Annotated in this window: 49 protein-coding genes, 4 tRNA genes and 3 pseudogenes (2 of these 56 running past the window's edge); 24 read left to right on the forward strand and 32 right to left on the reverse strand. The window is 70.2% G+C overall.

What is annotated here, in order from left to right:
• Positions 1-20, reverse strand: the beginning of a protein-coding gene (locus RR1_RS09330; RefSeq protein WP_081634157.1) for an HNH endonuclease. The gene continues 670 nt to the left of window position 1, outside the view; only the first 20 of its 690 coding nucleotides appear in the window; its start codon is at positions 18-20; its stop codon lies off the left edge, out of view.
• Between the two features lie 182 nt (positions 21-202).
• Here RR1_RS09330 and RR1_RS09335 point away from each other — a divergent pair, with 182 nt between their 5' ends.
• The 3 genes and pseudogenes from RR1_RS09335 (at position 203) to RR1_RS09345 (ending at position 3,264) form a co-directional block, all read left to right on the forward strand.
• Positions 203-598 (forward strand): globin, encoded by a 396-nt coding sequence (locus tag RR1_RS09335; protein ID WP_040773257.1) that lies wholly within the window; start codon positions 203-205, stop codon positions 596-598.
• A gap of 110 nt (positions 599-708) precedes the next feature.
• Positions 709-2,321 (forward strand): annotated as a pseudogene (locus RR1_RS09340) (glycoside hydrolase family 13 protein).
• A gap of 7 nt (positions 2,322-2,328) precedes the next feature.
• Entirely contained in the window at positions 2,329-3,264 is a 936-nt protein-coding gene (locus RR1_RS09345; protein WP_010838318.1) for a DMT family transporter, read from the forward strand.
• Here RR1_RS09345 and RR1_RS09350 read toward each other — a convergent pair.
• The 6 genes from RR1_RS09350 to RR1_RS09375 form a co-directional block, all read right to left on the reverse strand.
• Positions 3,219-3,854, reverse strand: coding sequence for a DUF8010 domain-containing protein (locus RR1_RS09350; protein WP_010838319.1), 636 nt, complete (start codon positions 3,852-3,854; stop codon positions 3,219-3,221). The genes RR1_RS09345 and RR1_RS09350 overlap by 46 nt on opposite strands.
• Positions 3,847-4,281 carry an acyl-CoA thioesterase gene (locus RR1_RS09355; RefSeq protein WP_040773308.1) on the reverse strand — a complete coding sequence of 145 codons (435 nt, stop codon included), beginning with the start codon at positions 4,279-4,281 and terminating at the stop codon, positions 3,847-3,849. The genes RR1_RS09350 and RR1_RS09355 overlap by 8 nt, the downstream gene beginning before the upstream one ends.
• Positions 4,282-4,343: 62 nt before the next feature.
• Positions 4,344-9,161, reverse strand: coding sequence for an NAD-glutamate dehydrogenase (locus RR1_RS09360; protein ID WP_010838321.1), 4,818 nt, complete (start codon positions 9,159-9,161; stop codon positions 4,344-4,346).
• An 88-nt stretch (positions 9,162-9,249) separates the two neighbouring features.
• Positions 9,250-9,708, reverse strand: coding sequence for an acyl-CoA thioesterase (locus RR1_RS09365; RefSeq protein WP_010838322.1), 459 nt, complete (start codon positions 9,706-9,708; stop codon positions 9,250-9,252).
• Entirely contained in the window at positions 9,701-11,377 is a 1,677-nt protein-coding gene (gene ettA, locus RR1_RS09370; RefSeq protein ID WP_010838323.1) for an energy-dependent translational throttle protein EttA, read from the reverse strand. The genes RR1_RS09365 and ettA overlap by 8 nt, the downstream gene beginning before the upstream one ends.
• A gap of 135 nt (positions 11,378-11,512) precedes the next feature.
• Positions 11,513-13,549: a bifunctional copper resistance protein CopD/cytochrome c oxidase assembly protein gene (locus RR1_RS09375; protein WP_010838324.1), complete on the reverse strand. Its 2,037-nt coding sequence runs from the start codon at positions 13,547-13,549 to the stop codon at positions 11,513-11,515.
• A 109-nt stretch (positions 13,550-13,658) separates the two neighbouring features.
• Here RR1_RS09375 and RR1_RS09380 point away from each other — a divergent pair, with 109 nt between their 5' ends.
• From RR1_RS09380 to RR1_RS09390, 3 genes are all read left to right on the forward strand, one after another.
• Positions 13,659-15,326 carry a siderophore-interacting protein gene (locus RR1_RS09380; protein WP_010838326.1) on the forward strand — a complete coding sequence of 556 codons (1,668 nt, stop codon included), beginning with the start codon at positions 13,659-13,661 and terminating at the stop codon, positions 15,324-15,326.
• A gap of 317 nt (positions 15,327-15,643) precedes the next feature.
• A complete protein-coding gene (locus RR1_RS21910) occupies positions 15,644-16,045 on the forward strand; it encodes a hypothetical protein (protein ID WP_010838327.1) in 402 nt (133 codons plus the stop codon).
• Positions 16,046-16,422: 377 nt separating this feature from the next.
• A complete protein-coding gene (locus RR1_RS09390; protein ID WP_040773263.1) occupies positions 16,423-18,027 on the forward strand; it encodes an ABC-F family ATP-binding cassette domain-containing protein in 1,605 nt (534 codons plus the stop codon).
• A 109-nt stretch (positions 18,028-18,136) separates the two neighbouring features.
• Here the strand turns inward: RR1_RS09390 and RR1_RS09395 are convergent.
• Positions 18,137-18,212: transfer RNA gene (locus RR1_RS09395), tRNA-Arg, on the reverse strand.
• A gap of 347 nt (positions 18,213-18,559) precedes the next feature.
• Here RR1_RS09395 and RR1_RS09405 point away from each other — a divergent pair.
• Positions 18,560-18,997 (forward strand): hypothetical protein, encoded by a 438-nt coding sequence (locus RR1_RS09405; protein ID WP_010838332.1) that lies wholly within the window; start codon positions 18,560-18,562, stop codon positions 18,995-18,997.
• A 62-nt stretch (positions 18,998-19,059) separates the two neighbouring features.
• Here the strand turns inward: RR1_RS09405 and RR1_RS09410 are convergent, their stop codons facing one another.
• The 3 genes from RR1_RS09410 to RR1_RS09420 form a co-directional block, all read right to left on the reverse strand.
• On the reverse strand, positions 19,060-19,314 hold the full coding sequence (locus RR1_RS09410) for a hypothetical protein (protein ID WP_010838333.1): 255 nt from the start codon (positions 19,312-19,314) through the stop codon (positions 19,060-19,062).
• Positions 19,315-19,386: 72 nt separating this feature from the next.
• Positions 19,387-20,604: a fatty acid desaturase family protein gene (locus tag RR1_RS09415; protein ID WP_010838334.1), complete on the reverse strand. Its 1,218-nt coding sequence runs from the start codon at positions 20,602-20,604 to the stop codon at positions 19,387-19,389.
• Positions 20,605-20,661: 57 nt separating this feature from the next.
• The gene (locus RR1_RS09420; RefSeq protein ID WP_010839515.1) at positions 20,662-21,702 is read right to left on the reverse strand and encodes a ferredoxin reductase; all 1,041 of its coding nucleotides are present in this window, start codon (positions 21,700-21,702) and stop codon (positions 20,662-20,664) included.
• Positions 21,703-21,935: 233 nt separating this feature from the next.
• Here RR1_RS09420 and RR1_RS09425 point away from each other — a divergent pair, with 233 nt between their 5' ends.
• Positions 21,936-22,613 carry a TetR family transcriptional regulator gene (locus tag RR1_RS09425; RefSeq protein WP_081634221.1) on the forward strand — a complete coding sequence of 226 codons (678 nt, stop codon included), beginning with the start codon at positions 21,936-21,938 and terminating at the stop codon, positions 22,611-22,613.
• Positions 22,614-22,666: 53 nt separating this feature from the next.
• On the forward strand, positions 22,667-23,518 hold the full coding sequence (locus RR1_RS09430) for an alpha/beta fold hydrolase (protein WP_040774635.1): 852 nt from the start codon (positions 22,667-22,669) through the stop codon (positions 23,516-23,518).
• On the opposite strand, the gene RR1_RS09435 is transcribed toward RR1_RS09430, so the two are convergent.
• Positions 23,515-24,864: an MFS transporter gene (locus RR1_RS09435; protein WP_040774652.1), complete on the reverse strand. Its 1,350-nt coding sequence runs from the start codon at positions 24,862-24,864 to the stop codon at positions 23,515-23,517. The two genes, RR1_RS09430 and RR1_RS09435, sit on opposite strands and share 4 nt — an antisense overlap.
• 220 nt (positions 24,865-25,084) lie before the next feature.
• Here RR1_RS09435 and RR1_RS09440 point away from each other — a divergent pair, with 220 nt between their 5' ends.
• The 5 genes from RR1_RS09440 (at position 25,085) to RR1_RS09460 (ending at position 29,397) form a co-directional block, all read left to right on the forward strand.
• Positions 25,085-25,672 carry a PadR family transcriptional regulator gene (locus tag RR1_RS09440; RefSeq protein ID WP_051111276.1) on the forward strand — a complete coding sequence of 196 codons (588 nt, stop codon included), beginning with the start codon at positions 25,085-25,087 and terminating at the stop codon, positions 25,670-25,672.
• Positions 25,669-27,690 (forward strand): NADPH-dependent 2,4-dienoyl-CoA reductase, encoded by a 2,022-nt coding sequence (locus RR1_RS09445; RefSeq protein WP_010839520.1) that lies wholly within the window; start codon positions 25,669-25,671, stop codon positions 27,688-27,690. The genes RR1_RS09440 and RR1_RS09445 overlap by 4 nt, the downstream gene beginning before the upstream one ends.
• Positions 27,691-27,709: 19 nt before the next feature.
• On the forward strand, positions 27,710-28,513 hold the full coding sequence (cmrA, locus tag RR1_RS09450; protein WP_010839521.1) for a mycolate reductase: 804 nt from the start codon (positions 27,710-27,712) through the stop codon (positions 28,511-28,513).
• Positions 28,514-28,621: 108 nt separating this feature from the next.
• Positions 28,622-29,221: an oligoribonuclease gene (orn, locus tag RR1_RS09455; protein WP_040774656.1), complete on the forward strand. Its 600-nt coding sequence runs from the start codon at positions 28,622-28,624 to the stop codon at positions 29,219-29,221.
• Positions 29,222-29,324: 103 nt separating this feature from the next.
• Positions 29,325-29,397: transfer RNA gene (locus RR1_RS09460), tRNA-His, on the forward strand.
• A 116-nt stretch (positions 29,398-29,513) separates the two neighbouring features.
• Here the strand turns inward: RR1_RS09460 and RR1_RS09465 are convergent.
• The 3 genes and pseudogenes from RR1_RS09465 to RR1_RS09480 form a co-directional block, all read right to left on the reverse strand.
• Positions 29,514-30,175 (reverse strand): annotated as a pseudogene (locus RR1_RS09465) (NAD(P)/FAD-dependent oxidoreductase); the annotation flags it as partial.
• Between the two features lie 322 nt (positions 30,176-30,497).
• A complete protein-coding gene (locus RR1_RS09475; protein WP_040774637.1) occupies positions 30,498-31,733 on the reverse strand; it encodes a L,D-transpeptidase in 1,236 nt (411 codons plus the stop codon).
• Between the two features lie 182 nt (positions 31,734-31,915).
• Entirely contained in the window at positions 31,916-32,191 is a 276-nt protein-coding gene (locus RR1_RS09480) for a helix-turn-helix domain-containing protein (protein ID WP_143153780.1), read from the reverse strand.
• A 163-nt stretch (positions 32,192-32,354) separates the two neighbouring features.
• On the opposite strand from RR1_RS09480, the gene RR1_RS09485 reads away from it, so the two are divergent.
• Positions 32,355-32,795 (forward strand): hypothetical protein, encoded by a 441-nt coding sequence (locus RR1_RS09485; protein ID WP_010839527.1) that lies wholly within the window; start codon positions 32,355-32,357, stop codon positions 32,793-32,795.
• Positions 32,796-32,881: 86 nt separating this feature from the next.
• On the opposite strand, the gene RR1_RS09490 is transcribed toward RR1_RS09485, so the two are convergent.
• Together RR1_RS09490 and RR1_RS09495 are read right to left on the reverse strand one after the other, a co-directional pair.
• A tRNA-Lys gene (locus RR1_RS09490) sits at positions 32,882-32,954 on the reverse strand.
• A gap of 83 nt (positions 32,955-33,037) precedes the next feature.
• Positions 33,038-33,262 (reverse strand): DUF3618 domain-containing protein, encoded by a 225-nt coding sequence (locus tag RR1_RS09495; RefSeq protein WP_010839528.1) that lies wholly within the window; start codon positions 33,260-33,262, stop codon positions 33,038-33,040.
• Between the two features lie 163 nt (positions 33,263-33,425).
• Here RR1_RS09495 and bcp point away from each other — a divergent pair, with 163 nt between their 5' ends.
• Together bcp and RR1_RS09505 are read left to right on the forward strand one after the other, a co-directional pair.
• Positions 33,426-33,896, forward strand: a complete 471-nt coding sequence (bcp, locus tag RR1_RS09500; protein WP_040774658.1) for a thioredoxin-dependent thiol peroxidase — start codon at positions 33,426-33,428, stop codon at positions 33,894-33,896.
• Between the two features lie 46 nt (positions 33,897-33,942).
• Positions 33,943-34,683, forward strand: coding sequence for a TetR/AcrR family transcriptional regulator (locus tag RR1_RS09505; RefSeq protein ID WP_010839530.1), 741 nt, complete (start codon positions 33,943-33,945; stop codon positions 34,681-34,683).
• Between the two features lie 62 nt (positions 34,684-34,745).
• On the opposite strand, the gene acpS is transcribed toward RR1_RS09505, so the two are convergent.
• From acpS to RR1_RS09525, 4 genes are all read right to left on the reverse strand, one after another.
• The gene (gene acpS / locus RR1_RS09510; protein ID WP_040774660.1) at positions 34,746-35,156 is read right to left on the reverse strand and encodes a holo-ACP synthase AcpS; all 411 of its coding nucleotides are present in this window, start codon (positions 35,154-35,156) and stop codon (positions 34,746-34,748) included.
• A gap of 2 nt (positions 35,157-35,158) precedes the next feature.
• Positions 35,159-44,431, reverse strand: coding sequence for a type I polyketide synthase (locus tag RR1_RS09515; RefSeq protein WP_010839532.1), 9,273 nt, complete (start codon positions 44,429-44,431; stop codon positions 35,159-35,161).
• Positions 44,432-44,793: 362 nt separating this feature from the next.
• Positions 44,794-45,105: a MerR family transcriptional regulator gene (locus RR1_RS09520; RefSeq protein ID WP_010839533.1), complete on the reverse strand. Its 312-nt coding sequence runs from the start codon at positions 45,103-45,105 to the stop codon at positions 44,794-44,796.
• Between the two features lie 235 nt (positions 45,106-45,340).
• The gene (locus RR1_RS09525) at positions 45,341-45,766 is read right to left on the reverse strand and encodes a hypothetical protein (protein WP_010839534.1); all 426 of its coding nucleotides are present in this window, start codon (positions 45,764-45,766) and stop codon (positions 45,341-45,343) included.
• 337 nt (positions 45,767-46,103) lie between these two features.
• On the opposite strand from RR1_RS09525, the gene RR1_RS09530 reads away from it, so the two are divergent.
• The gene (locus RR1_RS09530; protein WP_010839535.1) at positions 46,104-46,352 is read left to right on the forward strand and encodes a hypothetical protein; all 249 of its coding nucleotides are present in this window, start codon (positions 46,104-46,106) and stop codon (positions 46,350-46,352) included.
• Positions 46,353-46,584: 232 nt separating this feature from the next.
• Here RR1_RS09530 and RR1_RS09535 read toward each other — a convergent pair.
• Positions 46,585-46,860: pseudogene (locus RR1_RS09535) on the reverse strand (WhiB family transcriptional regulator); the annotation flags it as partial.
• 729 nt (positions 46,861-47,589) lie between these two features.
• On the opposite strand from RR1_RS09535, the gene RR1_RS09540 reads away from it, so the two are divergent.
• From RR1_RS09540 to RR1_RS21920, 3 genes are all read left to right on the forward strand, one after another.
• Positions 47,590-47,674, forward strand: a tRNA-Leu gene (locus tag RR1_RS09540).
• 97 nt (positions 47,675-47,771) lie between these two features.
• Positions 47,772-48,158, forward strand: a complete 387-nt coding sequence (locus tag RR1_RS21915) for a hypothetical protein (RefSeq protein WP_010839539.1) — start codon at positions 47,772-47,774, stop codon at positions 48,156-48,158.
• Positions 48,155-48,517 carry a DUF3817 domain-containing protein gene (locus RR1_RS21920; RefSeq protein ID WP_040774646.1) on the forward strand — a complete coding sequence of 121 codons (363 nt, stop codon included), beginning with the start codon at positions 48,155-48,157 and terminating at the stop codon, positions 48,515-48,517. The genes RR1_RS21915 and RR1_RS21920 overlap by 4 nt, the downstream gene beginning before the upstream one ends.
• Before the next feature lie 33 nt (positions 48,518-48,550).
• Here the strand turns inward: RR1_RS21920 and rdgB are convergent, their stop codons facing one another.
• The 10 genes from rdgB to clpS form a co-directional block, all read right to left on the reverse strand.
• Positions 48,551-49,198 carry an RdgB/HAM1 family non-canonical purine NTP pyrophosphatase gene (gene rdgB / locus RR1_RS09555; RefSeq protein ID WP_010839541.1) on the reverse strand — a complete coding sequence of 216 codons (648 nt, stop codon included), beginning with the start codon at positions 49,196-49,198 and terminating at the stop codon, positions 48,551-48,553.
• Positions 49,191-49,970: a ribonuclease PH gene (rph, locus tag RR1_RS09560; RefSeq protein ID WP_010839542.1), complete on the reverse strand. Its 780-nt coding sequence runs from the start codon at positions 49,968-49,970 to the stop codon at positions 49,191-49,193. The genes rdgB and rph overlap by 8 nt, the downstream gene beginning before the upstream one ends.
• Before the next feature lie 10 nt (positions 49,971-49,980).
• Positions 49,981-50,766, reverse strand: a complete 786-nt coding sequence (locus RR1_RS09565; protein ID WP_040774667.1) for a cyclic nucleotide-degrading phosphodiesterase — start codon at positions 50,764-50,766, stop codon at positions 49,981-49,983.
• Between the two features lie 49 nt (positions 50,767-50,815).
• Positions 50,816-51,463, reverse strand: a complete 648-nt coding sequence (locus RR1_RS09570) for a rhomboid family intramembrane serine protease (RefSeq protein ID WP_010839544.1) — start codon at positions 51,461-51,463, stop codon at positions 50,816-50,818.
• Positions 51,454-52,416: a PLP-dependent cysteine synthase family protein gene (locus RR1_RS09575; RefSeq protein ID WP_010839545.1), complete on the reverse strand. Its 963-nt coding sequence runs from the start codon at positions 52,414-52,416 to the stop codon at positions 51,454-51,456. Before RR1_RS09575 ends, RR1_RS09570 begins: the two co-directional genes overlap by 10 nt.
• A gap of 7 nt (positions 52,417-52,423) precedes the next feature.
• Positions 52,424-52,696: a MoaD/ThiS family protein gene (locus tag RR1_RS09580; protein ID WP_010839546.1), complete on the reverse strand. Its 273-nt coding sequence runs from the start codon at positions 52,694-52,696 to the stop codon at positions 52,424-52,426.
• Positions 52,697-52,739: 43 nt separating this feature from the next.
• Positions 52,740-53,168, reverse strand: coding sequence for a M67 family metallopeptidase (locus RR1_RS09585; protein ID WP_010839547.1), 429 nt, complete (start codon positions 53,166-53,168; stop codon positions 52,740-52,742).
• A gap of 69 nt (positions 53,169-53,237) precedes the next feature.
• A complete protein-coding gene (locus RR1_RS09590) occupies positions 53,238-54,314 on the reverse strand; it encodes a P1 family peptidase (protein ID WP_010839548.1) in 1,077 nt (358 codons plus the stop codon).
• On the reverse strand, positions 54,311-54,901 hold the full coding sequence (gene aosR, locus RR1_RS09595) for an oxidative stress transcriptional regulator AosR (protein ID WP_010839549.1): 591 nt from the start codon (positions 54,899-54,901) through the stop codon (positions 54,311-54,313). The genes RR1_RS09590 and aosR overlap by 4 nt, the downstream gene beginning before the upstream one ends.
• Positions 54,902-54,928: 27 nt before the next feature.
• Complete coding sequence (gene clpS, locus RR1_RS09600; protein WP_040774648.1) at positions 54,929-55,291, reverse strand: ATP-dependent Clp protease adapter ClpS; 363 nt, start codon at positions 55,289-55,291, stop codon at positions 54,929-54,931.
• Positions 55,292-55,412: 121 nt separating this feature from the next.
• On the opposite strand from clpS, the gene RR1_RS09605 reads away from it, so the two are divergent.
• The 3 genes in view from RR1_RS09605 to RR1_RS09615 are tightly spaced (at most 9 nt apart) and all read left to right on the forward strand, a layout consistent with a single transcriptional unit that may run on beyond the window.
• Entirely contained in the window at positions 55,413-56,765 is a 1,353-nt protein-coding gene (locus tag RR1_RS09605) for a nicotinate phosphoribosyltransferase (RefSeq protein ID WP_255312191.1), read from the forward strand.
• Complete coding sequence (locus tag RR1_RS09610; RefSeq protein ID WP_010839552.1) at positions 56,762-57,367, forward strand: isochorismatase family protein; 606 nt, start codon at positions 56,762-56,764, stop codon at positions 57,365-57,367. The genes RR1_RS09605 and RR1_RS09610 overlap by 4 nt, the downstream gene beginning before the upstream one ends.
• Before the next feature lie 9 nt (positions 57,368-57,376).
• Positions 57,377-57,671 carry the beginning of an ATP-dependent DNA helicase gene (locus tag RR1_RS09615; protein ID WP_072713625.1) on the forward strand. 1,757 nt of this gene lie beyond the right edge of the window, so the window shows 295 of its 2,052 coding nt (coding positions 1-295); it begins with the start codon at positions 57,377-57,379; its stop codon lies off the right edge, out of view.

A 57,671-nucleotide genomic window follows, 5' to 3' on the forward strand; every position in this document is an offset into this window, starting at 1 on the left:
CCGGCGTGTCGGTTCTTCATACGACCTCCGAGTGATCGCCAACAGTGCATCACGATTCGGTGTGGTGCGCACGCCCATTGCGCGACGAGTTGCACCCGAGTCCGGTGAACACTCGGCAACGTGCGGGTGCCGGGCGTGTCGCGGCGACGCGCGGGCGCCGACGGGTGCGCGCACCGGCCCGGAACGGCAGAATGGGGGTGCGATGAGTGACGTACAGCAGAGTTTCTACGACGCCGTGGGCGGCGCACCGACGTTCCGCGCTCTCGTGGCGCGGTTCTACGAAGAGGTCGCGCGGGACGAGATCCTGCGTCCGCTGTATCCCGAGGAGGACCTCGGCCCGGCGGAACGCCGGATGCGGATGTTCCTCGAGCAGTACTGGGGCGGCCCGCACACGTACTCCGACGAACGCGGCCACCCGCGGCTGCGGATGCGTCATCAGCCGTTCCGGATCGGCCCGATCGAGCGGGACGCGTGGCTGCGGGCGATGCACACCGCGATCGCGTCGATCGACGACGACACGCTCGACGCGGACCATCGACGCGCGCTTGTCGACTACATGGAGATGGCCGCGAACTCGATGGTGAACTCCCCCATCTGACGCGAGCCGCGATCCGCACACGCAGTCACCGGCCCGTCGATTCGTCGGGCAGCACTCGGTTTGGCACGATGTGGACCGTGAGCGAAACACGCGCGGACGCAAGCGAGCCGATGCCAGGCGTACCGGACACGGCGGCCAGCGACTCCGCTTCGCGTGCCACGGCATGGTGGACGAACGCGGTCTTCTATCAGATCTATCCCCGGTCGTTCGCCGACTCGAACGGCGACGGCGTCGGCGACCTCGACGGAGTCCGCGACAAGCTCGGCTACCTGGAACTGCTGGGCGTGGACGCGTTGTGGCTCAGCCCGGTGATGCGCTCGCCCATGGCGGACCACGGGTACGACGTCTCCGATCCGCGCGACATCGATCCGCTGTTCGGGGATCTCGCCGCGATGGACGCGCTCGTCGAGGCCGCGCACCGCCGCGGGATCAAGGTGACGATGGACCTCGTCCCGAATCACACGAGCAGCGAACACCGGTGGTTCCGTGACGCCCTCGAGGCCGGGCCCGACAGCCCCGAGCGCTCGCGCTACATCTTCCGCGACGGCAAGGGCGACGACGGCGCCGAACCGCCCAACAACTGGCCGAGCGTGTTCGGTGGGCCCGCGTGGACCCGGATCACCGAGCCCGACGGCACCCCCGGCCAGTGGTATCTGCACCTGTTCGCGCCCGAGCAGCCCGACCTGAACTGGGAGAATCCGGAGGTTCGCGAGGACCTCGAGGAGACGCTGCGGTTCTGGCTCGATCGGGGCGTCGACGGTTTCCGGATCGAGCCCACGGCATGGCCAAGCCCGAGGGACTGCCCGATCACGATCTCGGCGATCAGGGACTGCTCAGCAACAGCGACGACGATCCGCGTTTCGACGACGATCGCGTCCACGAGATCCATCGCGCGATCCGCGCGGTCCTCGACGGCTATCCCGACACGATGGCGATCGGCGAGATCTGGGTCCGCGACAACGAGCGTTTCTCGCGGTACCTGCGGCCCGACGAGCTGCATCTCGGCTTCAACTTCCGGCTCGCGGAGTCGGCGTTCGACGCCGACGAGGTGCGCGGCGCGATCGAGCACTCGCTCGACGCCGTGACCCGCGTCGGGGCGACACCGACGTGGACGCTGTCGAATCACGACGTCGACCGCGAGGTGACCCGCTACTCGGGCGGCGAGGCCGGCCTCGCCCGCGCCCGCGCGATGCTGCTCGTCGAACTCGCGCTGCCCGGCGCGGTCTTCCTCTACAACGGCTCCGAGCTCGGGCTCCCCAGCGCTGCCCTGCCCGACGAGGCGCTGCAGGACCCCGTGTGGGAACGTTCGGGGCACACCGAGCGCGGCCGCGACGCGGTGCGTGTCCCGATTCCGTGGGAAGGGGACGAGCCACCGTTCGGCTTCTCCCCCGAGGGAACGACGACGTGGCTCCCGATCCCCGCCGAGTGGTCGTCGTCGACCGTCGAGACGCAGCTCGAGGACATGTCGTCGATGCTCTCGTTCTATCGCACGGCACTCGAACTGCGTGCGCAGCGGCCGGAGTTCCGCGGCGACGCGATCGACTGGTACGGCAGCCCCGACGGCGCGTTCGCGTTCCGCCGCCGCGGGGGCGGCCTGATCTGCGTCCTCAACACCTCGTCCGAGGCCGTGACGTTGCCGCCGGGAACCCTGCTGCTCGCGAGTGCTCCGCTCGCCGACGGGATGCTTCCGCCCGACTGCGCGGCCTGGCTCATCGCGTCGTGACCCTCCGGTGAACGCGGCTGCCGCCGTCTCGGCGGTCGTGATCGCCGCGGTGCTCTTCGGCACCACGGGGTCGGCGCAGGCGCTCGCGTCCCGCGCGCTGGACGCCCCGCTGGATCCGGTCGCGGTCGGCGCGGCCCGCGTCGTCCTCGCCGGGCTGCTGTTGTGCGCGCTCGTCGCGGCCCGTCGCGGTGTCGCTGCGCTGCGCGGCGACGTTCCGGCGACGCTCGTGGGCGGTGTCGGTGTCGCCGTCTATCAGATCGGCTTCTTAACGGGCGTGCACTCCGCGGGCATCGCGGCGGGGACGATGATCGCGCTCGGCTCGGGCCCCGCGTTCACGGGCGTGCTGCAGTGGATCGTCCACCGGCACAGGCCCGATCGGCTGTGGCTGATCGCGACGGCGGTGGCGGTGTCCGGGATGGCGCTGATCGTCTCGGGCGGCTCGTCGTCCGGTTCGGCGGCACTGCTCGGCGTCGTCGCGGCGCTCGCGGCAGGCCTCGGCTACGCGATCTACACCGTGGCGGGCGCCGTGCTCATCGAGCGCGGTTCACGCTCGGATTCCGCGATGGCGCAGATGTTCGGGGTCGGCGCGCTCCTGCTCGTCCCGGTCCTCCTCTGGACCGGGGTGAGCACGCTCGCGTCGGCGGTCGGCGTCGCGACGATCGTCTACCTCGCGCTCGTGCCGACGGTCCTCGCCTACCTGCTGTTCGGGTACGGCCTGTCGCATCTGCCGCCCGCGACCGTCGCGACGCTCACGCTGACCGAGCCCGTCGTCGCCGCCGCGCTCGGGGTGTTCGTGATCGGCGAAACTCTCACCGCGCGTGCGGGTGTCGGGATGGCCGTGGTGCTGTCCGCGCTCCTGCTGCTGGCGGCGGGGACGCTGCGGCGCGCCCGCATCGCTCAGCCCGAGACCGACAGTTCCAGCGTGCCGGTGCGGCGCCGGTAGACCGAGCCGTAGCGCGCGTCGAGTCGCAGCCACGTCCTGCTCGCGCGCACCCGGACGACGTCGCCCTCGGTGGGAACGAAGCCCATCGCCTCGAGGGCGAACACCGACCGCATGTCGACACCGACGGTCGTGGTGTCCGACACGACGGTGAGGACGTTCTGATCGAGCAGCGACGCCGGCGGCCGGCCCTGCTGCTCGGCCAGTCGCGCGCCGTCGCGGGCGAGATCGCGGACGACCTCGGCCGGGACGTCGTCGACGTGCTCGTAACCTGTTGCCGGCGGCAGCGCACCCCGCCAGGCGGAGTCGAGCGGGAAGCCGGGATCGATGGTGCCCGTTCCCACCGCGAGCCCGGCGAGGACGGCGTCGGCACCGGCGACCAGATCCGCGGGCTCGATCTCCCCCGTCACCGTCCGTGTCGCGAGAGCATCGAATCCGGTTGCAGCCCAGACGGATACGTGTCCGTCGTCGCGACGGTGCAGTCGCACGACGGCGGCGTCGTCGAGCCGGACGGCGCGCGTGAGGAAGGCCGTGAGCGCACGCCGGTCGGACGGATCCGGCACGATCAGGATGCGCTCGCGGCCGTCAGTCACGCGTCCAGCTCTCGAGGTACGCCCGCTCCGGCTGCGTCAGGCGCCGCAACCGCTGGGTCCCGATGTCGAAGGCCGCGATCTGAGTGGACGCGACGATCGCCGGTGGAGTCGACGCGGCCGCGTTCTTCGGCCGCACCTCGTACCCGATCGTGAAGTCCACCGCCCTGACCTGCTGCACCCACATGAGCACGTCGAGCGGAGAGTCGCTGTGCCGCAACTGACCCCGGTAGCGCACTTGGAGATCGGCGATCACCGCGCCGTCGCGCAGCGTGACGGTGGGACGGCCGTCGCCGAAGAGCCACGGAATCCGCGCCTCTTCGAGGAGCGTCACCATGCGTGCGTGATTGATGTGCTGGAAGACGTCCATGTCCGACCATCGGACCTCGACCGTGGCGTGGAAGCCGTCGGGCGCCGTGCCGCCGAGAATCTCGTCCGTGGTCACCGTGCGTGTCCTTCCCTCGCGTACGCGGTCCGGGCCGGGCGGGGCCGTCACACTCCGGCGCCCGCCGCCCCGCCGCGAACCATACTGCGGACCTGGCGGGCGGCGACGGACAGGGTCGCGAGATCCAGGGTGTCGCTCGCGTAGATCTCGCCGAGCGCGGTGCGGGCGCGGACGACACGCTGCCCGTTGGTCGCCTCCCACTCCGCGATCATGTCCTCGGTGCTCTCCCCCGGCTCGCCCGCCGACAGCACCTCGTACGTGAGCTGCCGCAGCGAGCCGTACACGTCGTCGCGCAGCGCGAGCCGCGCGAGCGAGTGCCAGCGACCGCCACGGTCGAGCGCGGCGATCGCGTCGAACAGCGTCGGGACCTCGAGGTGGGCCTCGAGGCCGAGCCACGCGTCGGCGACCGAGGTGAGCGGGCGATCCGTGACGTCGGCGACGTCCACGACGTCGAGGAAGGCGAAGCGGTCGACCAGCCCATACACCTCGTCGGCGAGATCGCGGGGCGCGTCGTGTTCGAGTGCCCACGCTGCGCGGCGGTCGCGCCACCGGCGGCCGGCGTCGCGTTCCAGCGTCGGGAAGGCTGCGACGAGTTCGGCGACGGGTTCGGTGTAACGGGCGATCTCGGCGCCCACCGCGAGCGGCTGTGGCCTGCGGGCGAGCAGCCACCGCGTCGCGCGGTCGAGCAGGCGCAGGGTCTCGTCGATCATCGCGTCCTCGACCGCGACGGGCAGACCGCGCGAGCGGATGCGCGACCACACGTCCCGCAGGCCGAAGATCGCCGTCGCGGCGGCGAAGGCACGTACGGTGTCGGTCGTCGCCGCGCCGGTGTCCTCGGCGAGCCGGAACGAGTACGTGATGCCGCCCATGTCGATCGTCTCGCCGACGAGCATCGTCGCGACGATCTGCCGCCGCAGCGGATGCCGGAGGATGGTGCGCTGCAGTCGGTCTCGCAGGGGCGTCGGGAAGTATCCGGGCAGGAGCGAGGCGAAGGTGTCGCTGTCGGGCAGATCGGTCGCGAGCAGGTCCGCCTCGAGCGCGAGTTTGACGTGTGCGGTCAGGGTCGCGAGTTCGGGCGACGACAGCCCCGCGCCACGCTCGGCGAGCTCGGCGAATTCCTCGGGCGTGGGCAGCGATTCGAGCGAACGATCGAGTCCGCGTTCGCGTTCGAGCTGCGCGACGAGCCGTTCGTGGACGTCGATCATCGCGGGTGCGGTCGCCCGCGACAGCCCGAGCAGCGAGTTCTGTGCCGTGTTGTCGGCGAGGACGAGATCGGCGACCTCGTCGCTCATCGACGCGAGCAGCGGATTGCGCTCGTCGGGTGGGACGAGGCCGTCGGTCACCGCGGAGTCGAGCAGGATCTTGATGTTGACCTCGTGATCGGAGCTGTCGACACCCGCCGAGTTGTCGATCGCGTCGGTGTTGATCCGGCCGCCGGCACGGGCGTACTCGATCCGGCCGAGCTGGGTCACGCCGAGGTTGCCGCCCTCCCCGATCACGCGGGCACGCACCTGTGCGCCGTCGACGCGCACGAGGTCGTTGCTCTTGTCTCCGACGTCGCCGTTCGCCTCGGACCGCGCCTTGACGTACGTGCCGATGCCGCCGTTCCACAACAGGTCGACCGGGGCGAGCAGGATCGCACGGACCAGCTCGGGCGGCGAGAGTTCGGTGACGTCGTCGGCGAGACCGAGCGAGCGACGGGCCTGCGGCGACACCGGAATCGACTTGACCGACCGCTCCCACACCCCGCCGCCGCGCGAGATCAGCGCGGCGTCGTAGTCGGCCCAGCTCGATCGCGGCAGCGCGAACATCCGGCTGCGCTCGGCGAACGACGCGGCGGCGTCGGGATCGGGGTCGAGGAAGACGTGCCGGTGATCGAACGCAGCCACGAGTCGGATGTGCTCGCTCAACAGCATGCCGTTGCCGAACACGTCGCCGCTCATGTCGCCGACGCCGACGGCCGTGAAGTCGTCGGTCGCCGGGTCGAGGCCCATCTCCCGGAAGTGCCGCTCGACGCTCTTCCACGCACCGCGCGCCGTGATGCCGAGTTCCTTGTGGTCGTACCCGGTGGAACCGCCCGAGGCGAACGCGTCACCGAGCCAGTAGCCGTAGTCCTCGGCGATCGAGTTCGCGAGATCGGAGAACGTCGCGGTGCCCTTGTCGGCGGCGACGACGAGGTAGTCGTCGTCGCCGTCGCGGCGCACGACCCGCTGCGGTGGGATGGAGGTTCCCTCGCTCCGGTCGTAGTCGTCGGTCACGTCGAGCATCGCCGAGACGAACGCGCGGTACGCCGCGACGCCGGCCTCGTGGGTCGCCGTGCGGTCGGTGTTCGCGTCGCCGGTGAGCTTGGGCGGACGTTTGACGACGAAGCCGCCCTTCGCGCCGACCGGTACGATGACGGCGTTCTTGACCTGCTGGGCCTTGGCGAGTCCCAGGATCTCCGTCCGGAAGTCCTCCCGGCGGTCGGACCAGCGCAACCCGCCGCGCGCGACGCGGCCGAAGCGCAGGTGCACGCCCTCGACGTCGGGGGAACACACGAAGATCTCGAATTGCGGCCGGGGCAGCGGAAGTTCGTCGATCTCCCGCGGCAGCAGCTTGACCGCGAGCGCGGGACGCGCGCCGTTCCGGCCGACGACGAAGGCGTTCGTGCGGACGGTCGCGTGGACGAGCGAGTGCACGGCACGCAGCACGCGGTCCTCGTCGAGACTCACGACGCGTTCGATTCCGGCGTTCAGTTCCGCATCGATGTCGGCGCTGCGCTGCTCGCGTGTCGCGTCGTCGGTGTCGGGATCGAAGTAGGCCTCGAAGAGAGCGACGAGCCCGGCCGCGACGGTGGGGTGGGCGAGCGCGACGGTCTCGATGTGGTGCTGACTGTAGGGAAAACCCTCCTGCCGCAGATACTTCGCGTAGGTGCGCAGGACCGCCGCCTGCCGCCACGTGAGTCCCGCGCGGGGGACGAGTTCGTTGAACCGGTCCGCTTCGGCGTCACCACGCCACGCCGCGAGGAAGGCGTCCTGGACCCGCTCGGCGCGGCGAGTGTCCGCGCCGGCGCCGTCGTCCACTCCCCGCGGATCGACGAGCGAGAAATCGTAGATCCACGCGTCGGGACGACCGGGACCGCTCACGGTGTAGGGCCGCTCGTCGTGGACCTCGTAGCCCAGGCTCTGCAGGATCGGGAGGATCTGGCCGAGCGAGAGCGCGCTCCCCCGAACGTAGACCGTGACGCGCCAGCGGTCGGCGCGGGTGTGGGCGAGGCGGACGTCGACGTCGCCGACGGCGAGGGCATCGAGCAGCGCGACGTCCCGGACCGCCCGCAGCGCCTCGAAGTCCTCCTTGTACGCCTCGGGCAGCGCGGCGAGCGCCCACCGGATCATCGTGGGCGAGAAGCCTGCTCGCATGGCGGCGTCGTCGAAGCGATCGTCCCAGCCGCGGCTGATCTCGATGAGACCCGCTTCGATCCGCTCGCGATCGGCCTCCGTGATGCGATGCGGCAGAACGTGTCCCGGTGCGGCGTCGCGGAGCACCACGTGCACCATCGCGAGGGCCGACTCGGTGACGCGCGCGGTGTATTCGACCGTGCCGGCGTGGAACTCGCGGGCCAGCGCGTCCTGCATCGCGACCCGTACCCGCGTCGTGTAGCGGTCGCGGGGCAGGTAGATCAGGCACGAGACGAACCGTTCGAACCGATCGCCGCGCACGAACAGGCGCACACTGCGCCGCCGCCCGATGCTGTGGACGGCCTCAACGGTCTCGGCGAGGACCTCGGGGCTGCTGGCGAACAGTTCGGTCTTCGGCAAGTCCTCGATGATCTCGAGCATCGCCTGCCCGGAATACGATTCGAGTGGGAAACCCGCACCCTCGATGACGGCGCGCGCACGGCGGCCGACGACGGGGATGTCGAGCACGTTGCGATGCAACGCCGACACCGTGAAGACGCCGAGGAACCTGTGCTCGCCGATCACCGCGCCGTCCGTACCGAACACCGCGACCCCCGCGAAGAAGGGATACGCCGCGCGGTGAACCGTTGCGGGAGCGGAACCTTCGGTCAGGACCAGCAACCGGGAGTCGCCGTCGCGGACGGCGTCGCGCGCGGCCAGTGCGCCGTCGTCTACGCGCGAGCGCAGCAGCCCGAGCCCGCTGTCGCGGACCGGCACCATCGGCCGGTGGCCGTCCGCGCCGAGCTCGTCCGCGCGGGCGAGCCGGTGGTACCCGAGCAGGGTGAAGTTGCCGTCCGCCATCCACCGCAGCAGGTCGGTGCAGTCCGAGCGCTCCTGCTCGCCGACCGTCGCCGGCAACGCCGCGTCGGCGACGTCGTCCGCGAGATCGAGCTGGATGCGGCGCATCGCGTCACCGTCGTGGACGACGGCGGCGACGTCCTCGAGCACGCCCACGATCTCGACGGCGAGCACGTCCAGCACGTCGCGGGCGGTGTGGGGATCGAGATGGACGTGGATCCACGACTCGGCGACGACGCGCTCGCTCGGCGACGCCTGCGCGGCCGCGCCGATCTCGACGAGGGTGCCGTTCTGCGCCCGGCGGACCTGCATCACGGGATGGACGAGTTCGCCGACGACGATGCCGAGCCTGCCGAGCAGAGCGAGCAGCGATTCGACGAGGAGCGGCATGTCGTCGACGACGATCTGCAGCGACGGCGCGATGCCGTCGCTGCGGTGCACGCGGGTGAGGATGCGGCCGGTGGGCCGGTTCAGTGCGAGTTCGACGTGCGCCCGCACGACGGCCTCCGCCGAGCCCGCGATGGGATCGGTGCTGTCGCCACGATCGACCGTCCGGAAGTACTCCGGGGCGGCCTGCGCCGCGAGCCGATCGATCGAGTTCCCGGTTCCCGACATCGTCACTGATCGCATCCTTCGCACGTCGCCGCGGCCATCCCTCTTGGAGGGTAGCCGCGGCGACGGCGTCGGGGGGGCGATCGACGGGCGGTCGCCGCGTGGGCTAGGACACCGCTACGGTCTCGCTATCGGCCTCGACGACGAGATGCCGTGTCAGGACGTCGCGTTCCGTGTCGGTGAGCGCGCGCTTGGTCTCGCCGATCGCGTCGAAGCCGACGAGCACGGCGTCACCGATGCCGCACACGGCACCGAGGCTGTCGCGGATCACGTGCCGCAACCGGAACGACGACGTCGACAGGCTCAGCACCGACAGTTCGACGGCGAGCGGACTCGACTCGTCCTTGATGGGACGCAGGAACTCGAGTTCCATTCGCCGCACGACCATCGCCTCGCGCGGGTCGGGCCGCGTGCCCTGCGAGAGCGACTTCATGAACAGCACTCGCGCTTCCTGCATGTACTCCAGGAACAGCGTGTTGTTGACGTGCCCCAAGCGATCGGAATCGCCCCAGCGCACATGGACCTCCGCGACGAACGTCTCGCCCGTGCTCGCGCCGTCAGTCACGGGTCAGCTTCCGGTGCGTGACGCGATGGGGACGCGCCGCCTCGGGACCGAGGCGCTCGATCTTGTTCGCCTCGTATCCTTCGAAGTTGCCCTCGAACCAGTACCAGGACGCCTCGTTGTCGCCGTGATCGCCCTCCCACGCGAGGATGTGCGTACACGTCCGATCGAGGAACCACCGGTCGTGGGAGATCACGACGGCGCAGCCCGGGAACTGTTCGAGCGCGTTCTCGAGCGAACCGAGGGTCTCGACGTCGAGGTCGTTGGTCGGCTCGTCGAGCAGGATGAGGTTGCCGCCCTGCTTGAGCGTCATCGCGAGGTTGAGCCGGTTGCGCTCGCCACCCGAGAGCACGCCCGCGGGCTTCTGCTGATCGCTGCCCTTGAAGCCGAACGAACTGATGTAGGCGCGCGACGGCATCTCGGTCTGGCCGACCTGGATGAAATCGAGCCCGTCGGAGACGACCTCCCACACCGTCTTGTCCGCGTCGATGCCCGAACGGTTCTGGTCGACGTAGCTGAGCTGTACCGTCTGGCCGACCTTGACCTCGCCGGCGTCGGGCTCCTCGAGTCCGACGATCGTCTTGAACAGCGTCGTCTTGCCGACGCCGTTCGGGCCGATCACGCCGACGATGCCGTTGCGGGGCAACGTGAACGAGAGGTCCTTGATGAGCAGCCGGCCGTCGAAGCCCTTGTCGAGGTGCGAGACCTCGACGACGACGTCGCCCAGTCGCGGCGGTGCCGGGATCTGGATCTCCTCGAAGTCGAGCTTGCGGGTGCGCTCGGCCTCGGCGGCCATCTCGTCGTAGCGGTCGAGGCGAGCTTTGTTCTTGGCCTGCCGCGCCTTCGCGCCCGAGCGGACCCACGCGAGCTCGTCCTTGAGCCGCTTCTGCAGCTTCTGATCCTTCTTGCCCTGGACCTCGAGGCGCGCCGCCTTCTGTTCGAGGTAGGTCGAGTAGTTGCCCTCGTAGCCGTGCAGCCGGCCGCGGTCGACCTCGCAGATCCACTGCGCGACGTGATCGAGGAAGTACCGGTCGTGCGTCACGGCGAGGACGGCGCCCGGGTAGCTCTCGAGGTGCCCCTCGAGCCACTGCACGCTCTCGGCGTCCAGGTGGTTGGTGGGCTCGTCGAGCAGCAGCAGATCGGGCTTGCTCAGCAGCAGCTTGCACAACGCGACGCGGCGCTTCTCGCCGCCCGACAGGTGGGTGACCATCTCGTCCGGCGGGGGGCAGCGCAGCGCGTCCATCGCCTGCTCGAGCTGCGAGTCGACCTCCCACGCGTCGGCGTGGTCGAGCTTCTCCTGCAGCTCGCCCATCTCCTCCATGAGCTCGTCGGAGTAGTCGGTCGCCATCTGCTCGGCGATCTCGTTGTACCGCTTGAGCTGGACCATGACGTCGCCGAGGCCGTCCTCGACGTTCTCGCGGACGGTCTTGGTCTCGTCGAGACACGGCTCCTGCTCGAGGATGCCGACCGAAGCGCCCGGGGCGAGAAACGCCTCGCCGTTGCCCGGCTGATCGATCCCCGCCATGATCTTGAGAATGCTGGACTTGCCGGCGCCGTTCGGGCCGACGACGCCGATCTTGGCGCCCGGGTAGAAGCTCATCGTGACGTCGTCGAGGATGAGCTTGTCACCGTGCGCCTTGCGCACCTTCTTCATGGTGTAGATGAATTCCACCGTTGGCCAACTCTCCTAGCTGGGGAAATGTGGAGGACAGGGCGGACTCTCCCGCGAAGCCCCCGCAGTGCGTTCCGAGTTCTCGCATCCGATGGTATCGGAGCTACGGGGTCGCCTCGTACGCGCCGACCGCCCTCACCAGTCGCCCTCACGGTCGCGGCGCGCGAGCTCGGCGAACATCGCGTTGTGCGCGGCGAGATCGGCGTCGTGATCGCGCTCGGCGGCGCGGTCGGTGCGGCGCGCCGTCCGCTGGTCGCTGCGCGACCACTGCACGAGCAGCGCGAGCATGACGATGACGAGCGGGATCTCGCCCGTCGCCCACGCGATGGACCCGCCGAGCTTCTGATCGGCGAGCAGATCGTCGTTCCATCCGAGGTCGAGCGACCGGTAGAACCACTCGCCCATCACCGACGTCGTGCTCATCAGGGCGACACCGAAGAACGCGTGGAACGGCAGCGAACCGAACACCATCGCGAGCTTCGTGACGGGCTGCAGCTGGCGCGGCGCGGGGTCGACGCCGATCGCGACCCAGTAGAAGAGGTAGCCGCTCGCGAGGAAATGGAAGTTCATCAGCACGTGTGCGGCGTGGTTGTCGATCGTCGCGCTGAAGACACCGCCGAGGTACAGGACGTAGAACCCGCCGACGAACAGCACCGCCGCCGTGATCGGATGCGTCAGGAAGCGCGAGTACGAGCTGTGGAGGGCGGCGAGGATCCATTCGCGCAGCCCCGGCACGCCGTCCTTGCCGGCGGGGTGCAGGGTGCGCAGTGCGAGCGTCACCGGGGCGCCGAGCACGAGCAGCACCGGCGCGAGCATCGACAACGCCATGTGCGCGCCCATGTGGACGCTGAAGACGGCCGGCGAGTACATGCCGACGCCGGACGACGTCGCGAGCAGCAGGACGAGGCAGCCGAGCAGCCACGTCACCGTCCGGCCCGTCCCCCACGTGTCGCCGCGCCGCCGCAGCTTGATCACGGAGTGGATGTAGACGGCGGCCATGACGACGGCGGCCGTCCCGAAGATCAGGTCGAAGCGCCAGTGCGTCACGAAGTTCGCGAGCGAGGGCGGACCGGGCAGCTGATACCCGAGCTCGACCTCCTGCAGCGTCGGGATCGAGCTCGGCGGCGGGGGCGGCGTGCGGCCGAGACCGACGGCGAGGCCCACCGTCGCGGCCATGACGAGGACCTCGATGCCCGCGAACCGTGCGAATGCGCCGCGGTCGCCGGGGTCGGCTTCGATGCGGGGCACGAGCTTGCGCCGCTGGCTGTAGCCGAACAGGCCGAGGACGACGAGGGCGACGGCCTTCGCGACGACGAGCCGGCCGTACGTCGTCGCGAGGAGATCGCCGAGTTCGACGCGCACGAGTGCATTGATCACACCGCTGGCGCCGATGACGACGAAGGACCACAGCGCGACCGTCGAGAAGCGGCGGGCGGCGACGTCGAGGTGGGCACCTCGCCTGCGGGCGTGCGCGAACAGCGCGACGAGACCGCCCACCCACAGCGACGCCGCGACGAGGTGAAGGACGAGGCTGTTGGTCGCCATGTCGTGCGATCCGCCCGCCGACGAGTGCCCGGTGAGCGCGATCGGCATGAGCGAGCAGATCGCGAGCACGAGCACGAGCGGCGTCCACCACCAGCGCAACGCTATGCGCGCGAGGACGGCGACGACGATCGCGATGATCGCGGTCCACCGCCACGCGCTCGCGACCTCGACATCGCCCATCGCGGAGAACAGATTCGCGGGCTGCACCGCCACGCGGAACGGCTGGCCCGACGTGTCCGAGAGAGTCAGCGGAACGAGGACCGCGGAGAGCGCCGCCCACACGATCGCGGCGTACGACGCGGTCCGTGTCGCGCGATAGCCGTCGACGTCGAGGACTCCGCTGCGCTGCGGCGGCACGAAGAACGCCGCCAGCAGCAGTGAGCCGATCATGACGACGGCCGCGATCTCGGCAGCGGCGCGCACCGCGGGCAGCCCGTACGTCGTGAGCGGGCCCGGGTCGGGGATGCCGAGCAGCACGAGGGCCTCGGACGCCGACAGCCCGACGACGAGCGCGGCGACGAGCGCGGCGGTGAGTCCCGCGACGACGACGATCCCGCGCGACGACCCCGTCGGCGGCTGGGTCTCCTCCGCGGCAGACTCGTACTGCCCGAGATCGCGTGTTGCCATGGCTACCAGGGTAGAGCGTGTCGCACACCGCCTACGACGCACCGTCGGAGACCGTCGTCCGGCTACCGTCGTCGCGAGCCGACATTCCGACCCGACCGAAGGCACGCCCGTGAGCCAGCACCACCTCGTCGTCCACCCCCTCGTCCTGCGCCGGCTGACGGTGCTCCGTGTCCGCGACGTCACTCCGCGCATGCGGCGGGTCACCGTCGGAGGCGACGAGCTGGGCGCGTTCCGTCGCGACGGCCTCGACCTCCAGGCCTTCGCGAGCACGCAGTTCGACGATCACGTCAAGATCGTGTTCAACGCGGACGGACCGGCCGAGGACGTCGTCCCGATCCAGCTCGAGCACGGAATCGAATGGACCGACGCCCCGTCGCGGCGCGCACGCGACTACACGCCGCGCCGCGTCGCCGAGGACGAACTCGACGTCGATTTCGTGCTGCACTCGGCGCGCGGGGGCGGGCCCGCCGAACAGTGGGCGCGCGGCGCCGCACCGGGCGACGATCTGTGGATCGTCGGACCCAAGTCGTCGACGGTGCTGCCGTCCGACGTCGACCGGATGATCCTGGTGGCCGACGAGACGGGACTCCCGGCAGTCGGGCGGTTCTTCGACGAGCGCCCGGCCGACGTCCCCGTCACGGCCGTTCTCACCGTCGCCGACGACCGCGCGCGGCAGGATCTCGCCGTCGGTCCGCACGACTCCGTGGTGTGGGTGAACGCGGCGCCGGGCGACGGTGCCGCGCTCGCCGACGCCGTCGCGACCCTGCCGGACGAGGTGTGGCAGGGCACCCCGTACGTGTGGGCGGCCGGGGAATCGCGGTCGCTGCTGCCGCTGCGCCGGCTCGTGGGGCGCACGCACGGCGTCCCGAAGGACCACACGAACATCACCGGCTACTGGCACGTGACGACGGACACCGACGACTCGGCGGCCCCCGCGACCCCGCCGATCGAAGCGCCCGTCGCATGGCTGGCGGTCCGGGCGGCCGTCCGGCTCGGGGTTCTTGACGCGATCGGCGACGGCGCCACCACGACCGCGGCGATCGGCGACCGGCTGACACTGCCCGAGTCCGTGCTCGCGCCACTCGTGGACGTGCTGGTGACGCGCGGGGTCCTCACCGAGACGGCAGGCACGCTCGGTCTCGGCAGCCTCGGGGACGATCTGCTGGGCGACGAGCACGCCCGCGAATACTTCGACGGGCCGTTCGCCGACGGTGTTCTCACGCTCACGCGGCTGCCGGACGCGCTCCGGTCCGGCCGGTCCGCGTGGCAGGAGAGCTACGGCCGCACCCTCGCCGAGACGGCGGCCGAAGATCCCGATCTCGCCGGCGAATTCGAAGAAGAGGCGGCTCGCCTCACCTTCCTCACGGGCGGCATCGCCGCGCTGCCGGTGTGGCGCGACGGGCTGCGCGTCGCGGTCACCGGACCCGGCGCGGAGCCGGTTCGCCGGGGTCTCGCCGACGCCCGCCCCGTGCACTTCGTCGACGACGGCGCGGATCTCGTGGTCTCCGCCCTCGCCGGGGAGCACCGCACCGACGACGAACTGCGCTCGCACCTGGCCGCATGCGACGCACCCGCCCTCGTGCTCGTGGAGTCCACGACACCGGACGCGCTCGGCGCGCACCGCGCCGAGGAGATGCTGCTGCGCGTCGCGACGACGGGTGCGGCGTACCGCACCGCCGAGCGGCTCACCGAGATCGCGGGCGAGGCGGGATGGCGCACGCGGAGCACGCGTTCGCTCGGGTGGGGCGTCGGTGCCCTCGTGCTCGACAGGGCGTGATCGCCCGCGCCGGCGGGGCAATGGTTCGACGCTCGTCGCGTCGACGTACTCGACGCGCCCGCCGCGGGCGCGGTCGAGTGCGGCGTCGAATCGTGTGTCGTAACCGCCGAACCGCACCAGGACCGCCGTCAGCCGGGCGATCAGCGGACGTAGTGCATGCCCGATCGAGGCGAGTTCCCAGGATCTCGGCATCACGACCCTGGCCGGTGTGATCGTCGGCCGCGAGCCGGTCGCCTTCCGTGGGGACGAGTTGCCAGTCGGTACAGGCGCGGAGCAGTCGCGCGTCGAGCGGCAGGAACGCTCGATACACCCCCTACGTGCCGGCGGTCGAGGAGACGCCACCGTCGTGGCTGCCGTTCTTCGACGGTTACGCCGCGCAGGCGGCGGAGGGGAACGCGATCGCACGGAGTCTCGTCGACCGATTCGCACGTCCTCCGGTCGGCGACGACGACCTCCACGAGGTGCTGATCACGCACGCCTACCCCATCGCCTGGCTCGTACGGGATGCGCTCGACGCACCACAGGCGCGCTGGCTCGGCCTCGAAAGTGCGAATGCTGCGCTCCGTCGAGTACCGGGACGACGTACCCCCGACCGTCGTGGTGTTCAACGAGACGAGTCATCTCCCGATGGAGTTGCGCTGGACTGGATTCTCGGCGGGGGCCGAGACCGTGAGCAACCGGGCGACGGCCACGGCGTCGTTCCGCCGGACCAGGGCTGATACGGTTGCTGCCGTGGAGTTGATCGAGGTCGACAGAATCTAGCCACCGAACTGCCGGTGGCTTTCACCGTTGCGGGTGCCGTCCGTCGTGGGCGCCGCACCCTCGGTGTCGATCGCCCCCTCGCTGCACGCGTCGGCCCACACTCCCTGGTTCGAGGCATCCGCGCGACCCTCACCGGCAGTTTCGCACCGCACCGACCCCCGGTCCGGGGTGCACGAGTGCGCGCGACTCCACCTCCCGAGCCCGCTTCGCCGTGGCTTCCCGACGTTCGAGCGACGAACTCCACGCCGCGAAGCCGACGTCCGCGGCGCTCTCCCGGTGCGACTCGCGCGTCGCCCGCCCCCGCCGACACAGAACTGCTGAGAGAAGTACGGCAATGGCTACCAAATCCGCTGTGACACTGCGAAATCTGTCCTTCGAGTGGCCCGACGGCACCATCGCGCTCGCCGGGATCGACGGCACCTTCGGCATCGGCCGAACCGGGCTGATCGGCCGGAACGGCGCGGGAAAATCCACCCTGCTCCGCCTCGTCGCGGGCGAGCTGCACCCGACGTCCGGCCACATCGACACCCTCGGCGAGGTCGGCTACCTGCCGCAGACACTCACGTTGCGGCACGACACCACGGTCGCGGACCTGCTCGGTATCCGGCCGACCCTCGACGCACTGAAGGCGATCGAGTCCGGCGCGGTCGATCAGCGTCACTTCGACGCGGTCGGCGACGACTGGGACATCGAGTCCCGCGCCGACGAGGCCCTGCATCGGATCGGATTCTCCGCCGCGGACCTCGACCGCCGGGTCACCGAGATATCCGGCGGCGAGGCGATGCTCGTCGCGATCACCGGCCTGCGGATCCGGCGTACCCCGATCACGCTGCTCGACGAGCCCACGAACAACCTCGACCGCGCGACGCGCGCGACGCTGGCGGAGTTCGTCGACCAGTGGCCGGGCACCCTCGTCGTCGTGAGTCACGACCTCGAACTACTGGAGCACATGGACGCCACCGCCGAAGTGTACGACGGCGGGCTGACCACCTTCGGCGGCCCGTATCGGGTATGGAAGGAGCACCGGGAGCAGGAGCAGGCCGCCGCCACGGCAGCCGCCCGCTCTGCTCAGCAGGCGCTGAAGGTCGAGAAGCGACAGCGCGTCGAGGCGGAGACGACACTCGCGCGCCGCGAACGCACCGGGAAGAAGACCCAGAAGGACGGCGGAATCCCGAAGATCCTCGCCGGCAACCGCGCGAGCAAGGCACAAGCGTCGGCCGGAACGCTGCGGTCGACGCTCGACGACAAGGTCCGGGCCGCGCAGGCCGCGGCCGACGCGGCCGACGCCCGAGTCCGCGAGGAGGAGCACATCCACCTCGTCCTCCCCGATCCCGACGTGCCTCGCGGACGGCGCCTGATGGAACTCGAGGACGAAGACCGCACGATCGTCGTCCAGGGGCCGGAGCGCGTCGCGCTCGTCGGTGCGAACGGCTCCGGTAAGTCGACGCTGATCGCACAGCTCGTCCAGCGGACCGAACCGATCCCCGGACGGCCCCGCGGCCGGCTGCTCGTCGATGTCGTCGGCTTCCTGCCGCAGCGTCTCGACGGACTCGACGACGACGCGAGCGCGATGGAGAACGTGCAGGCGGTCGCACCGGAGACGCTGCCCGGCACCATCCGCAACCAGCTCGCCCGGCTGCTGCTGCGCGGTGACAGCGTCGATCGGCCGGTGCGCACCCTGTCCGGTGGCGAGCGATTCCGGGTCTCGCTCGCCCGGCTGCTCCTCGCCGAGCCTCCGGCCGAGCTGCTCGTCCTGGACGAGCCGACCAACAACCTCGACATCGCCAGCGTCGAACAGCTCGCCGAAGCCCTCGACTCGTATCGAGGGGGCCTGCTCGTGGTCAGCCACGACGGGGCGTTCCTGGAACGAATCGGTGTCGACACGATCGTCGAGCTGGACGGGAACGGAAGGATCCACCGACGCCGAGAGCTCGGCTGAGACAGCGGCGCCGTGATCCGGGCGTCGTCCTCGAGCCGGTCGGTGGCGGGTCGCCCGGCGGGCGCCCACTACCGGTTCGGGCTCGTGGCCCCGCACGGACCTGAGCTTGTGGTGCCCCCGGCAGGATTCGAACCTGCGACCGAGAGATTAGAAGGCTCTTGCTCTATCCCCTGAGCTACGGAGGCGCGGCTTGCATCCTACCGTCGCGCGCGTGCGCTGGGCGATCGAGTGGGTTCGGTCGCCGATTCCCATCTCGAACGAGTGGAATGTATGAAATAGTCATACATCGTGTCGAACACGGGGAACGCTGCTGCTCGGACCGCGGACGGTGCCGGGAGTCGGCGCAGGGGAACGATCCGGCGGCGCCCGTGCCGCGCACTGCCGGCGGCGGCGGTGTTCGTCGCGCTGCTCGCCGGGTGCTCGTCACCCGAGCCACCCGTCGCGGCGACCGATGCGGTCGAGGCGGTGGCCTCGGTCTCGTCGCCGTCACCCTCCCCCCACGCCGCGCACGTTCTCCGGTGACGACCCACTGATGAAGCAGTTCGGCGACGAGAACGGCTTCGGGCAGCACTGCAGGAATCACGCACCCGAGGGCTGCGACGTCTTCTTCGTCTTCGATCGTCCCGTCGACACCGTCGATCCGGCCTGCGGCGGAACGCTTCCCGTGACGAACGGCCGCCTCGTCGCACTCCCCGTGCGAGCGCGCACGTCCGATACGCTCGACGCGCGATACTACGAAGGATTCTTCTGGTCGCAGCACTTCTCGGCGATCGACGCCGGCGGGCTGACGGTGCGAGGGCTGTCGTCACCGGTGACGCTCGCGTGCCACGCGGAATCCGGACGCGCCCTGCCCGACGTCCTCATGCCCGGAATGCACTACGAGGGTGTCGTCGTCCTCGACATCCCCGCCGACGCCACGGCCCTCGAGTTCACGGCGCAGACCGTCACGTGGTGGTTCGCCCTCACCTGAACGCCGAAGCGCGTCGCACCGGACAGGCTGCGGCCGGCACGTCCGGCCGCAGCCGACACTCGTCAGGTGCGGTCGCTGCCACCGAGATCCGTGTCCGGCTCCGACTCGTCCGGGTCGCTGCCGGGACGCGACTCGTCGTCGCGTGCCTTCTTCGCGGCCTCGCTCATCTCGATACCGTCGGTGATCCAGTCACCGACCTCGCGGGTGACGTCGCGCACCGCGCCGGCGATGATGACGGCGATCTGGCCGACGTGCGTCGCGGCGGACTCGGCGAGTTCCTGCACCGTGTCCTTGCGACGCTCGAACTTACCCACCATGCCGGTCCCTTTCGCGCTGGTTGCGCCGAACGATAACACCGCTCGTGCGTGACTTTCCGGTCCCGGCCACGGTCAGACGCTCACGAGCGACGCAGTCGCCTGCTTCTTCCGCTCGATGACGACGTCCGCTCCCGCATCGCCGCGGCCGAAGAAGCCGTTCGGCAGCGCGAACCGGAAGATCTTGAGCCACACCGAGCCGACCTGCCGCGTCAGCCCACCCGTGTTGTACGGGAGGCCGTGCTTCTCGCACAGTGCGCGCACCTCCGGCGCCATCTGCGGGTAGCGCCGCGCCGGAATGTCGGGGAACAGGTGGTGTTCGATCTGATGCGAGAGGTTGCCCGACATGATGTGGAACAACTGCCCGCCGCTGATGTTGGCGCTGCCGAGCATCTGCCGCACGTACCACTCCCCGCGGGTCTCCTCGGCGGTCTCGTCCTCGGTGAACGTCTGCACGCCCGTGGGGAAGTGACCGCAGAAGATGATGGAGTAGGCCCAGACGTTGCGCACGACGTTCGCGGTCGCGTTGCCGACGAGCGTCGGGATCGCGAGCGGCCCGCTGAGGACCGGGAACACGACGTAGTCCTTGAGGACCTGCCGGCCGGCCTTGCGCCACCAGCCCTTCACGAGCGGCTTGACGTCACTCCACGTGCGCTTGCCCTGCACGACGTTCTCGGCTTCGAGATCGTGCAGCATGACGCCCCACTCGAAGAGCATCATCAGGCTGAAGGCCCAGATCGGGTTGCCCAGATAGTAGGGATTCCACTTCTGCGCCTCGTCCATCCGCAGGATGCCGTATCCGATGTCGCGATCGCGGCCGACGATGTTCGTGTACGTGTGATGCATGTAGTTGTGCGAGTGCTTCCACTGGTCGGCAGGGCACACCGTGTCCCACTCGAACACTCGCGAGTTCAGGCCCGGCTCACGCATCCAGTCGTACTGGCCGTGCATGACGTTGTGCCCGATCTCCATGTTGTCGAGGATCTTCGAGACGCTGAGTGCCGCGACGCCCGCGACCCACGCCGGCGGCAGGAATCCGACGAAGAGCAGTGCGCGACCCGCGACCTCGAAGCCGCGCTGCGCCTTGACGACCTTGTAGATGTACTCGCGATCCTCGGCGCCGAGCTGCGCGACGACACGATCACGCAGGGCGTCGAGTTCGGCGCCGATCTCCTCGACCTGGGCATGGGAGAGGACCACCGGCTCCCGGGAGGGCCGCTCCGGCTCGCGCGAGCCGCCGACGAACGGCAGGAAGGACAGGGACGGCAGTGAGGGCGATGGGATTCCGAACATGATGTCTCCTTCTCGAAGCGGCGGGCGGTGCGCTCGGCGCCGCGGTGCGGGGCGATCTCAGATGTCGAGCGTGACGTCCCCGACGGGAACGGACACGCACAGCTGGATCTCCTTGTCGGACTCGGTGTCGGTCTCGCCGGTGCGGACGTTCTTGGTGCAGCCGGTCTTCTTGACGGAGGTACACGTGAAGCAGATGCCCATGCGGCAGCCGTACTCCGGGGTGAGCCCGGCCGCCTCGGCCTGTTCGAGCAGCGTCGCCGCTCCGGTCGACTCGGCGCGAACGTCGCTGCGGGAGAAGTGGATCTCGCCGCCGGCGTCGTCGTCCGGAACGATCGCGGGCGGCGTGAACTCCTCGGTGTGCAGCAGCTCGTCGATGCCGGCGTCGCGGTAGCCCTCCCGCACGGCGTTCATGAGCGCGGGCGGACCGCAGAGGTACGTCGGTGCCTCGCGGTACCACGGGGCGACGGCGTCGAGGTGGTGCATCCCGAACAGGCCGTCGAGCCGACCGGCGTCCGCCGAGTCGGGGAAGCCGTAGACGACGTCCACGCCGGGCACCTCGCGCGCGATGCGGTCGAGTTCGTCGCGGTAGGCGACGTCGGCCATGCTCCGCGAATAGTGAACGAATGTAACGGTTCCGTCGTATCCCTCGTCCACCAGCGTGCGCAGCATCGCCATGACCGGCGTGATGCCGCTGCCGCCGCTCACGAGCAGGATGCGCTCGGGCCGCTCGGCGGGTAGATGGAAGGCGCCGTCCGCCTGCTCGAGGTCGAGGACGTCGCCCGGCTTCGCATGATCGACGAGGTGACGGGAGACGAAGCCGTCGGGATGCGCCTTGACGGTGAGTTCGACGACGTCGCCACGCGCCGCGGAGTTCGCCGGCGAGAAGCAGCGCGTGTGCCGGACGCCGTCGATCACGACTCCCACCTGCACGAACTGCCCTGGAAGAAAGCCCGCCCAGTGCCGTGTCGGCCGCAGCGTGAGGGTCACGGTGTCGGGCGCGCGGCGCTCCGCCCGGACGACCTCCGCGCGCATGTCGTCGATCCGCAGCAGGGGATCGACGAGTTCGAGATAGCGGTCGACGTGGTGCGGCGTCGCCATCGTCGCGAGAAGCGAGGTCAGGCGGGATCGGCGCCGCGGTGGACGAGAGGTGACCGTCACGAGTTCTCCTCGGTGTGAGAGCGGGCTGGGACGGGTTCGTGCGCCGGAGCACACGCGGGGGTGTACCGATATTTGGGTGTACGTCTGTACACTGGAATCAGTGTTGCAGATGCGAAGGGCGGATTGTCAATCGCAATGTGACTGCCGACACAGAATGTGGTGCCGAGGCGGAGATGGACACGAATACAATCAGCCGCGTGAGCGAGCCCCGAACCGCCGGCGAGAGCAGAGCCGCACGCAAGGAGCGCACGCGGCAGGCGTTGCTCGACGGCGCACTCGACCTCGTGGGCGATCGCAACTTCTCGAGTGTGAGTCTGCGCGAGGTGGCGCGCGCCGCCGACATCGTGCCCACCGCGTTCTACCGTCACTTCGGGTCGCTCGAAGAGCTCGGCGTCGTCCTCGTCGAGGAGAGCATGCGAGTGTTGCGGCAGATGCTCCGCGACACCCGCCGGGCGCCCGCAGCGAAGGGTGCCTCGGGCACGATGCGGACGTCCGGTTCCCTACACCTGCTCGCCGATCAGGTTCGCGCCCACCCGGCGCAGTTCCGCTTCCTCACCCGCGAACGCAACGGCGGGGTCCCCGAGATCCGTCGCGCGATCGACAGCGAGATGCGGGTCTTCGTCAGCGAACTCGTCGTCGACCTCGCACGCGTTCCGGCCCTCGCCGACTGGAGCCGCGCCGACCTCGAGGCCGCCGCCGACCTCATCGTCGCCACCGGTGCGGCAACGGCAGTCGAACTGCTCGACAGCGACCGCCCCGGCGGACACGAAGCGCAGATCGTCGAGCGCGCCGAGAAGCAGCTGCGGCTCGTCGTGCTCGGCATGGGCGCGTGGGATCCGCAGCGGAGCTGATTCCCGCTCGCAAGACCTTTCGGGCCGCGCCCCTCTCGTCGTAGCGTCGAGGTATGCGCAGCTCTCCCGGGACGGTGGACGTCCCCGTCGGCGAACTGACCTTTCGTGTCGACACCGACGGCCCCGAGGACGGGCCGCCCGTCGTTCTCCTGCACGGATTCCCGACGACGCGGCGCTCGTGGCGTGCGGCCGCGTCGGAGCTCGCGGACCGTGGGATGCGCACGATCGTTCCCGATCAGCGGGGCTACTCCCCCGGCGCACGGCCCGGCGCCGTGGCGAACTATCACGTCGACCAACTGGCCGAGGACGTCGTCGGGCTGCTGGACGCCTTCGGCCTCTCCTCGGTGCATCTCGTCGGCCACGACTGGGGCGCCATCGCCGCATGGGCGGCGGCGGCCCGCCGTCCCGATCGGGTGGATCGACTGACGGCAGTGTCGGTTCCGCACCCCGCGGCCTTCAGGTGGGCGGTGCGGGAGGATCCCGATCAGCGCTCCCGCTCGTCCTACATCTCGCTGCTGCGGATGCCCGGCAAGGCCGAGGAGGTTCTCCTCGCCGACGACGCGCGCCGCCTGCGGGCGATGTACGGAACGGGGATGCCCGCCGAGAACATCGACGACTACCTGGCCACTCTCACCGAGCCGGGCGCGCTGACCGCCGCATTGAACTGGTACCGCGCGATGGACGCCGGCCTCGAGGCCGTCCCGCCGGTGCGCACGCCGACGACGTTCGTGTGGGCGTCCGACGACGCCGCGATCGGGCGAGCCGGAGTGGAGCGGTGCCACGACTTCGTCGCGGCGCCCTATCGTTTCGTCGAGCTCACCGGCTCGCACTGGGTTCCCGAGGAACAGCCGGCAGCGATGGTCGACGCGATCGTGACGCCGGTCGTTCAGGGGACTCCCGGTTAGACGTCGACGACCTTCTCCGCGGTGTCGGTGCGGGGCGCGGGGACGCCGAGCAGCGCGATCAACCCGCCGCCGAGTACGACGAGGATGCCCGCGATTCCCGCGCGGTCGGCCGAGAACGCCCAGGCGAACAGGCCGAACAGGGCCGGGGCGAGGAAGGAGACGGCACGACCCGTCGTCGCGTAGAGACCGAAGAGCTGCCCCTCACGGCCGGGCGGCGTCATGCGCGCGAGGAAGGTACGCGACGACGACTGCGCCGGGCCGACGAACAGGCACAGCGCGAGCCCGAAGATCCAGAACATCAGCGGCCCCGAGACGACGATCAGCGCGGCTCCCACGACGAGCATCGACGAGAGTGACACCACGAGGACCGCTTTCGGTCCGACGCGGTCGTCGATGCGCCCGGCCGCGAGCGCACCTGCCGCGGCGAGGACGTTCGCGGCGACGCCGAACAGCAGGACGTCGCCGGCGTCGATGCCGTAGACCGTCACCGCGAGGACGGCCCCGAACGTGAAGACGCCCGCGAGTCCGTCGCGGAAGATCGCACTCGCGACGAGGAAGTGCACGACGCGCCGGTCCTCGGACCACAGCTCTCGGACGTCGCGCCACAGCACGCGGTAGGAGCCGAGAAAGCCGACGCGATCGGCACCGGGATCGACCTTCGGCGCGGGGAGTTCGGGCACGGTGAGCAGTACGGGGATCGCGAAGACGGCGAACCACACGGCGGCGAGGAGCACGACGAGCCGGATGTTGGCGCCGTCCTCGGTGGGAATCGACAGCAGCCCGCGGGTGTCGCCGTCGCCGGCGATGAAGCCGAGATAGGCGACGAGCAGGAGCACGATGCCACCGAAATAGCCCATCGCCCATCCGAACCCGGAGACGCGGCCGATCGTCGCGGGCGTCGACACCTGCCGCAGCATCGCGTTGTAGGGGACCTCGGCGATCTCGAACAGCACCGACCCGGCCGCGAGGAGTACGAGGCCGAGCCACAGGTACGAGTGGTCGTCGCGCACGAAGTACATCGCCGCGATGCATGCGACGGTCGCGAAGGTGAGCAGCGCGAGGGCCCGTTTGCGGTGGCCGCGTGCGTCGAAACGCTGCCCCGAGACGGGCGCGAGCAGCGCGACGCACACGCCCGCTGCGGCGAGCGCCCAGCCGAGCCAGGTGCTCGCCGAGATCGATCCGGGCAGGTCGTCGCCGACGGCGTCGGTGAGATACACCGAGAACACGAAGGTGACGATGACGGCGTTGAACGCGGCCGATCCCCAGTCCCACATCCCCCACGCCGCGACCTGGCGGCGTGTGTGCGCTCGCCCGATCCCTGCCGTCGCGCGTACCTCCGATGTCATGCCAGCAGCGTAGGTCGCCACGGTGCCCACGGCTGTGCGACACGGCCCCCGCGGTTCTGCACCCCGAATTGCGTTCTGCACCCCTATCGGCCGGCCGATAGGGGTGCAGAACGCGGAAAGGGGTGCAGAACGCGAACCGGGGTGGAGAACGCGAACCGGGGTGGAGAACGGACTATATGCAACTTGTGTCATATGCACTCTGTTTCATATGCTGCTGCGCATGGCGCTCGAACACGCACTGCTCGTCGCACTGACGGAGAGGTCCGGCTCCGGCTACGAGCTCGCGCGCCGGTTCGACCGGTCGATCGGGTTCTTCCACAGCGCGACGCATCAGCAGATCTATCGCACGTTGCGGCGCATGGCGGAGACCGGATGGGTCGACGTCGAGGTCGTCGAACAGGACGGCAAGCCCGACAAGAAGGTGTACTCGCCGTCCCCCTCGGGACGCACCGAGCTCGCCCGGTGGATCGCCGAACCGAGCGAACCGACCGTCCTGCGCGACGAGCTCGCCGTGAAGATCCGCGGCGCGGCTGCCGACGACCGCGACGCACTCGTCGCCGAGATCGTCCGGCATCGCGCCTCCCATGCCGACCGGCTCGCCGCCTACCGCGCGATCGAGCAGCGCGACTTCCCCGACCCCGCTTCGCTGTCCGACGCAGCCCTGCGCCAGTACCTCGTCCTGCGAGGCGGACTCCGCATCGAATCCGGATTCGTCGACTGGTGCGACGACGTCCTCGACGCCCTCCGCCCGCCCACTCACCGGGGTCCCGCACTCCCCGGGTTCGCATCCGAGAAAGGCACCCGATGACCCGCTACCCGAACCTGCTCGAGCCGATCGAACTCGGCGCGACGACCGTCCGCAATCGCGTGATGATGGGATCGATGCACACGGGTCTCGAAGACCGCGCGCGCAACATCCGCAAGCTCGCCGCGTTCTACGCGGAACGCGCTCGGGGTGGCGTCGGAATCATCGTGACCGGTGGCTACTCACCGAACCGGAGCGGATGGCTGACGCCCTTCGGCTCGAAGCTGACCAACCGCATCGAAGCGCGCCGCCACCGCATCGTCACACGCGCCGTGCACGACGAAGGCGGCAAGATCGTCCTGCAGATCCTGCACGCGGGCCGCTACTCGTACTGGCCGCTCAGCGTGTCCGCGTCTGCGATCAAGGCACCGATCAACCCGTTCAAGCCGCGCGCACTGACGTCCTGGGGCGTGCGCCGACAGATCCGCGCCTTCGCGAAGTGCGCTGCCCTGGCCCAGCGGGCCGGGTACGACGGCGTCGAGATCATGGGTGGCGAAGGCTATTTCGTCAACCAGTTCCTCGCAGCGCGCACCAACAAGCGCACCGACGAGTGGGGTGGCACGCCGGAGAAGCGTCGCCGGATCGCGACGGAGATCACGCGCGCGGTGCGCGAGGCGACCGGTCCCGGCTTCCTCGTGATGTTCCGGCTGTCGATGGCCGACTACGTCGAGGACGGTCAGACGCAGAACGAGATCATCGCTCTCGCAAGGGAACTGGAGACCGCAGGCGTCGACGTCTTCGACACCGACATCGGCTGGCACGAGTCGCGTGTCCCGACGATCGTCACGTCGGTGCCGCGCGCCGCCTTCGTCGACGTCACCGCCGAACTGCGCAAGCACGTGCGGATTCCCGTCGTCGCCGCGAACCGCATCAACACGCCGGACGTCACCGAGGACATCCTCGCGCGTGGTTCCGCCGACGTCGTGTCGCTCGCACGGCCGATGCTCGCCGACCCCGAGTGGGTCCGCAAGGCAGCGCGCGAGGCAGCCGACGAGATCAACACGTGCATCGCGTGCAATCAGGCATGCCTCGATCACGTGTTCGCGAACAAGCCCGTCTCGTGCCTGGTCAATCCACGCGCCGCACGTGAGACCGATCTGGTGCTCTCTCCCACTCGCACACGCCGTCGCGTCGCCGTCGTCGGCGCGGGCCCTGCGGGCCTGGCGTGCGCGCTCGCCAGCGCCGAGCGCGGCCATACCGTGACGCTGTTCGAGGCGTCGCACGAGATCGGCGGGCAGTTCTCCATCGCGCGCCGCATCCCCGGCAAGGAGGAGTTCGCCGAGACCGTCCGCTACTTCACCCGCGCGCTCGACATCGCCGGCGTGGACGTCCGGCTCGGGACGCACGCGGGCGCTGCCGATCTCGCCGAGTTCGACGACGTCGTCGTGGCCACCGGTGTGGCGCCGCGACTTCCGAACATCCCGGGTATCGACCATCCCTCCGTCGTCACCTACGCCGACGCCGTGCGCGGCAACGCACCGATCGGACGCAGCGTCGCGATCGTCGGGGCCGGCGGAATCGGTGTCGACGTCGCCGAGTTCGTCACGACGACGGAGTCGCCCACGCTCCACCCGAAGGAGTGGCGGCGTGAGTGGGGAGTCTCGGACGATCCGGAGGTGCGTGGCTCGCTCGTCGCACCCGAACCCGAGCGCTCACCGCGCGAGGTGTATCTGTTGCAGCGCAAGACGACTCCGATCGGCGCAGGCCTCGGCAAGACGACCGGCTGGGTGCACCGCGCAGCACTGAAGGCCAAGGGCGTCCATCGCCTGAAGGGAGTCGTGTACGAGCGGATCGACGACGACGGACTGCACGTGTCCTACGTCGACGGCCACGACGGTCCGCGCGTGCTGCCCGTCGAGACGATCATCGTGTGCGCGGGACAGGAATCGGTCCGTGGGCTCGCGGACGAGCTCGAGGCCGCCGGCGTCACGGCGCACGTGATCGGTGGTGCGGACGTCGCGGCCGAGCTGGACGCGAAGCGCGCGATCGAGCAGGGGACGCGCCTGGCCGCGGTGCTGTGACCGGCTACCCTGGGCAGCCGTGAGTCTTCCCGAGCCGATCCCCCACGCCCGCGCCGTCGTCACCGGAGCCTCGTCCGGAATCGGCATCGCCCTCGCCACCGACCTCGCGCGCCGCGGTCATTCGCTGATTCTCGTCGCACGTCGCGGCGAGATCATGGAGGACTTGGCGACACGGCTACGCAGCGAGTTCTCCGTCGAGGCCGAGGTGCGGGCGTGCGATCTGTCCGACCGTGACGCTCGCACCGCGCTCGTGAACGAACTGGCGGAGCGCGACGTCTCGGTGCTGTGCAACAACGCCGGCATCGCGACGTTCGGTCCTGTCGCGGATCTCGACCCGGACTACGAGCGGGCGCAGGTCGAGCTCAACGCGGTCGCCGTCCACGACCTGACCCTCGCGGTGCTGCCGGGCATGCTCGCCCGCGGGTCCGGCGCGATCCTCATGGTCGGCTCGGCCGCCGGCAACATGCCGATCCCCCACAACGCGACGTATGCGGCGTCGAAGGCGTTCGTCAACACCTTCTCGGAGTCGCTGCGGGGCGAACTCAAGGGCACCGGCGTGAACGTCACGCTGCTCGCGCCCGGCCCGGTGCGCACCGAGACTCCCGACCCCGCCGACGCCTCGATCGTGGACCGGTTCGTGCCCGACGCGCTGTGGATCTCGAGCGACGCCGCGGCGCAGCAGTCGCTCGACGCCCTCGCCGACAACAAGATGCGGATCGTGCCGGGGCTCGTCGGCAAGGCGATGTCGACTGCGGGGCAGTACGTGCCGCGCGCGATCGTCGCCCCGATCGTCGGCACCTTCTACAAGAAGCTCGGCGGCTGACCGGACGTCGGCACCTGCCGGTGCCGACGACGCAGCGGGTGATCTCGCGGCAGGGTGAACCTCCACCGGAGGCTCTCTCGGCCGCGGCACGGGGCTAGGGTGAACTGCGTGCAGGACAAACTCGTGTGGATCGATTGCGAAATGACCGGGCTGCGGCTCGGCAGCGACAAGCTCGTCGAGATCGCTGCGCTCGTCACCGACAGCGAACTCAACGTGCTCGGCGACGGCGTCGACGTGGTGATCCACGCCGACGACGCAGCGCTCGACGCGATGCCCGATGTCGTCACCGAGATGCACGCCCGATCGGGCCTCACGGACGAGATTCGCGCGTCGACCGTCACCGTCGCGGAGGCGGAGAAGCTCGTTCTCGACTACATCCGCGAGCACGTCCCGAACCCCGGCACGGCGCCGCTCGCCGGCAACTCGATCGCGACCGACCGAGGGTTCATCGCCCGCGACATGCCCGAACTCGACGGCCACCTGCACTACCGCATGATCGACGTGTCCTCGATCAAGGAACTGTGCCGCCGCTGGTACCCGCGGATCTACTTCGGCCAGCCGGAGAAGGGGCTCGCGCATCGCGCGCTCGCCGACATCAAGGAGTCGATCCGCGAGCTGAAGTACTACCGTGCGGCGGCCTTCGTTCCCGAGCCCGGGCCGACGACGGAGCGGATCTCCGAGATCGTCGAGGAACTCGGCCCGGCGTAAGACGTCAACCGGACGCCGCTGACCAGGCGATTGGCGGGGCACGGCGTCGACACGCTAGTATCTGTGACGCTGCAGGCGCACGTTTGGAGTGCCTTCGGCAATGGTGAGTGTAGTTCAGTTGGTAGAGCACCAGGTTGTGATCCTGGCTGTCGCGGGTTCGAGTCCCGTCACTCACCCCGAAGAGAGAACCCCGGAGCGCATCGCGCTCCGGGGTTCTTTCTCGTCGGGCACTCGCTCCGGGCTCAGCTCGTGTGATGCACCTCCTGCAACCCGTGGACAGTCGGGATCCCCTCGGGTCCTTCGCGGTGTCCGACCCGAGTCCCCACACCTTGCCGACGCGGTCGGCGACGTCCCCCCGCTGCCCAACCGTTCATCGAGCCGTAGCCCGTCGCGTACACGACGACGTCGGCAGGGAGCGTCCTCACCGAAGTCCGGATCGAAGCCCGCCGCCTCGACCCGCGCGTGGAAATCCTTGTCCCGCTCACGGATCTCGTCGTAGAGCGGGATCCGGCACTCGTGCATGATCCGGTAGGGCATCGACGCGAACGTCAGGTCCGCCTTCTTCGTCGTGGTCCCCGACTCCACCGCCTGCTTGCTGTAGAGCGCGCCCAGCCCGCTCTCCATGAGCGAATCCGACTTGGCGACGTGCGTCGACGAACGCTGCACCATCGTCGTGTCGACGCCCTGTTCGGCGAGTGGCTTGCAGATGTCGTGCGCCGAGTTGTTCGACCCGATCACGACCACCTTGCTGCCCGCGTAGTCGTCCGGACCTCCCGACGACGAGCACGTAGGGCTGCTCGTCGCGGCCGAGTCGCGCGTCCTCCTCGGCCTTGCGCTCGGCCCACGAACGAGGATCGGGGTCAGAGCCGTGCACCGCACCGAGAACGCGAGACGCGCTCAGCGGTTCCCCGTGCCCTTCAGCCCCTGCAACGCGGTCAGCAGGGTCCACGCGCGGACGGGTTCGGTATCGCGAACGCGAGCGGATGCCGTGGAATCGACGGTGCCGGTCATCGACTACCGCGGCGACGACCGCCCCCGCCCGGGAGCCGGCGGTCCCGGCGGAGACGATCTGCGGCACCTGGCACCGCGTCGCGAGCGGGCTGCAACCCGTCCTCGGCGAGCTGATCCGCGGCCTCGACTCCGTGGCGGCCGACGGCGACAGCATCGAGCGTGCGCGCGGAGATCTCACGGCTGCGCAGACGTCTCGGCGGACTCGTCGCGACCCGGCCCTACCGCTTCACGGACGGCGTGACCGCCGAGTTACGCCCGCGTTCCGTCACGTGACGGCGTTGCCGGCCTTCCACGTCTCCCAGGGGATGTTCCAGTCGCCCAGGCCGTCGGTGCCGGGAAGCGTGGGTCCGACGGTGTTCTTCACGACGACGATGTCGCCGCGCTTGGTGTTGTCGAAGACCCATTTGGCGTTCGCAGGGCTGAGGTTGAGGCAGCCGTGGCTGGTGTTGCTGTAGCCCTGCTGCCCCACCGACCACGGTGCGGAGTGGAAGAAGATGCCGCTGTACGACATTCGCGTCGCCCAGTCGACCGGGGTGCGGTAGCCGTCGGCCGAGTCGACCGCGACACCGTAGGTCGACGAGTCCATCACCATGTGATCGAAGCGGTCACCGATGATGTAGACACCGTTGGGCGTGGGGGTGTCGTCCTTACCCATCGACGTCGGCATCGTCATGATCACCTCGCCGTTGCGCTCGAAGGTGACCTGCTTGGTGTTGTCGTCGGCGGTCGCGACGATCGCATCGCCGATCGTGAAGTTCGAATGGACGTCGCGCTGGCCGAACAGCCCGTCGCCCAGGTCGACGCCGTACGTCTTCACGTCCACGTTCACCGCGGTGCCGGGGGCCCAGTAGTTCTGCGGGCGCCACCGCACCTCGCGGTTGTTCACCCAGTAGAACGCGCCCTCGACGGGCGGGTTCGTGGTGATGGTGATCGCGTCCTGCGCCGCCTGCCGGTCCGGGATGTTCTCGTCGAACTGGATCGCCACGGGCTGACCGATGCCGACGACGGCGTTCTCGGACGGGAGAACGTATGCCTGCGTGAGGTTTCCGGGCGAGCTCGTCGCGAATCCGGTCGAGGAGAGGGTCTTGCCGCCGAGCCCGTTGGCCGCGGAGTCGATGCGGTACTGGTTGTTGTAGCCGAGCGGTTCGGTCGTGGTCCACGTCGCGCGATCGGGCGCGAGTTCGCCGGCGACGACGTGATTCGTCGCCGTGTTCACCATGGTGACCGTCTCGAGCGTGCCGCCCGCGACCTCGACCGTGACGGGCTGAGCGGGCGAGACACCGACCGCACCGTCGGCGGCCGAGGGCGTCACGACGGGCTTGATGAGCTCGGTCACGGGATTCGAGTCGATCGGAGCCTGGCCCTCGGTCGACACCGAGCCGCCCGCCGAGCAACCCGCGACGGCGAGCGCCACGACTGCAGCGAACGCCGGGACGATCAGGCCGGGGCGCACGACCCGGCGCGACGACCGACCGGCAGCGCGCGCGGAGGACACCTTCATCGAAACCCCACTTCACGTTCTCGTTACCTGCACACGTCCACGCAGACCGGTCACGCGATGCGGACTCCGGCGCTTCGAGATCGTGTCTTCACATGATGCCAGGGGCGCGGCGCGGCGACCAACCTCTCCCATGCCAGATATGTAACGTTCGAATAACCTCCGCGACTCGTCGGCAAACCGCCTCAGTCGAGGGCAGGGGCGCCGCGCTCCGCTTCCTCCGCGACCCTGCGCAGCAGTTCCGACGGCGACATTCCGATCGCCGTCGCGAACCGCGCGATGTCCCGAGTGTCCAGCGCAATCGACCCGTTCACGCGCATCGCCGCCCACTGCGGGTTCTCGTCCAGCCGGCGGGCCAATTCGCGGCCCGAGATGCGCCGTCGCGCCATCTCGGCCCTCACCTCACCGGCGAAGAGATCGCAGAACCGCTGCGCGTCCGATGCGTCGTGCTGGTCGTCCATGCCGAAATCGTACGTCCGGTACGGATTAGTTCCCACATCGAGATCGAAGAATGATGCGCAAAGGTATCGATATCTGTATGCCTTCAAGGAATAATGGATGATGTGATCATCATGCTCTCGAAGTCGGGTCTTTGGACCCTCGACGTTCGATCTGGTCGTCGTCGTGCTCGTCGTGTTCGCCCTCGCGCTGACGCATCCGCACACTCGCACCGTCGCCCCGAACGAGCCCGTGATCAACGCCGCGCCGGTCGCGACCGCACCCGACATCGCCCGCAGACGCAGGCAGGACCGCATCGAGGTGAGGGGACCCGGCCCGACACTGCTCGCCGGGAAACCCGTGCCGTCGGCCACGACCGCATCGGGCCACCTCCGGCACGGAGTCGTCGTGCTCGGGGCAGTCGCGATCGGCGATCCACACGACCTCCGGCCCGCACCGCCGTCGCTGCCCTGGTTCTCGGTGGCACCCGACAGTGACGAACGCGACCTGACCGCGGCCTTCGGCGAACTCCTCCGCACAGTGCGTGCACACCGCGCCTCGGGACGCTACGCCGACATCCGCGAGATCCACATCGACGTGCTCGAAGAACGCATTGCCCGCCGCTGAGGCGCGGCGGCCGGCGTGGGGAACAGACGCAGAAAAGCACTCGGGGCCGGTACCACCGAAGTGGTACCGGCCCCGAGTGCCTTTTGTGCGCCATCACGGGCTCGAACCGCGGACCCGCTGATTAAGAGTCAGCTGCTCTACCAACTGAGCTAATGGCGCGTGCGCCGCCTTCTCGGACCGATGTCCTCGTCGGCAACGAGGAGAACAGTAACCGACTCGCGCGGGCTAGTGCAAATCGCCTCTCAGCGCCGGATCCGGCGGACGACGAACAGCCCGACGACCGTCCCGACCACGGCGATCGCACCGTACTTCACGGCCGGCGTGTCCAGCTTGGCGCGGAGCGAGTTCTTCGTCGTCTCGGCGATGCGCTTGGGATTCGCGCGAAATGCGAGCTCGTCGAGCGTGCTCGCGAGCTGATTGCGCGCGTGCTCGATGTCGCGCTCGATGCTCTCGGTATCCCGTGCCACCGTGTCCTCCTGTGCTCGTGCTTCTCGCGTGCGATCGCGATCTCGGATCGAGACTAGAGGACGCCGCGCCGTCGGGAGGTGTTCGCCGCGGCACCGGCGCACACGGGCGGTCTCGAACTGTCACGGCGTCCCGCTGTCACGGCGTCGCGGTAGCGTGAGCGTCGTGACGGACAACAGACTCGCGCCCGGTGACGCGGCGCCCGCCTTCACCCTTCCCGACGCCGACGGCAACGCCGTCTCGCTGAGCGATTACGCAGGCCGCAAAGTGGTCGTCTACTTCTATCCCGCGGCGAGCACACCGGGATGCACCAAGCAGGCGTGCGACTTCCGCGACAACCTCGCGGAGCTCAGCGGCGCGGGTATCGACGTCGTCGGCATCTCGCCCGACGCGCCCGCCAAGCTCGCGAAGTTCCGCGACAAGGAAGGTCTCACCTTCCCGCTGCTCTCGGACACCGACAAGTCCACGCTCGCGGCGTGGGGCGCGTTCGGCGAGAAGAAGATGTACGGCAAGACCGTCACCGGCGTGATCCGCTCCACCTTCCTCGTCGACGAGGAGGGCCGGATCGAGGTCGCACAGTACAACGTGCGCGCGACGGGTCACGTCGCGAAACTCCGCCGCGACCTGAAGGTCTGAGCGCGCGGTGCTCGGAAACCGCTCCCTCAACGACTAGCCTGGGCGCGTGACGTCTTCAGCGAACGCACCGCGGACCACGCGGCGCGCCGACCCGGCTCTCGAGTCGGGCACGGAGCCGCAGGAGCTGTTGCCGCGTCGCAGGCCCACGCAGGAGCGGAGTCGGCGCAAGTTCGAAGCGCTGCTGTCGGCGTCGCGAGAGCTGCTCGTCGACGTCGGCTTCGAGTCGTTCACGTGCGAAGAGGTGGCGTCACGCGCCGACGTCCCGATCGGGACGCTGTATCAGTTCTTCGCGAACAAGTACGTCATCGTGTGCGAACTCGACCGGCAGGACCTCGTCGGCGTTCAGCACGAGCTCGCCCAGTTCGACGGCGAGATCCCGTCGCTCGACTGGCTGCGCTTTCTCAACACCTTCGTCGATCATCTCGCGGGCCTGTGGACGACCGATCCGTCGCGGCGGGAGGTGTGGCTCGCGATGCAGTCCACGCCGTCGACGCGCGCGACCGGCGCGATCCACGAACGAGCACTCGCGGAGCAGATCACGCGCATGCTCACGCCGCTCACACCGGACACGCCTCCCGAACGGCGTCACACGATGGCGCAGGTCCTCGTGCACGTCGTCTATTCGATGCTGGGTTTCTCGGTGCAGGGCGATCAGACGCGCGAGGACGCCGTGGCCGAGCTCAAGCGCCTCATGGGCGCGTATCTGTCGGTCGCGGAGAAGGAATCGCGGATGCAGCACCGCCGCGCCGCTCGCGCCGGGGAGCGCGAACGGCCACGGCGGCTCTGAGATCGGGCGGGCCCTGACGTCCGGAGAGCTCCGACGTCCGGGGCTCGGATACCCCCGGAGCCTCACTCCCCCTCGGGGATCCGGTCTCCCTCGAGGACGACGAACGCCCCGGCCATGTCGCCGTCGTGAGTGAGCGAGACGTGCAGGCTCGTCCCGGCGAGGGCCGTCGCGACCTCACCGGCGAGCCGGATCGCCGGTCTCCCCCACGCGTCCGTCACGACTTCGACGAGGTGATGGATGCCCTCGGCCGTGACGGGCGGGCGGCCGTGGATCGACGCCGACCACGCCTTGATCACCGCTTCCTTCGCCGCCCATCGCGCCGCGAAATGCCGTGCGCGGTCGGTCTCCCGGCGTGCGACGTCGCGCCGCTCCCCCGGGGTGAACGATGTGAGGACGGTCGTCCCGGGGCGGTCGAGGAGCTCACGGAACTCCCCGACCGCCACCAGGTCGAACCCGATACCGAGTATCGCCACCGTCAGCGGCATCCCGTCGCGTCGAAGACGTCGTCGTCGCCGAGACGCGCGTCCTCGGACACCAGCATCGCCGCTTCGAGGGCGTGCGCGGCGTCGCCGTCGCCACCGAGACGTCGTGCCGCGGGACGCTCGTAGAGGGCGTCGCCGCCGTACATCGCCGCGAGCAGCCGGCGGTTTCCGTCGACGAGCCGCCGGCTCGCCGCGGCGCGGTACTGCTCGCGCCGCTCGGCGGGAAGCGCCGCGACGAACGCCTCGGGGTGCGCGACCGCGATGAGACCCGACACGTGCCCGAAGCCGAGCGAGGTGAGCAGGCCCGCACGCAGCGGCAGCGAGTCACCGAACCGAAGCGGCTCCCGCGCCCACACCAGGTGGTCGTTCTCGGCCATCACCTCGTCGAGGCAGTCGAGGCTGCGGTTCGGCGGCACGACGCCGCTCGACAGCAACTGGCAGAGCCCGATGAGCTGGAACGCCGCGGCGCCGCCCTTCGCGTGCCCCGTCAGCGTCTTCTGCGACACGACGAACAGCGGTGCACCGGTGGACCGTCCCAGCGCGGACGCGAGGCGCTCGTGGAGTTCCGCCTCGTTCGGATCGTTCGCGGCGGTCGACGTGTCGTGCTTCGACACGACGGCGACGTCGTCGGCGCCGAGCCCGAGTGTCCGCAGTCCCCGTGCGAGACCGGAGTTCTCGCCGCCCCGGCCCGCACCGAGCGCACCGAGTCCCGGTGCGGGGATCGACGTGTGCACACCGTCCGAGAACGATCCCGCGTACGCGACGACACCGAGCACCGGCAGCCCCATCTCGAGCGCGAGGTCGCCGCGCGCGAGCAGAACCGTTCCGCCGCCCTGTGATTCGACGAATCCGCCGCGTCGGCGGTCACCGGCCCTCGAGAACCGTCGATCGTCGATGCCCTTCGCGCGCATCGCGTCGGTCTTCGCGGTCGCGGACATGTCGCCGAATCCGACGATGCCCTCGATCCCGAGGTCGTCGAATCCGCCGGCGACGGCGAACTGCGCCTTGCCGAGCGTGATCTTGTCGACGGCCTCCTCGACCGACACCGCGGCGGTCGCGCACGCGGCGACGGGGTGCACCATCGACCCGTAGCCACCGACGTACGACTGCACGACGTGCGCGGCGATGACGTTCGGGAGTGCTTCCTGCAGGATGTCGTTCGCGCGGTTCTCGCCGAGCAGCGTGTCGATGTAGAGCGAGCGCATCGACGTCATGCCGCCCATACCGGTGCCCTGCGTGTTGGCGACCAGCGAGGGGTGGACCCACCGCAGCAACTCGCTCGGCGTGAACCCTGCCGTGAGGAAGGCATCGACGGTCGCGACGATGTTCCACAGGCCGACGCGGTCGACCGAACCCGCCATGTCTGCGGGGATTCCCCACGCCTGGACGTCGAAGCCCGTGGGGATCTGCCCGCCGACGGACCGGCTGAGCGTGACCTTGCGCGGCACGCGGATCTCGGTGCCGGCGCGCCGGGTCACGGTCCATTCGCCGCTCTCCGGGTCGACGGCGGCCGACGTGTTGGCCGGGTCGGCGTCGACGAACGCACGCGCCTCGCCCTCGCCACCGACGACGAACGACAGATCGCGATCGAGGAACACCGACGACAACAGCGGCGCCGTGTTCTCGACCATCGCGCCGTCGTCCTCGTAGCGACGGATCCCGCACCGTTCCACGACCGTGTCGTGGTACAGGTCCCAGATGTCGGCTTCGGCGACCGGCTCCCCCGTCTCGGCGTCGTACCAGCCGGGCTTCGGGGTCTGCTCCCACGTGAGGAGCCCTGTGCTCCAGGCGAGTTCGAGGACGCCGGCAGCGGACAGTTCGCCGTCGACCTCCATCTCGAAGCGCGTGCGAGCCGAGCCGTACGGGCCGAGTTCGCCCGCACCGACGATCACGACGAGTTCGGCGGGTTCGACATCGAGGTCGGCCCACGCCGGAGCCGTCACCGGCTGCGGGCGCGGCGGCGCGGGCAGCGCCGCGATGGTCGCGTCCTCGGCGGTTTCCTCCGCTGCGACGGTTCGCTCGGCCTGCTCGGCCGCCGACCGCGCGAGTGCGGCCAGATCGAGCCCCGCATCGGCGAGGCCACCTGTGAGATCGAGCGCGACGGGCGCACTCCGCGCGTCGCGACGGGTCTCGGCCGTGCACGCCGCGAGCAGTTCCGTCGCCATCTCGTCGGTCGACCACGTCCGGACGCCCGCGGCCTCGACGGCCTCGACGAGCGGGTCGTTGCCGCCCATCAGGCCCGTGCCTCGCACCCATCCGATCGACGCGTGCACGAGAGTGATGCGCTCGGACCACGATTCGGACGTCCACTTCGCGACGACGGCGTCGAGGGCAGCCTTGGCCTCGCCGTATGCACCGTCTCCGCCGAACGTGCCGCGGTTGGGCGAGCCGGGGAGCACGACGTGGAGCGTCGAGTCGACGGCGGTGTCGGCGCCGAGCCGGCCCATCCCGGTGACGAGACGCTCGACCGACCACAGCAGCACGCGCATCTCGGTCTCCGCGCGGCCCGAGACGTCGGCCATCGAACCGGCGACGCGGGGGGCGGCGAACGGGAACAGCAACGTCGGGCTCAGCGTCGGCTTGACGAGAGTCGATGTGCCACCGGCGGAGTCGTACTGCGCGCCGCCGATCCACTCGGTGAGCGCGTCGACGTCGGCGTAGGACGCCATGTTCGCCGGAACGACCCACAGCGCCGCACCGGCACGCGCGGTGTCGCGGTAGAGCGTGCGATAGAACGCGAGCTTGTCGGAGCCGAGCGAGGACGTCGTCGCGACGACCGTCGCACCTCCCGCGAGGAGCCGGCCGACCACCGAGGCGGCGATCGAACCCGTTCCCGCGCCGGTCACGACGGCGGTCTCGCCCGCCCACGGACCGGGTGCGGTCTCCTGCGCGGCCAGCGCGATCCGTGCGTACCGTGCCGCGAGGTCGCCGAGACCGGCGTCCTCTGCGCGATCGCGCCACCACTGCGCGTGCTCGGCGAGCGCGTCGCCGGCACCGACGAAGCTCTCGTGCGAGAGTTCGCGTTCCCCGGTCCACGCGAGCGCGAGATCCTCACGTGCGCTGGCCCAGCGATCGTCGAAGAGCACTGCCTTCGCGGCGTCGAATCGCGGCGCGACGACGCGGTGCCAGTCGCTGCCGAGTTCGGCCGCGACGAGGTCCGCGAGGTCGTCGTCGGTATGCGCGTCGCCGAACGCCGACGCGGTGTCGGGTGCATGCCCGAGCTGCTCGAGAACGAGGCGAGCTGCCGATGCGAGCACTCCCGAACGGCCCGTGAGGGTTTCGGTGAACTCACCCAGCGCACCCGCGTCGATCGTCGCGCCGCCGGCGTCACCGCTGCTCGGCAGGGAGACGGCGACACCGCGCGCCGCAGCGACGGCCGCGACGGCGTCGTCGATCGCCGCATCGACGGCCGCGCCGTCCGCCAGCGAGGTACCGAACGTCGCGAGATCGCCACCGCGCACGCTCGCGCCGTCACGGGTGCCCAGCGCGAGCTGCGCCGTCACGTGCTGCGCCCAGCCGTCACCGAGCTGCCACACCGTCCGGACACGATCGCCGATCGCTCCGGGACGCTTCCCGGACGGCCCGAACAGCTTGCGGACGTGATCGCCGATCGAGTCGGTGAGCACGGGGCCGAGCGGCCGGTAGGTGCGGGCGAGCGAGGTGACGGTCGCCCCGAGTGCCGTCATGTCGGCGTCCGCGGCACCGTCGATCGCCCCGAGCGACAGCTCGGATCCGAGGTCGACGAGCAGCTGGTTGCGCCGCGAGGACACCCCGTCGCACAGTGCCTCGATCGTGTCGGCCGGGCCGATCTGATCGGGGCGCAGCTTGGTCCACAGCGCGATGAGCGTCGTCGTGGCATCGGCTGCCGTGAAGGCGATGTCGTCGGGACGAGGCCCGGCCGAGGCTGGCGCTGCGGCGGGAGCCGGGGCACTCGCGGCAGCGGCCGGAGCCGGTGCCGCGTCCGCGACCTCTGCGGGCTCGTCGTCGATCGGCGCGGGATCGACGTCGGTGTCGTAGACGACGCTCGCCTCGCGCTCGATGTTGAGCACCTCGACGGGCCCGCCAACCCGGCCGGGCAGCGCGAGCGTCTGGGTCGCGAGGTTCGCCACCGTCGGGACGGCCGCGAGACCGACCTCGACGAACCGCTCGGCACCGAGCCCGCCCTCGGATTCCGGTGCGAACAGCAGGTCCTGCGTCTCGATCCAGCGGACCGGGCTCGCGAACTGCCATGCGAGCAGTTCGATGAGGACGATGCGCGTCAGCGCGACCGGATCCGCGGCGTACGAGTCGAAGTCGGCGAGCACGGCCGAAAGCGGCTCCGACGGCACGAGATCGGCGATCTTCGCGACGAAATCCCGTGCGAGCGAGAATGGTTCGGGAACGAGATTCGGGATGTAGCGGCCGACGAGGATCTCCGGTTCGATGCGCTCGGGCAGCAACTCGTCCAGCCGCGCACGGAAATCGGGCACGCCACCGCGCAGGACGGCCGAGTGGAACGGCACGTCGATGCCGGGGACCAGGATGAACGACCGCTTGCCACCGTGCGCGAGCCGCCGTTCGTCGGCGACCTTCTCGAACTCGGCGAGCCCGGCGACGGTGCCCGCGATCGCGTACTGCGAGCCCCGCAGGTTGAGGTTGACGACCTGGAGGAACTCACCCGTCCGCTCGGCCACGCCGGCGACGAAGTCCGCGACGTCGGCGTCGTCGATTCCCATCTGCGACGGGCGGATCGCGGCCATCCGGTAGTCCGACCGGCCCTCCTCGTCACGCGGGACGAGTTCGTGCATCGCCGAACCGCGCTGGAAGACGACCTCGAGAACGGCCTCGAGCGGGAGCACTCCCGCGACCGCGGCGAGTGCGTTGTACTCACCGACCGAGTGGCCCGCGAGCAGCGCGTCCGGTACGAACGCCCCCGCCTCGCGCAGCTCGGCGATCTGCGCGACACCGAGCGTCGCCATCGCGACCTGGGTGAACTGCGTCAGATGCAGTACGCCGTCGGGATGCCGATGCGTGACGCCGCGCGCGGTCACCTCGGTCGGATTGTCGCGGACGACAGCGAGAATGGAGAAGCCGAGCGCCTCACGCGTGTGCGCGTCGGCCCGCTCCCACACCTCGCGTGCCGCTGCGGAACGGCTCCGGGCGTCGAGACCCATGCCCTTGCGCTGGATTCCCTGGCCGGGGAACGCGTAGACGGTGCGCGGCGCTGCGAGGCGGCCGGTCGCCACCATGACGACGTCGCCGTCGACGCGGCACTGCACCTCGACGATCTCGGCGCCCTCGCCCGCACCGACACGCTCGACGCGGACCGCGATCCGCGCTCCGGGGCGCACCATGCCGAGGAACCGCGCCGTCCAGCCGGTCAGCCGCCGGGCGGGAACTCCCGCGGCCGGGTCGATCGCGGTCACCGCGTGCTGCGCCGCCGCCGACAGCCACATGCCGTGGACGATGGGATCACCGAGGCCCGCGAGCCGCGCGGCGTTGGCCGAGGTGTGAATCGGGTTGTGGTCGCCCGACACTCGCGCGAAGGCGTCGAGGAACATCGGGGCCGTGATCGTCGTCTCGCGGCGGGTGCGGCGAGGCGTGTCGCGCATCGTGTCGTCGGCCGTGCCACCGGCACGGACGGGATCACCGGCAGGCGACGACCCGAGCCGGCCGCGGATCGCGAACCGCTCGACGAGACGCGCGAGAATCGGCGCGCCGAGTCCGTCGTCGCCGAGCATCGCGCCGACCTCGACGTGTACCTCGACGACGCGGCCGACCTCGGTGTCGGACACCGACACCGCCTCGGCCCGCACGACGAGCACACCGGTCTCGGTCGGCAGCGGCGACACGAGTTCGACGGCGTGATCGAGATGAACCAGGTCGAGCATGCCCTCGATCACCGCGACGGGGTCGGCACCCGGCGTCCTGGCGTCGCCCAGCGCCGCGAACACCGCGGGCCAGCACGCGCCGACGACGACGTCGGGAACACCGGCGCTCGCGGGATGGAGGTCGTCGACGAGGCCGGCCGCGGTCACGCCGGTGTGATCGGCGACGAGGTCCGGGACCCACGCGACGTTCGTGCGCGCCACGCCCCGCTTGACCTCCGGCAGTTCGCTGCCCGCGGCGACCGACGACAGCGACCGCATGGCCGCTTCGGCATCCGCGAGCCGGACCACCGGCACGCCCCCGTCGGACACCGACGCGGGGACCTCGATTCGGATCGACACGGTCGCGCCGGGCGCGACGGGAACGTCGAGCCGCACACTGCCGTCGTCCGCCTGCTCGAGGACGGCACCGGTAGGGCCGTGGACGCCGCGCATCGCGTCCTCGTGCTCCCATGCGCCGAGATCACCCAGGCGATGGACCGGGTTCTGCGTGAAGCGTCCCGCCCACTCGACGTTCGGCGACGACAGCACCGCGACGAGGGGGCTGCGGGCGACGTCGCCGCTGCCGCGACGTGCGAACACCGTGCGCGCGGTCCGTCCCGACGCGACCAGCCCGTCGTAGGCTGCGAGTTCGAACCGGTCGAGAAGCTCCCCGACGGGCTCGTCGGCGCGCGTGATGCCCGCGACCGAGACGGTTCCCGGGATCACGCACACCTGGTCCGCCGACCAGCGCGCATCGTGCGCCTGCCACAGCGAATCCGAACGCCACCAGCGGCGGACGTCCGCGTCGACGACGGGAACGAAGTTCACGGGCTTTCCGGGCGAACGGCACAGCTCGACGAAGAATCCGACATCCGCAGGATGCAGGATCGTGCTGCCGAGATCCTCGAATGCCGCCGCGAGCGTGCACATGGCCGCCTCGGGCTGCTCCAGCGACGCCGCATCGGCGAAGCGCGTGACGATCGGGCCGCGCGTGATGTCGTGCAGCCGGGCCTCGGTGCGCTGCAGCATCTTCTGGAAGCGCTCGCGCCAGCTCACGTCGAGCCAGCGGCTCGTCGCGCTCTCGGTGATCGCCTCGGCGAACTCGCCGCCGCAGTCGAACTCCGCTGCGGCGTCGATGCCGACGGCGAGTTCGAGATAGCGGCGGAGCCACTGCTCGTAGGTCATCTCCGCGACGTCGCCGAAGTACGGCTTCGCGGTGAGATCGAGCGCGGCGACGATCTCGTCCCGCCGCTCGGCGACGGCGTCCGCGTCCCCCGCGACCTCGTCGAGAAGCCGGCCGGTGCGCGAGGCCGCGTTGTCGATCTCGTGGATATCGGCGCCGAGCTGGCTTCGACCCGACGCGACGCCGCCCAGTGCGGTGCCCGCGCCGACCCAGTCGGGGGTTCCCTGCGTCTCGACGAGCAACCGCTTGACGTCCGGACTCGTCGTCGCCTCGAGCGTCGCCATCGCGGCCGTGCCGACGAGGATTCCGTCGACCGGCATCGCCGGATGATCGTGCGCGTGCGCCCATGTGCCGGTGAGGTATTCGGCCGCGCGCTCGGGGGTGCCGATGCCGCCGCCGACGCACACCACGAGATTCGGTGTCGCGCGCAGCTCGGCGTAGGTGGCGAGCAGCAGATCGTCGAGGTCCTCCCACGAGTGGTGGCCGCCCGCGCGGCCGCCCTCGATGTGCGCGATGACCGGATGATCGCCCACCGCACGCGCGATCGCGACGACGGACCGGATCTGCGCGACGGTTCCGGGCTTGAACGCGACGTGCCCGATCCCTGCGTCGACGAGTTCGCTCACCAGCGCGACGGCCTCGTCGAGCTCGGGGATCCCGGCAGTGACGACGACGCCGTCGATCGGCGCGCCCGCCGCGCGAGCGCGCTGCACGAGGCGCTTGCCGCCGATGTGCAGCTTCCACAGGTACGGGTCGAGGAACATCGAGTTGAACTGGACCGCACGGCCCGGTTCGAGGAGCGTCTCGAGTTCGGCGATCCGGTCGGTGAAGATCTCCTCGGTGACCTGGCCACCTCCCGCGAGTTCGGCCCAGTGGCCGGCGTTCGCAGCAGCAGCGACGATCGGGGCGTCGACCGTCGTCGGCGTCATCCCGGCGAGCAGGATCGGCGAGCGTCCCGTGACACGCGTGAACGCGGTCTCGACACCGCGGCGTCCGCCGGGCAGCGTCACGGGGACCGGCGCGAACGTCGACCACGCGGGCGGAACGACGGGAGCCGAACCCGCGCGCAGCAGTTCGTCGCGGCCGTCGGGCGTGGTCACCGAGATCGTTCCGACCCCGGTTCCCCGTGCGTTCGCGCGGGTGAGCCGGCCGACGACGTCGCCGGGACCGAGATCGAGAATCCAGTCGGCGCCCTGCTCGACGACCGCGTCGACGGACGCCACCCAGTCGACGGGATCGACGAGCACGGCGGCGGCCAGCGTCTGCGCGTCGTCGATCCGCAGCACGCACCGCTCCGCCCATGCGAGGGCGAGCTCGGCGGCCTCTGCCATGGCCGGATGGTGGAAGCCGACCTCGGCTGTGACGGTCTCGAACACGGGTGCGAAGACCGCGCCGCCACGCTTCTTGGCGTCGCGAGCACGAGTCTGCTCGGCGGTGACGGCAGCACACCGAGCCTCGACGAGGGCGAGCTCGGCCGGGCTGCCCGTCAGCACGACGCGGCGACGGCCGTTGCGGATCGAGATCTCGATCCCGTGCTCGCGGTCGCTGCCAGCGAGCACCTCGCGAATCTGTTCGGGCGTGGCACCGGACACGGCGACCATCGGTGCGCCGCCGGCCCGGGACGTCAGACCCCGGCGGCGGCCGACGAGCGTCGCCGCCGCGCCGAGCAACTGCGCGAAGGCCAGGAGATCGGCGTGCCGGTCCGGCTCGACGCGCGTTGCCGCGGCCGCGAGCACTCCCTGGGAGTGGCCGGCGACGGCGACGGGGGGCATCGCCTCGATGTCGAGTCCCCAGTCGCTCAGCGCGCGCAACGCCGCGAGTTGCGTAGTCAGCACACCCGGCATCGACACCGCGGCCGAGCCGAGTTCGGCGTCGGCGACCGATGCCGGGGACGGTTCCGCGGCGTCGCTCTCGTCGTCGCTGCGCACCTCGGCTCGCTCGGCGAGCCAGCGCACCGGGTCGAACGCCGCCGGGCGGGCCGGCAGGAGTTCGTCGGCGACGGGCGCGAGCAGGCCGCGTGCGCGATCGGTCAGGGCGGTCAGGTGCGAGTCCAGGGCGTGCGATCGCGTGATCTCGCCCAGGGTGTCGAGCCACGGCGCGCCCTGGCCCGCGAAGGTGAGTGCATACGGTCGGCCGTCGCGCAGCGCGTCGATGACCGCGTGGCCTGGCATCACGCGGGTGTCGCGACCGCGCGCGGAGATGTCGTCGCGTCGGTTCGAGTCGTCGATCGTCACGCAGAGGTCCTCTCGTCTCGGCGGACGAGTCGCCGAACAGCTCGCGACCCGTCGGGTGAACAGCAACGAGAGTGGCACACAATCGTGAGGCTTTCCTCATGTTTGCCTGTGAGACGGGTGGCCAGAGGGTGAATTTCAGTGACCCACCCCACTCGCGTCTCCGCATGTGACCGACGAGTAGCTGGCGAACCGGCAGGTGGCCCCCACTCGCCACCCCCACCGGACATGAGGCCGCCCTCATGTTGATCGTTATGAAACCGTTACTCACCCACTGCCGGGTGGTCACGACGACGAGAGCCGCCCACGCAAGATTGCGTGGGCGGCTCTCGCGGAAGCAGTGCCAGTCAGAAGATGCTCGGGCGTCAGACCTCGAGCGAACGCTCCGGCTCCGGTTCGGCTGCGCGGTGCGTCGCCAGTTCGGCCATCAGGCCGGCGTTCACGCGCTCGAGCGCGACGTTGCGCGCCTCCAGATCGAGAATCTCGCGGATACCCGTCAGGTTCACACCGAGCTCGATGAGTTCGGAGATCCTTGCGAGTCGTTCGAGATCGTCCTGACTGTAGCGTCGCGTGCCGCCGCCGGTACGGGTCGGCGTCAGCAGACCACGACGCTCGTACAGTCGCAGGGTCTGCGGACCGATGCCGCTCAGCTCGGCCGTGACCGAGATTCCGTACACACCCCGTGACGTTGCCGATGACCGAGCCGGTGCCGCTGCGGGTGCCGACTGTCGCGTCGATTGCGGTTGTCCAGGCGAGTTCACAGAAGCCTCCTCGAGAAGAGAGTCTGCTCGCTTGTCGTCCTCACTCCCGCGATCCTATCACCGGTGGCTTCAGCGAATGTGTCGCGGGCACCACAAGTAACTTCATCACCCGGTCTCGTCGGCGCAGCCGCGCCCCGCAGGTACACGTCGATCACGCAGTGGGCCCCAATCTGTCGGCCTCCCCGCCTTCGGCCGGCGGCGCCTGCGGCACGTCACGCAGCGCGAGCGGCGCCACGGTGATCCGCGGATCGAAGCCGTTCCTGTCCTCCTCCGCGGTCACCGCCGCGACCGCGCGGTCGTACGCGTCGACGAGCCACGGATCGGTACTCGACGCCACCTCGTGGACGCCGCCGTCGCTTTCGCGCAGCAGGCGGACGACCCACAGCGCCGACTCCAACCGGTCGTCGTCGAGTCCGCCGACGGCGTTTGTGGCGATCAGATGACGGCTGAGTTCGAAGTCGACACGGATCGCGTAGTTGTCTCCGTGATCCACTATGGTCGCGGGGCGATTCGTCGCGGCTGCGAGCGCCATCAGCGCATCGCCGTACAGTTCCTCGTGATACTTCTTCCGCGGCATCCGAGCCTTTCCCGGGGACACGGACCGCTTCGCCTGGGCGGCACGATCCTCATCGCAAGCGAGCCGATCGGCCCACTCGTCAGTAATCCGGATCCTAAAACACCGATTCGCGCAGGACACGGGACGGTGGGCCCGACGTGAGCCGTACCTCGTTCGGCGCCGAACGCTCTTCTCCCCCACGGGCCGCACCAAATATGTATTCTCGGAGACAGGTTTTCCGAATACCCAGGGCAGACGTCCTCACGAACAGCCCTACAGCCAGTGCTCGCTGCTGCCGGCCGTTCGGAATCCTCTCGCAGACACCACGCACTCTGCAGACACCACAGGAAGGGCAACGATGAGCCTCGATCCCTCGACGGGCGCACCCGAGAACCCATTGGTGGAACTGCCGGCCGTCGCGATCGCACTCGATGTGATGCTCGTCGTCGCCGCGACGGTCACGGCGGTCGTCGCACTCGACGCCCCCGCGCTCGCGGCCGTCGCCGTCGCGTTCGTCGTCGGTGGTGCGCTCGTCGGGATGCACGCGAGCCGCGTGCTGCCGTCACCGGCACAGCGTCCCGACGTCGCACCCCGCACCGCCGCCTGAGCCCGGCCGTCCCCGTCTCGGCGCCGCCTCCGGACAGAGTCTCGGGCGGCGCCGAGTTGCGTGAGAACAGCAACACCCCGAGCACGACGACACCCGGGCACGACGACACCCCCGGTGCCACTCGGGCATCGGGGGGCGTCGTCGAGGAGAGAGCCGGTTACGCGGCGGTGTCGATCTCGGCAGGCGCATCGACCGAGGCGGCGGGCTCGATCTCGGCGGCGACGACCGACTTGCGGCGGCGCTCACGCCGGAGCAGCGCGTGCCGCTCGGACTCGCCCATCCCGCCCCACACTCCGAACGGCTCCTGCGCCTCGAGCGCATGCGAGCGGCACTGCGCGAGAACGGGGCATTCGAAGCACACACGCTTGGCGATGCGTTCGCGGTCGGCACGCGCACGGCCACGTTCGCCGGTCGGGGGGAAGAAGACCTCGGAGTCCATGCCACGGCACAGACCCTTCTGCTGCCACTCCCAGATATCGCCGAGGGGAACAAGTTTGGGGCGAGGGATGGTCATCGAACTCTCCTTGCTTCCTGCGTGGCGGGCGTTCGTGACACCCGGCGACGTATTCGTACTCGGACTGGCAGAGATCGTGCTGGTCGTGCTGTGGGTGCAGACGCTTCCGTGAGCCGAAGCGTCAGTGCTCGTCGGTCGAGACCGCCATCGAGTCACCGATCGGATCGGCGAACATGCCCTGGACTCGTTCGAGGATCTCTTCGGTGGTGAAGCGCTCTTCCGATCAGATTGCCCCGGTTGCGATTCCGCGTTGCATGGTCGGCCCTTCTGCTCCTCGGCAGCTCCGGCTGCGACGGAGACGATTCCCGGTGTCCCCCACGGCAAGCCTTCATGCCTCGACGAAAGATCTTTTGTAGTCGATGTCGTTCAACATTGACGCGATGAGCGTACAACAAAATCTGCGTCCGTCAAAACAGATTAGCTCGCGTTCGGGAATACGCGCCGTCACCTGCGCTTCCTGCGGATTCCGCCACCGCAACGAGGATGCGGGTACCGCCGCGGCGACTCTTCGCAGCTCGACGCATGTCCCGGCCCGGGAGTCGGCCCCGGACGCTGTGCGGCGTGCACGAACATGACACACACGGTGGAACAGGATTATCTGTCGCAGAGCATGCAGGTTTGCGCGCACGAGGGATGGAGACGTCCTCTATCGCCCCTCGGGCCGGGCTCTCGCGAACGAGAGCCGACGGGCGCCTCGAGTTGCGTGGCGTACTCTCTACCTGCGCGCGAGTGGCGTAATCGGCAGCCGCGCCAGGTTTAGGTCCTGGTGTCTTCGGACGTGGGGGTTCGAGTCCCCCCTCGCGCACCACCACCCGACCCCGAGTGGCCGGGCCGACCGAGTACATGGGCTCGAGGTCACCCGGACCAGCAGCGGCGACGCCGTCGACGTCGGGTACCGTCGAGGCGTGGCCGATAAGCGTAGAACCAATCGCGTCGCACTCGTCGTACTCGTCGTGGTCGGTGCCGCGAGTTGCCTCGCACTCGGCTACTGGCAGTGGACGCGGTTCGAGAGCGTCGGCGGCGACGGCCAGAACCTCGGCTACGCCTTTCAATGGCCGCTCTTCGCGGCGTTCTTCATCTACGCCTACCGCCGGTTCGTGAAGCTCGAGGACGCGCAGTCCGACCCGGAACCGGACACGGACGACGAGCCGCGGGAGATTCCGCCCGATCTGCTCCCCCCGATCCCCACCGCCACTGCGGAGACGGCCGACCAGGACGATCGCGCCCGCGTGGAGTACAACGCCTATCTCGAAGAGCTGGCCGCTCGCGATGCGAACAGGAGCAACCATTGAGTGCCGCACCCGATCGGTCGACCGCCGTGGAGCCGAGTGCCGACGACCGCAAGAAGATCGCCTCGGCACTCCTGCGTTACCGCGTCCTCGCGTACGCGACCGGTCTGTGGCTGCTGCTGCTCGTCGGCGAGATGGTCGCCAAGTACATCATCGGCGTCGAGGACGTCCCGGCCTGGATCGCGATCGTGCACGGCTGGGTCTACGCCGTGTACCTGCTCGTGACGTTCGATCTCGCGATCAAGGTCCGGTGGCCCGTGCCGCGGACGATCGGCACGCTGCTCGCGGGCACCGTCCCGCTCCTGAGCTTCTTCGTCGAGCATCGCCGGACCCAGCAGGTCAAGCGCGACTTCGGCGTCTGACCTGCCGGGCCTTCGGGCTCACGGCAGTGCCGCTCAGCGCTGTGCGAGTGCGCGCAGCGCCGGGACCAACCGGGTGAGCGCGGCACCGCGGTGCGACCGGGCGTCCTTCTCCTCGGGCGTCAACTCGGCCGCCGACCGCGTGTCGTCGTCGGGGACGAAGACGGGGTCGTAGCCGAATCCGCCGTCGCCGCGCGGCTCGCGCGCGATGCGGCCACGCCACTCGCCGCGCACCACGATCTCCTCGGCCTCCCCGCCGTCCGGGCCGGGCACGACCAGCGCGCATGCGGAGACGAAAGCGCCGCCGCGCCGGTCGTCCGGGACGTCGGTGAGCTGGGCCAGCAGCAACGCCGTGTTGGCGGCGTCGGCGCCGTGACGTCCCGACCACCGCGCCGACAGCACGCCCGGCATGCCCGACAGCGCGTCGACCGCGATACCGGAATCGTCTGCGATGCACGGCATCCCCGACGCCGCAGCGCCGTCGCGCGCCTTGATCAGGGCGTTCTCCTCGAACGTCGCACCCGTCTCGGGCGTCTCGGGATAGGGCGGGATCTCGTCGAGCCCGACCGGCTCGATCCCCACCACGCCCGCGGCGTCCAGAACACGGCGCAACTCGCGGAGCTTCTTCGGATTACGGCTCGCGACGAGGACCCTCGTCTCCGGAGCCGACGCCGTCTCAGGCACCGAAACGCTTCTTCGGTGCCGGCGCCTCGGGCAGTTCGCCCGGGTAGGGCAGCGCGAGCGCCTCGCGCTGCACCTCGAAGAGTCGATCGCATCCGGCGAGCGCGCTGTCGAGCAGGCGGTCGAGCGTCGAGCGTGCGAAGGTCGCGCCCTCGCCCGTCCCCTGTACCTCGACGAGCGTGCCGGTGTCGGTCGCGACGACGTTCATGTCGACCTCGGCCCGCGAATCCTCCTCGTAGGGCAGGTCGAGCCGCACACGCCCGTCGACGACGCCGACGCTGACCGCGGCGATCGCGCACGAGATCGGCTGCGGGTCGGTGAGCCGGCCCGCGGCACGCAGGTACGTCACGGCATCGACGAGTGCGACGTACGCACCCGTGATGGCCGCGGTGCGGGTTCCGCCGTCCGCCTGCAGGACGTCGCAGTCGACGGCGATGGTGTTCTCGCCGATCGCGGCGAGGTCGATGCAGGCGCGCAGCGACCGGCCGACGAGCCGGCTGATCTCGTGGGTGCGGCCCCCGACTCGGCCCTTCGTCGACTCACGCTGGCTGCGTTCGTGCGTCGCGGCGGGCAGCATCGCGTATTCGGCGGTGAGCCATCCGAGCCCACTCCCCCTGCGCCAGCGAGGTACTCCCTCGTCGACACTCGCGGTGCACATCACGCGGGTGTTCCCGAACTCGACGAGCACCGACCCGGCCGGATGCGTCGTGAAGCCGCGCGTGATCCGGATCTCGCGGAGTTCGTCGTCTGTTCTGCCGTCTTCTCGCGTAGTCACGAACCCGAGCCTAGCGGCCGCCTCCCACGGCGAGCCCGGGGATGTCGTACACGCCGCCGGCGACGACGGCCTCGACCGGACCGGCGAACTCGGCCTTCGCCTCGGCGATGATCTCCTCGCGCGGGGTCCACGGCGGAATGTGCGTCAGCAGGAGCGTTCCGACACCAGCACGAGTGGCGATCCGGCCCGCCTCCGTGCCCGACAGGTGCACGCCTTCGGGCCGCTCGGCAGTGTGGGTCCACGACGCCTCGCACAGCAGGACGTCGGCGCCCTCCGCGAGGGCGACGACCTCGTCGCACATTCCGGTGTCGCCGGTGTAGACGAGCGTCGCCCCGGAGCGGTCGGTGATACGCAGCCCGTACGCCTCGGGCGGATGGAACATGCGCATCGGCGTCACCGTCAGCTCGCCGAACTCGACGGGCTCCGCTTCGTGCCACGCCTCGACCCGCATCGTGTCGGAGACGTCGTCGACGTCACCCGCGACCTCGGCGGACGCACACCCGATCCGGTGCGAAGTCCCGGTCGGCCCGTACACGAGCACGCGGCCCTCGGGCGGGCTCGGATGGTAGCGCCGCCACACCAGCAGGCCGGGAAGGTCGAGGCAGTGATCTGCATGCAGATGTGTGAGCATGACTGCGACCTTCGACGGGTCCTCGTGCCGCTGAAGGGCACCGAGCACACCGGGACCGAAGTCCAGGACGACCGGGTCCGTGCCGGGGGCCGTGAGGAGATATCCCGATGCCGCCGAGTCGGGTCCGCAGACACTGCCCGAACAGCCCAGCACGGTGATGCGCATGCCGCTCATGCTGCCACGCCCACCGCGTCCGCACGAAGTTGCGCGCCGATCAGCGGACCGCCGTCCGGTCGACGGCCGCCGAGCGGCGGCGGCGCGAGTCGAGCAGCCAGGCCGCGAGGACACCGCCGACGGCTCCGAAGAGGTGGCCCTGCCACGACACGAGCGGGTTGGTGGGCAGCACTCCCCACAGCAGACCGCCGTAGACGAGGAACACCACGATGCCGATGAGGATCTGTCCGGCGTCGCGCGTGAACAGGCCGCGCACGAGCAGGTAGGCGAGCCAGCCGAACACGAGGATCGAGGCGCCGATGTGCGTCGTCCCCGCACCGCCGACGAGCCACGTGCCGAGGCCACCGACGACCCACACGATTCCCGTCACCGCGAGGCCCTTGCCGATGCCGGAGGCGAGAACGAGGAAGCCGAGCACGAGGACCGGCAGCGTGTTGGCGAACAGGTGCGACCACGTTCCGTGGAGGACCGGCGCGAACGCCACTCCCGACAGTCCGTCGACCGTGCGCGGCGTGATGCCGCCGGGTTCGAGCCCACCGCCGGTGGCCGAGTCGACGAGTTCGATCAGGTAGAGCGCGACGACGAAGATCCCGATCGTCGCCGCCGCCGTGCGCCACGTCGGCCGGCGGCGGGCAGGTGCCGCGCCCGGCTGCGCCCACGGCGAGTCGGCTCCGTTCTTCACGCCCACAGTTGTCCCTCCAGTGCTTGCTCCGCATCGTCGAGCGTACCGGCGTACGCGCCGGTCGACAGATACTTCCATCCGGCGTCGGCGACGACGAACGCGATGTTCGCGCTGGTCCCGGCCTTGTCGGCCTTGCGTGCGACACCGAGTGCGGCGTGCAGCACCGCGCCGGTCGAGACGCCCGCGAAGATCCCCTCGTGTTCGACGAGTTCGCGGGTGCGACGCACGGCGTCGTACGGCCCGACGGAGAACCGCGACGTGAGCACGCTCTCGTCGTACAGTTCCGGCACGAATCCCTCGTCGAGGTTGCGCAGCCCGTAGACGAGTTCGCCGTAGCGCGGTTCGGCGGCGACGATCTGTACGTCCGGCAGCTGCTCTCGCAGGAATCGGCCGACGCCCATGAGCGTTCCCGTCGTGCCGAGACCGGCGACGAAGTGCGTGATCTCGGGCAGATCGCGCAGGATCTCGGGGCCGGTCCCCTCGTAGTGCGCGAGTGCGTTCGCCGGGTTCCCGTACTGGTAGAGCATCACCCACTCGGGGTTCTCGGCGGCGAGTTCCTTGGCACGGGCGACGGCCGTGTTCGAGCCGCCCTGCGCCGGCGACGAGATGATGCGGGCTCCGTACATCTCGAGCAACTGGCGGCGTTCGACCGACGTGTTCTCGGGGATCACGCAGATCATCGAGTAGCCCGCCAGGCGTGCCGCCATCGCGAGCGAGATCCCCGTGTTGCCGCTCGTCGGTTCGAGGATCGTCGCACCGGGACGAAGCCGCCCCTCGCGTTCCGCCTCGCGGATCATGCGCAGCGCGGGACGGTCCTTCACCGACCCCGTCGGGTTGCGGTCCTCGAGTTTGGCCCACAACCGGATCGGGACGTCGCCGTCCCAGCGCGGCGAGAGCGTCGGCAGGCCCACGAGCGGGGTGTCGCCGACCGTCCCGAGATACGACTCGAAACGTGCCATCGCGGACTCAGCCGCCGGCGACGGCGGGCAGGATCGTCACCGAGTCGTCCTCGCCGACGGGAGTCTCGAGGCCGCCGGTGAAGCGCACGTCCTCGTCGCCGACGTACACGTTGACGAAGCGGTGGAGCTTGCCGTCGTCGACGAGCCGCCCACCGAGTCCGGGGAACTGCGCATCGAGGTCGGCGATCACGGCGTCGAGCGTGGAACCGGACGCCTCGACGCGTTTGCGGTCGCCGGTGTAGGTGCGCAGGATCGTCGGCACGGACACGGTCACAGTCATCGTTCGGTCACCTTTCTCGGGGTGGGCTCGCGTCTCCGGACGCTCACGTCTCGACGACGCGCACGGTCTCCTCCGTGACGACGCCGTCGACGATCCGGAAGCTGCGGACGTCGGCGTGGTCCGGGTCGCGCGTCGAGACGAGCACGTAGTGCGCGCCGGGCTCGGACGCGTACGAGATGTCGGTCCGGCTCGGGTACGCCTCGGTCGCGGTGTGGGAGTGGTAGATCACGACGGGGTCCTCGTCGCGGGCGTCCAGCTCACGCCAGACCTTCAGCTGCTCGCCGGAGTCGAAGCGGTAGAAGGTCGGCGAACGCTCCGCGTTCGTCATCGGGATGTGACGCTCGGGGCGGTCGGACCCTTCGGGTCCCGCGAGAACACCGCACGCCTCGTCGGGGTGGTCGCGGCGGGCGTGCTCGATTATGGCCGCCACGAGGTGCGATCCGATCGCGAACTCCGCACGCTCGTCGGGCATCCGTCCTCCTGTCACCGCCTCCAGCGAACCACGATTCGGCCCGGCGCGCGGATCACACGCCGACTGCCGTCACGTCACTGCATCGGGGAACACGTCTCGGTACGCGGGGATTCCCGCGACGGTGGTCGCCGAGAGCACGGCGTCGACGATCGCGCGCTCCACCACGACGGCCGCGGCCTCGGCGACCGCGGCACGCACGGCGAGTTCGGGCGCGAAACCGGGTGGGACGGGGCCCGTCTCGGGACGCACGCGGCCGGTCGCGAGCGCGAAGATCGTGTCGCCGTCGAGCGGGGAATGCGCCGGCCGCACGGCACGCGCGATGCCGTCGTGGCCGGCCGTCGCGACCCGGCGGCAGCCGTCGCGGTCGAGGGCGGCGTCGGTCGCGACGACGCCGATCGTGGTGTTGAGCAGCGTGCCCTTCGCCGCCAGTTCGCGGTAGCGCTCGACCTCGGCGGCGCCGGGTGCGCGCAGACCGAACGACTCTGCGCCGTCGGTGCCGACCCCCCACGGCAGACCGGTGCGCGGGTCGACGACCGAGCCGACCGGATTGGCGACCATGAGCGCCGCGACCGTGACGCCCGCCGCAGGGCCCTCGCCGAGCACGAGGCTCGCGGAGCCGACGCCGCCCTTGAGCGCGCCGGCTCGCGCACCCGTCCCGGCCCCGACGCTGCCGCGCGCGAAGTCCGTCGAGGAGGCGTCGCGTGCCGCGAGATACCCGAAGTCCGCGTCCGGACGCCGCTGCCAGTCGCCGACGGGAAGGTCGAAGACCACGGCCGCCGGGACCAGCGGGACGACGCCCGCTCCCATCGCGAGCCCGTGGCCGGTCTCCTCGAGCCGCCGCATCACGCCGTCCGCCGCCGCGAGCCCGAACGCACTGCCGCCGCCGAGGACGACGGCGTGCACGTGGTGGACGCTGTTCGCCGGGTCGAGGGCGTCGGTCTCGCGCGTGCCCGGTCCCCCGCCGCGGACGTCGACCGCGGCGACGGCGCCCTCCGGCGCGAGAACGACCGTCGTGCCGGTCGCCGTACCCGTCCCGGGACGGTCGCCCTCGGCGACGGTGACGTCGTCGGTGAGGGCGTGGTGATGGCCCACGCGCAGACCCGCGACGTCGAGCAGATCGTCTCGGGGGCCGCGGGTCGTGGTCACGGGACGAGCGCCTGGACGAGCGACTCCTGCATCCACGTGAGCCAGTGGTAGACGTCGTAGTGCGCCGCGCGCGGGTCGCCCGGGTCGTACTCGTCGGGGATGGATCCGGGGCCGCCGTCCTCGTCCGTCGTCGTGAGATCGGTTCCGATCGCGAGCCGCACGTCGTTGATCGCCGCGAGCCAGGCGTCGGCCTGCTCGGGGGTCAACGAGAGCTTGCCACCGGACGACGGCATCGTGGCGAGCACGACGCCCGCGGCCGCCCGCTTGGCGTCGATGATCTCGGGCTCGTGGAGGCTGCGCAGGGCGCCGTTGAGGTCGCCCCCGCCGTCGGGATCGGCGCCCTCGGAGTCGGGACGATGGAAGTCGGGGAGCAGCCGCGCGAGCACGGCGTCCTCGGGCGCGGTCGAGTGTCCCGACCGGATGCCGGTGAGTTCGGCGAGATCGTCATGCGGCGCCGAGTGCGCGCGTTCGTCGAGGAGGCCGGCGACCGACCCGACGAGCGAGCGCAACACCGTCGCTTCGTGCTCGTCCATCTCCGACCGGAGCTTGACTCCCCCGAGCGAGTTCTTCCTCGTCCACTGTCGCACCGTGGCGCCTCCCGTTCTCGTTCCGGCTCAGCTGTCGTCGCGCTGCATCGTCGCCCACAGTCCCGCGGCGTGGAGTTTGCGGACGTCGTTCTCCATCTTGTCGCGCGACCCGCTCGACACCACGGCCTTGCCCTCCGAGTGCACCTGCATCATCAGGTCGGTGGCCTTGGCTTTGCTGTAGCCGAACAGCTTCTGGAAGATGTAGGTGACGTAGTGCATGAGGTTGACCGGGTCGTCCCAGACGATCGTCACCCAGGGGCGATCGATGTTCGTCTCGCGTTCGGTCGCCTCGGCCTGCGCAGGCGTCACCTGCGGAGACGCCGCGCCGGCGAGCTGGGGCGAAGCCGGGATGGCGCCACGGGGCGGAAGGGTCGTCACGTTCGGAGCCATGAACCCCAGAGTACGGCGTGCCCGTGAGTGACGACACCCGCGGATGTCCGTTACGCCCGGATGAGGCGAGCCGGTGGCGCACGTCCTCCACGTCGGCGCACTCGGTGCCTACAGTGACGGGGTGAGCCCGGGACCGAGCACCGCCCTGCTGACCGACCAGTACGAGCTGACCATGCTGTCGGCGGCACTGCGGGACGGCACGGCCGACACACCGTGCACGTTCGAGGTCTTCGCGCGGTCGCTACCCCCCGGCCGGCGCTACGGAGTGCTCGCGGGCCTCGGACGGCTCGCGCACCTGCTACCCGGCTTCCGTTTCGGCGAGCCCGAACTCGAGGTCGTCTCCCGTTTTCTCGACGACACGACCGTGCAGTGGCTGAGCGAGTACCGGTTCGGCGGCGACATCGACGGCTACCCCGAGGGCGAGCTCTACTTCCCCGGCTCCCCCGTGTTGTCGGTGCGCGGCACGTTCGCGGAGTGCGTCGTGCTCGAGACGCTGGTGCTGTCGGTGTTCAATCACGATTCCGCGATCGCGTCCGCAGCGGCGCGCATGGTCGGCGCCGCCGCCGGCCGCACGATGATCGAGATGGGCTCGCGCCGCACCCACGAGGACGCCGCCGTCGCGGCGTCCCGCGCCGCGTACATCGCAGGTTTCGACTCGACGTCGAACCTCGAAGCGGTGCGCCGCTGGGGCATTCCCGGTGCGGGCACGAGCGCGCACGCGTTCACCTTGCTGCACACCGGCCCCGGCGGCCCCGACGAGGCCGCGGCCTTCCGCAGCCAGATCGAGGCGCTCGGCGTGTCCACGACGCTGCTCGTCGACACCTACGACATCACCGCGGGCGTGCGGACGGCGATCGAGGTCGCCGGGCCCGAACTCGGTGGCGTCCGCATCGACTCGGGCGACGTCGGTGTGCTCGCCCGGCAGGTCCGCGATCAGCTCGACGAACTCGGCGCCCCCGGCACCCGCATCGTCGTGTCCGGTGATCTCGACGAGTACGCGATCGCGGCGCTGCGCGCCGAGCCCGTCGACGTGTACGGCGTGGGGACCTCCGTCGTCGTGGGATCCGGCGCGCCCACGGCGGGCATGGTCTACAAGCTCGTCGAGGTCGACGGGATCCCCGTCGAGAAGCGCAGCGCGCACAAGACGACGCGGGGTGGATCGAAGAGCGCCGTCCGTGTCGCGCGTCCCACCGGGACGTTCGTCGAGGAGCTCGTGTTCCCCGCCGGCGCCGACCCGGACGACGCCGTCGCCGCGGCCGGCCACGACGCCGCCGACGTGCTCGTCCGCACGCTCCCCGTCCCGCTCGTCCGCGGCGGTGACGCGGTCGCCCCACCCGAATCGCTCGACGCCGTGCGCGCCCGTGTGGCCGCCGGCCGGATCGGGCTGCCGTGGGAGGGCCTGACGCTCTCGCACGGCGACCCCGCCGTCCCCGTACGGTTCGTCTCTCCCCCGACCTCTGGAGGCCACTCGTGAAGACCGGTACCGCGCTCGTCGTCGTCGACGTCCAGAACGACTTCTGCGAAGGCGGGTCGCTCGCCGTCGACGGCGGCGCGGCGGTCGCGGGCGCGATCGGGCCCGTCGCCGCCGGCTACGACGTCGTCGTCGCGACGAAGGACCATCACATCGATCCGGGCGATCACTTCTCGGACACGCCCGACTTCGTCGACTCGTGGCCCGTTCACTGCCGGGTCGGGACGTCCGGCGCCGAGTTCCACCCCGATCTCGACACCGCACGCATCGCGGAGACCTTCACGAAGGGCGAGTACAGCGCCGCGTACTCGGGCTTCGAGGGAGCGTCGGCGTCGGGTTCGCCGCTCACGGACTGGCTGCGCGAGCGGGGCGTCGAGTCCGTCGACATCGTGGGCCTCGCGACCGATCACTGCGTCCGCGCGACCGCCCTCGACGCCGTCCGCGAGGGGTTCCGGACGACGGTGCTGCTCCCGCTCACGGCGGGAGTCGCCGCCGACTCGACCGAGCGCACGCTGGGCGAACTGCGCGCCGCGGGCGTCCGGCTCGTGACGGATCTCGCCGACCGCGACGAGTCGCGGGGCAGCGACGTGGGTGGCCTCGACTAACCTGCACGGGTGTCTCGCGAACTCCCCGACGTCCCCGATCTGCTCCGCACCGCGGTGCGCGAACTGGGCGGTGCGGAGCGCACGAACCAGATGACCATGGCCTCCGCGGTCGCCCACTCGATCGACACGGGCGAACATCTCGCGGTCCAGGCCGGCACGGGCACCGGCAAGTCGCTCGCCTATCTCGTGCCGAGCATCCGGCACGCGGTGGCAACGGGTAGCACCGTCGTCGTCTCGACGGCGACGATCGCGCTGCAGCGCCAGCTCGTCGAACGCGATCTGCCGCGGCTCGCCGCCGCACTGG

The sequence above is a fragment of the Rhodococcus rhodnii NBRC 100604 genome (genome assembly GCF_001894925.1).
GTDB lineage: Bacteria > Actinomycetota > Actinomycetes > Mycobacteriales > Mycobacteriaceae > Rhodococcus_F > Rhodococcus_F rhodnii.

Excerpts from the sequence above, each read along its gene's own strand:
- RR1_RS09335 (WP_040773257.1), top strand. The coding sequence starts at position 203 with ATGAGTGACGTACAGCAGAGTTTCTACGACGCCGTGGGCGGCGCACCG.
- RR1_RS09360 (WP_010838321.1), bottom strand. The coding sequence starts at position 9,161 with ATGCGATCAGTGACGATGTCGGGAACCGGGAACTCGATCGATCGGCTC.
- RR1_RS09375 (WP_010838324.1), bottom strand. The coding sequence starts at position 13,549 with ATGGCAACACGCGATCTCGGGCAGTACGAGTCTGCCGCGGAGGAGACC.
- RR1_RS09390 (WP_040773263.1), top strand. The coding sequence starts at position 16,423 with ATGGCTACCAAATCCGCTGTGACACTGCGAAATCTGTCCTTCGAGTGG.
- RR1_RS09405 (WP_010838332.1), top strand. The coding sequence starts at position 18,560 with ATGAAGCAGTTCGGCGACGAGAACGGCTTCGGGCAGCACTGCAGGAAT.
- RR1_RS09410 (WP_010838333.1), bottom strand. The coding sequence starts at position 19,314 with ATGGTGGGTAAGTTCGAGCGTCGCAAGGACACGGTGCAGGAACTCGCC.
- RR1_RS09415 (WP_010838334.1), bottom strand. The coding sequence starts at position 20,604 with ATGTTCGGAATCCCATCGCCCTCACTGCCGTCCCTGTCCTTCCTGCCG.
- RR1_RS09420 (WP_010839515.1), bottom strand. The coding sequence starts at position 21,702 with ATGGCGACGCCGCACCACGTCGACCGCTATCTCGAACTCGTCGATCCC.
- RR1_RS09425 (WP_081634221.1), top strand. The coding sequence starts at position 21,936 with ATGGACACGAATACAATCAGCCGCGTGAGCGAGCCCCGAACCGCCGGC.
- RR1_RS09430 (WP_040774635.1), top strand. The coding sequence starts at position 22,667 with ATGCGCAGCTCTCCCGGGACGGTGGACGTCCCCGTCGGCGAACTGACC.
- RR1_RS09435 (WP_040774652.1), bottom strand. The coding sequence starts at position 24,864 with ATGACATCGGAGGTACGCGCGACGGCAGGGATCGGGCGAGCGCACACA.
- RR1_RS09440 (WP_051111276.1), top strand. The coding sequence starts at position 25,085 with ATGGCGCTCGAACACGCACTGCTCGTCGCACTGACGGAGAGGTCCGGC.
- RR1_RS09445 (WP_010839520.1), top strand. The coding sequence starts at position 25,669 with ATGACCCGCTACCCGAACCTGCTCGAGCCGATCGAACTCGGCGCGACG.
- RR1_RS09475 (WP_040774637.1), bottom strand. The coding sequence starts at position 31,733 with ATGAAGGTGTCCTCCGCGCGCGCTGCCGGTCGGTCGTCGCGCCGGGTC.
- RR1_RS09480 (WP_143153780.1), bottom strand. The coding sequence starts at position 32,191 with ATGGACGACCAGCACGACGCATCGGACGCGCAGCGGTTCTGCGATCTC.
- RR1_RS09525 (WP_010839534.1), bottom strand. The coding sequence starts at position 45,766 with ATGCCGCGGAAGAAGTATCACGAGGAACTGTACGGCGATGCGCTGATG.
- RR1_RS09530 (WP_010839535.1), top strand. The coding sequence starts at position 46,104 with ATGAGCCTCGATCCCTCGACGGGCGCACCCGAGAACCCATTGGTGGAA.
- RR1_RS09565 (WP_040774667.1), bottom strand. The coding sequence starts at position 50,766 with ATGCGCATCACCGTGCTGGGCTGTTCGGGCAGTGTCTGCGGACCCGAC.
- RR1_RS09575 (WP_010839545.1), bottom strand. The coding sequence starts at position 52,416 with ATGGCACGTTTCGAGTCGTATCTCGGGACGGTCGGCGACACCCCGCTC.
- RR1_RS09580 (WP_010839546.1), bottom strand. The coding sequence starts at position 52,696 with ATGACTGTGACCGTGTCCGTGCCGACGATCCTGCGCACCTACACCGGC.
- RR1_RS09585 (WP_010839547.1), bottom strand. The coding sequence starts at position 53,168 with ATGCCCGACGAGCGTGCGGAGTTCGCGATCGGATCGCACCTCGTGGCG.
- clpS (WP_040774648.1), bottom strand. The coding sequence starts at position 55,291 with ATGGCTCCGAACGTGACGACCCTTCCGCCCCGTGGCGCCATCCCGGCT.